Annotated in this window: 38 protein-coding genes; 16 read left to right on the top strand and 22 right to left on the bottom strand. The window is 33.9% G+C overall.

Annotated elements, in window-relative coordinates; translation table 11 throughout:
- Both IW20_RS20110 and rclC read left to right on the top strand, forming a co-directional pair.
- Positions 1-816 (top strand): helix-turn-helix domain-containing protein (locus tag IW20_RS20110; protein ID WP_394363657.1); only part of this gene is annotated, 816 nt, incomplete at its 5' end.
- 78 nt (positions 817-894) lie between these two features.
- Entirely contained in the window at positions 895-1452 is a 558-nt protein-coding gene (gene rclC / locus IW20_RS20105) for a reactive chlorine resistance membrane protein RclC (protein ID WP_035626674.1), read from the top strand.
- A gap of 238 nt (positions 1453-1690) precedes the next feature.
- On the opposite strand, the gene IW20_RS20100 is transcribed toward rclC, so the two are convergent.
- Entirely contained in the window at positions 1691-2722 is a 1032-nt protein-coding gene (locus IW20_RS20100; protein WP_035626672.1) for an AraC family transcriptional regulator, read from the bottom strand.
- A 108-nt stretch (positions 2723-2830) separates the two neighbouring features.
- Between IW20_RS20100 and IW20_RS20095 the strand changes: the two genes are divergently transcribed.
- Positions 2831-5233, top strand: coding sequence for a TonB-dependent receptor (locus tag IW20_RS20095; protein ID WP_035626671.1), 2403 nt, complete (start codon positions 2831-2833; stop codon positions 5231-5233).
- A gap of 26 nt (positions 5234-5259) precedes the next feature.
- Positions 5260-6489 (top strand): DUF4374 domain-containing protein, encoded by a 1230-nt coding sequence (locus IW20_RS20090; protein ID WP_035626669.1) that lies wholly within the window; start codon positions 5260-5262, stop codon positions 6487-6489.
- Positions 6490-6686: 197 nt separating this feature from the next.
- Here IW20_RS20090 and IW20_RS20085 read toward each other — a convergent pair whose 3' ends face one another.
- The 5 genes from IW20_RS20085 to mgtA form a co-directional block, all read right to left on the bottom strand.
- Entirely contained in the window at positions 6687-7907 is a 1221-nt protein-coding gene (locus IW20_RS20085; RefSeq protein ID WP_035626689.1) for an ABC transporter permease, read from the bottom strand.
- Positions 7894-8655 (bottom strand): ABC transporter ATP-binding protein, encoded by a 762-nt coding sequence (locus IW20_RS20080; protein WP_035626667.1) that lies wholly within the window; start codon positions 8653-8655, stop codon positions 7894-7896. Before IW20_RS20080 ends, IW20_RS20085 begins: the two co-directional genes overlap by 14 nt.
- 29 nt (positions 8656-8684) lie before the next feature.
- Entirely contained in the window at positions 8685-9956 is a 1272-nt protein-coding gene (locus tag IW20_RS20075) for an efflux RND transporter periplasmic adaptor subunit (protein WP_035626688.1), read from the bottom strand.
- Positions 9957-9966: 10 nt separating this feature from the next.
- A complete protein-coding gene (locus IW20_RS20070) occupies positions 9967-11307 on the bottom strand; it encodes a TolC family protein (protein ID WP_240478518.1) in 1341 nt (446 codons plus the stop codon).
- Positions 11308-11785: 478 nt separating this feature from the next.
- Entirely contained in the window at positions 11786-14338 is a 2553-nt protein-coding gene (mgtA, locus tag IW20_RS20065; RefSeq protein ID WP_035626663.1) for a magnesium-translocating P-type ATPase, read from the bottom strand.
- Positions 14339-14525: 187 nt separating this feature from the next.
- Between mgtA and IW20_RS20060 the strand changes: the two genes are divergently transcribed.
- Positions 14526-15413 (top strand): SAM hydrolase/SAM-dependent halogenase family protein, encoded by an 888-nt coding sequence (locus tag IW20_RS20060; protein WP_051886023.1) that lies wholly within the window; start codon positions 14526-14528, stop codon positions 15411-15413.
- 69 nt (positions 15414-15482) lie between these two features.
- On the opposite strand, the gene IW20_RS20055 is transcribed toward IW20_RS20060, so the two are convergent.
- From IW20_RS20055 to IW20_RS20035, 5 genes are all read right to left on the bottom strand, one after another.
- On the bottom strand, positions 15483-16538 hold the full coding sequence (locus IW20_RS20055) for an NAD(P)-dependent alcohol dehydrogenase (protein WP_035626660.1): 1056 nt from the start codon (positions 16536-16538) through the stop codon (positions 15483-15485).
- Between the two features lie 265 nt (positions 16539-16803).
- Positions 16804-17208 carry a cupin domain-containing protein gene (locus IW20_RS20050; protein ID WP_035626657.1) on the bottom strand — a complete coding sequence of 135 codons (405 nt, stop codon included), beginning with the start codon at positions 17206-17208 and terminating at the stop codon, positions 16804-16806.
- Positions 17209-17397: 189 nt separating this feature from the next.
- Positions 17398-17805: a (R)-mandelonitrile lyase gene (locus IW20_RS20045; protein ID WP_035626654.1), complete on the bottom strand. Its 408-nt coding sequence runs from the start codon at positions 17803-17805 to the stop codon at positions 17398-17400.
- 188 nt (positions 17806-17993) lie between these two features.
- Positions 17994-18866 carry a helix-turn-helix domain-containing protein gene (locus tag IW20_RS20040; RefSeq protein WP_035626650.1) on the bottom strand — a complete coding sequence of 291 codons (873 nt, stop codon included), beginning with the start codon at positions 18864-18866 and terminating at the stop codon, positions 17994-17996.
- Positions 18867-19180: 314 nt separating this feature from the next.
- Complete coding sequence (locus IW20_RS20035) at positions 19181-19864, bottom strand: Crp/Fnr family transcriptional regulator (RefSeq protein WP_035626647.1); 684 nt, start codon at positions 19862-19864, stop codon at positions 19181-19183.
- 177 nt (positions 19865-20041) lie between these two features.
- On the opposite strand from IW20_RS20035, the gene IW20_RS20030 reads away from it, so the two are divergent.
- Together IW20_RS20030 and IW20_RS20025 are read left to right on the top strand one after the other, a co-directional pair.
- Positions 20042-20413, top strand: coding sequence for a glycine cleavage system protein H (locus IW20_RS20030; protein ID WP_035626644.1), 372 nt, complete (start codon positions 20042-20044; stop codon positions 20411-20413).
- Positions 20410-21006, top strand: a complete 597-nt coding sequence (locus tag IW20_RS20025) for a methyltransferase domain-containing protein (protein WP_035626641.1) — start codon at positions 20410-20412, stop codon at positions 21004-21006. The genes IW20_RS20030 and IW20_RS20025 overlap by 4 nt, the downstream gene beginning before the upstream one ends.
- Positions 21007-21090: 84 nt before the next feature.
- Here the strand turns inward: IW20_RS20025 and IW20_RS20020 are convergent, their stop codons facing one another.
- Positions 21091-21624 (bottom strand): 5' nucleotidase, NT5C type, encoded by a 534-nt coding sequence (locus IW20_RS20020; protein WP_035626639.1) that lies wholly within the window; start codon positions 21622-21624, stop codon positions 21091-21093.
- A gap of 84 nt (positions 21625-21708) precedes the next feature.
- On the opposite strand from IW20_RS20020, the gene IW20_RS20015 reads away from it, so the two are divergent.
- Positions 21709-22458, top strand: a complete 750-nt coding sequence (locus tag IW20_RS20015) for a DeoR/GlpR family DNA-binding transcription regulator (RefSeq protein ID WP_035626682.1) — start codon at positions 21709-21711, stop codon at positions 22456-22458.
- A 311-nt stretch (positions 22459-22769) separates the two neighbouring features.
- Here IW20_RS20015 and IW20_RS20010 read toward each other — a convergent pair whose 3' ends face one another.
- The 5 genes from IW20_RS20010 to IW20_RS19990 all read right to left on the bottom strand — a co-directional run bounded on the left by IW20_RS20010 (position 22770) and on the right by IW20_RS19990 (position 30458).
- Positions 22770-23810, bottom strand: coding sequence for a S66 family peptidase (locus tag IW20_RS20010; protein WP_035626636.1), 1041 nt, complete (start codon positions 23808-23810; stop codon positions 22770-22772).
- Positions 23811-24101: 291 nt separating this feature from the next.
- Entirely contained in the window at positions 24102-25535 is a 1434-nt protein-coding gene (locus IW20_RS20005; RefSeq protein WP_035626634.1) for a TolC family protein, read from the bottom strand.
- Positions 25528-28695 carry an efflux RND transporter permease subunit gene (locus IW20_RS20000; RefSeq protein WP_035626631.1) on the bottom strand — a complete coding sequence of 1056 codons (3168 nt, stop codon included), beginning with the start codon at positions 28693-28695 and terminating at the stop codon, positions 25528-25530. The genes IW20_RS20005 and IW20_RS20000 overlap by 8 nt, the downstream gene beginning before the upstream one ends.
- A gap of 117 nt (positions 28696-28812) precedes the next feature.
- Complete coding sequence (locus tag IW20_RS19995) at positions 28813-29895, bottom strand: efflux RND transporter periplasmic adaptor subunit (RefSeq protein WP_035626628.1); 1083 nt, start codon at positions 29893-29895, stop codon at positions 28813-28815.
- Between the two features lie 179 nt (positions 29896-30074).
- Positions 30075-30458 (bottom strand): hypothetical protein, encoded by a 384-nt coding sequence (locus IW20_RS19990; protein WP_035626624.1) that lies wholly within the window; start codon positions 30456-30458, stop codon positions 30075-30077.
- 401 nt (positions 30459-30859) lie between these two features.
- Here IW20_RS19990 and IW20_RS19985 point away from each other — a divergent pair, with 401 nt between their 5' ends.
- The 7 genes from IW20_RS19985 (at position 30860) to IW20_RS19955 (ending at position 38820) form a co-directional block, all read left to right on the top strand.
- The gene (locus tag IW20_RS19985) at positions 30860-31516 is read left to right on the top strand and encodes a class I SAM-dependent methyltransferase (RefSeq protein ID WP_051886020.1); all 657 of its coding nucleotides are present in this window, start codon (positions 30860-30862) and stop codon (positions 31514-31516) included.
- A 149-nt stretch (positions 31517-31665) separates the two neighbouring features.
- The gene (locus tag IW20_RS19980) at positions 31666-32004 is read left to right on the top strand and encodes a hypothetical protein (RefSeq protein ID WP_051886030.1); all 339 of its coding nucleotides are present in this window, start codon (positions 31666-31668) and stop codon (positions 32002-32004) included.
- 79 nt (positions 32005-32083) lie between these two features.
- Positions 32084-32935 carry a hypothetical protein gene (locus IW20_RS19975; RefSeq protein ID WP_035626619.1) on the top strand — a complete coding sequence of 284 codons (852 nt, stop codon included), beginning with the start codon at positions 32084-32086 and terminating at the stop codon, positions 32933-32935.
- Positions 32936-32998: 63 nt separating this feature from the next.
- Positions 32999-34993: a TonB-copper family protein gene (locus tag IW20_RS19970; RefSeq protein WP_035626617.1), complete on the top strand. Its 1995-nt coding sequence runs from the start codon at positions 32999-33001 to the stop codon at positions 34991-34993.
- Between the two features lie 205 nt (positions 34994-35198).
- The gene (locus IW20_RS19965; RefSeq protein WP_035626615.1) at positions 35199-35753 is read left to right on the top strand and encodes an REP-associated tyrosine transposase; all 555 of its coding nucleotides are present in this window, start codon (positions 35199-35201) and stop codon (positions 35751-35753) included.
- A gap of 555 nt (positions 35754-36308) precedes the next feature.
- The gene (locus IW20_RS19960; RefSeq protein WP_035626611.1) at positions 36309-37379 is read left to right on the top strand and encodes an NAD(P)H-dependent flavin oxidoreductase; all 1071 of its coding nucleotides are present in this window, start codon (positions 36309-36311) and stop codon (positions 37377-37379) included.
- Positions 37380-37410: 31 nt separating this feature from the next.
- Positions 37411-38820 carry an MFS transporter gene (locus IW20_RS19955; protein ID WP_035626607.1) on the top strand — a complete coding sequence of 470 codons (1410 nt, stop codon included), beginning with the start codon at positions 37411-37413 and terminating at the stop codon, positions 38818-38820.
- Positions 38821-38881: 61 nt separating this feature from the next.
- Here the strand turns inward: IW20_RS19955 and IW20_RS19950 are convergent, their stop codons facing one another.
- The 4 genes from IW20_RS19950 to IW20_RS19935 form a co-directional block, all read right to left on the bottom strand.
- Complete coding sequence (locus tag IW20_RS19950; protein WP_035626604.1) at positions 38882-40267, bottom strand: efflux transporter outer membrane subunit; 1386 nt, start codon at positions 40265-40267, stop codon at positions 38882-38884.
- A 681-nt stretch (positions 40268-40948) separates the two neighbouring features.
- Complete coding sequence (locus IW20_RS19945; RefSeq protein ID WP_035626601.1) at positions 40949-44098, bottom strand: efflux RND transporter permease subunit; 3150 nt, start codon at positions 44096-44098, stop codon at positions 40949-40951.
- Between the two features lie 6 nt (positions 44099-44104).
- Positions 44105-45229, bottom strand: a complete 1125-nt coding sequence (locus tag IW20_RS19940; RefSeq protein WP_035626597.1) for an efflux RND transporter periplasmic adaptor subunit — start codon at positions 45227-45229, stop codon at positions 44105-44107.
- Between the two features lie 8 nt (positions 45230-45237).
- Positions 45238-45735, bottom strand: a complete 498-nt coding sequence (locus IW20_RS19935) for a DUF2480 family protein (RefSeq protein ID WP_035626595.1) — start codon at positions 45733-45735, stop codon at positions 45238-45240.
- Between the two features lie 469 nt (positions 45736-46204).
- Here IW20_RS19935 and IW20_RS19930 point away from each other — a divergent pair, with 469 nt between their 5' ends.
- Complete coding sequence (locus IW20_RS19930; RefSeq protein WP_205625920.1) at positions 46205-46780, top strand: helix-turn-helix transcriptional regulator; 576 nt, start codon at positions 46205-46207, stop codon at positions 46778-46780.
- 325 nt (positions 46781-47105) lie between these two features.
- Here IW20_RS19930 and IW20_RS19925 read toward each other — a convergent pair.
- Positions 47106-47726 (bottom strand): OmpA family protein (locus IW20_RS19925; protein ID WP_035626591.1); only part of this gene is annotated, 621 nt, incomplete at its 5' end.

Genomic DNA, 47726 nt, shown 5'->3' with positions numbered 1-47726 from the left:
GTCCAGGAATGCGATACAGATTATATAAATCAGTATGGTAGTTCGCCCATGTATAGCATTTTTCTTTTAGAAGGCGAAGGAAAAGTAAGCGTAGACTTGGTAGAATATACTTTTGAGGGCAAAATTATATTGTTTGCAACGCCATATCAAATCATTCATTTTGATACCAAAAAGCCTATTAAAACACGAAGATTACAATTTCATGGCGATTTTTATTGTATCGAATATCATAAAAAAGAAGTAGCTTGTAACGGACTTTTATTCAATAATATATATCAGCAACCTTACGTAAATCTTGAGCCAGAAGATTATATCGAGTTAGATTATATTTTAGGGAAACTAATTGCAGCGCTTGAAAACACTAGTAGTTACGGCATGGCAGTAGTTCGTTCATATTTGCAATTGATATTAGCATTATGCAGTAAAATTAAGTCGGAAGATAATCTTGTTCATGAGGAAAAGAACATACATCATCCATTAATTCAGTTTAAAGATTTATTAGAAAACAACTTTCGTAAAGAAAGACAACCCTCTTTTTATGCTACGCAAATGGGAATTTCCCCAAATAATTTTTCGAAATTATGCAAGCAGTATTTTCTAAAAACACCATCTACATTAATTCAAGAAAGAGTAATTCTAGAGGCAAAAAAGTTAATTCATCTTAGTTATAAAAGCATGAAACAAATTGCAGCAGAATTAAATTTTGATGATGAAAATTATTTCAGTCGTTATTTTAAAAAACATACAGGCATTACACCTACAGCATTTCGGGAAAATGTCGGCATATCTATTGTAGCAGATTCGTCTAGGGAATAGCCATATTTGTCCATTGTGAGCGGGTTATGGAGTTGTTAATTTTGGCTTTAAAATGTAAACATCTTAAAAAATAAAAGTATGAACATATTATCGACCTTATCAAATTTACAAAATCAGTTTTTTAACTTAATGCGAATAGCCATTTTTATAGTAATGGTTTGGATTGGAGGACTAAAAGCTTTTCAATATGAAGCAGACGGGATTGTACCTTTTGTTGCAAATAGCCCATTAATGAGTTTCTTTTATAACAATCCGAGTGAGTATAAAGACCACAAAAACAAAGAAGGAGAAGTAGTAGAGGAAAATATAAAATGGCATATCGAGAATGGTACTTATATCTTTTCTTACGCATTAGGTACTGTAATTATAATTATAGGATTACTAACTTTATTCGGAATTTTTAATGCTCGTATAGGACTCGCAGGAGGAATTCTTACTGCTGGAATGGCATTGGTTACACTAACCTTTTTAATTACTACGCCCGAAACTTGGGTTCCCGATTTAGGTAGCGCAACACACGGATTCCCTTATTTATCAGGAGCTGGACGATTGGTTATTAAAGATATTATTATGATGGCAGGAGGCTTATTATGTGCTTCCGATTGTGCCAGAAGAATAATTACCCAAAGTAAATAATTCTATAATCTACATCATAAAAGATTCCAACTTTTCTTCTTACAGTTTGTGATAGGAACGCGGATGACACGGATTTACAAAAGTAAAGACGCAGATTAAAACTGATTTTTCAACTAATCCCAATCCGAAGTATCGAGAAGGAAAAAATCCGTTTTAATCCGTGTTTTCGCTTAAGCGAATCTGTATCATCCGCGTTCCTTTATAGACAATTTATGGCAAATAAATGCAATAATTACAGTTAACCAAGCAATAAAAAACCAGATAACCAAGAAGTAATTTTATTCCAATTAAGTTTAAATTTTTGGGGAGAAAACCCATAATAAGTTTTAAAAGCAGCTGAGAAATGCGACACATCTTTGTAACCACATTTATAAGCCACTTCGCTAACACTTATCGATTTAGATTTAAATAATTCCTTGGCATGTTTCATCCTTAGCTCAATAATATAGCTCTTTACAGTAGTGCCAAAACAGACCTTAAATCCTTTTTTTAGCTTAAATTCATTAAGCGAAATCATCCTGGAGAGTTCAGGAAGAGTAGGAGCATGAACATAATCTCTGTCCAATATTATTTTGGCTTCTTGCAGCTTAATATAATCTTCTTCATCTATTAGATCGTCGGGAATTGTTTTTTCGACAAGAGATTCCAATTGAAAAATTAATAGCTCCTTAATTTTGGTTTCGATATACATTCTTTTTAAAACGCCTTGACGATTGCAATTTTTAATTTCATGAATTACCCATTGTATCGATGATGTAAAGGGACTATATTTTGAAGTTAAATAACTAGATTTCTTTAATAGAATATTCTTTGAGAATTTTTGATGAAGTTCCCAGTCTTCATTGATAATATTATAATAAAAATCCTTTGACAGAATTATCGAAAAGTAATTTATTTGCTCAAATGCAGGAATTTTAAAAGTTGCTTTATAATTTGATGTATAGAAAATATTATGAGTATTTTCTCTCGAATATTTTTCAGTTTCTAGCTGATCAATGTGAGTTTCGACATTATTACAGCATATAAAATTCATTACAATCGACTCACAAGTAATCTCAAATAATGCTGTTTGTGGTTCCGAAAAATACATCTGAGTATCGAGAATAACAAGACCATCGGTTATTAAATGGTGGCTTTTTATTTCTTCTAAAGATTCATTTTTTATAAATATATTTTCGGCCGATAGCTGACTTTTTGGGTCATAGCCATCGTGAACAGCAATAGAAATTATTGGATGTTTATGACTGAGAAGTTTCGATTTAATTTTCAAAATAATAATCCGTTTTTACAAAATAATAATCCGTTTTTCCCTATATAAAAAGGAGACGTCCGTGGTACTTTTGCGACAAAGTTATTTATAATTAGTCTAAGTAAAAATATGCCAACTCATAAATTTTCAATTTTCAGTATAATTTTTTTAGTTTCCTTCTTTTCATTTGCCCAACAAAATAAGGGTATAGCAGTCTCAGGACAGATTTCGGAGAGTTCAGGACAAAGTATTCCGTTTGCAACAGTAAGTCTGGAAAAAACAGATTTTATCATAATGTCTGATGAAAACGGAAAATATAATTTTAAGAATGTTGCAGTAGGAAATTATATTTTAAAAGTTTCTGCAATAGGGTTTTCAACTTCCAAAAAACATATCGAAGTTAAAGGAACAAACGAAATAATTTTCTCAGTTCGTTTAGAAAGTGAATTAAACGAATTAGAAAATATAACTGTAATGGGACGTACCCAAACAGAAAAAATAAATAAACAATCTTATAGCGTAACAGCAATCGATGCAAAAAAACTACACAATTCTACATTAGATTTATCTCATGCTTTAGACAGAGTTTCGGGTGTTCGTGTTCGTGAATCGGGAGGAGTTGGTTCTAAATCTGAGTTAGCTATTAATGGTTTTTCAGGAAATCAGATTAAAATGTTTATTGATGGCGTACCTATGGATAATTTTGGATCATCATTTCAGATGAATAATATTCCAATAAATCTTGCCGATAGAATAGAAGTTTACAAAGGAGTTGTGCCTATTTGGTTAGGAGGAGATGCATTAGGAGGAGCAATTAATATTGTTACCAATTCTAAACCGCGTACTTATCTGGATGCTTCTTATTCTTTTGGATCATTTAATACACACCGTACGGCTATAAATGCAGGTTATACAGCAAAGAGTGGTTTTACTACCGAAATTAATGCATTTCAGAATTATTCAGACAATAATTATTGGGTAAATGTAGATGCTGCCGATTTAAATACAGGAGCATATTATCCTAATCAGCGAGTAAGAAGATTTCATGACAAATACCGTAACGAGACCGTAATATTTAATATTGGTGTAACAGGCAAAAAATATGCTGATAAATTATTATTTGGATTTACGGCTGGTGAGAATAAAGCAGATATACAAACAGGAGCACGTATGGTAAGCGTCTTCGGACAAGTGTATCGCAAAGGAAATATCTTAATGCCAAGTGTAAAATATCAGCTAAAAGATTTCCTTACAAAAGGATTAGACGTTAGTGTTACAGGTAATTTTAATTTTGGCGAAGAGCAAAATGTTGATACAGTTTATAGACGATATAACTGGTTTGGTGATTATATAGTACCTCCCGGAGGTGGTTTAGGAGGGGAGCGTAGCCGTACATTACGTAAATTCAAAAATAATAGCGGAATCGCTACTGCAAACTTCACTTACCGTCTAAACGATAGACATTCGTTTATGCTGAACAATACTTTTAACACATTTGATCGTAAAGAAAGTGATGAGTTAGTTCCTGAATCACTACTATATCAGCAGCCGAAGAAATCTCAAAAAAATATTCTGGGTGCAGGTTATAAATTCGATTATAACGAAAAATGGAGTACATCCGTATTTGTTAAAAATTACGCTTTAAAAAACACTTATTCTGAAAGTTATAATCCTTCAGGAAATACAGGAGATATTGCTTATCGTAAGCATGAAGATAATAATGTGTATTGGGGATATGGTGCTGCAAGTAGTTATTATTTAAAGCACAATTTACAAGTAAAAGGTTCTTTCGAAAAAAGTTACAGATTGCCATCTCCAGAAGAAATGTTCGGAAATGTGAATGACAATTTAGCTGGTAATATTGCTTTAAAACCTGAAACCAGCAATAATTTTAATGTTGGATTAAGTTATCAAACTAGCTTCAGAAAAGTAAATGCGATGACATTTGATGTGAATTTTATGTATCGTGAGGCAACAGATTTTATTCGCCCTGAGCTGAATTTAAATCAAACGATGACTACCAATGTAAATCAAAAAGGAATTTCAAATTACGGTATAGATGGAGAAATAAGATATTCATACAAAAACAGGTTTACTGCAGGTGTGAATATGACATATCAAAATCTTCGCAACAATACCAAATATGAGCCAGGTAAAGAAATTGTGTCTTTAAATTATAAAGATAGAGTGCCTAATATCCCTTTCTTATTCGGTAATGCTGATGCTACTGTATACTTTAATGACTTCATAAAGAAAGGGAATAACTTATCTGTTGGATATAATTTATTATACGTACACGACTATTATTTGTATTGGCCAAGTAGCGGTGGTAAGGTTGGAAAATTTGATATCCCAATGCAAATGAACCACGATATAAATGCAGTTTACACTTTTGCAGACGGAAAATATAACATTGCCTTAGAGTGCAGAAATGCTTTGGATAATAAACTTTACGACAACTTCTCGTTGCAAAAACCAAGTCGATCATTCAATATAAAATTCAGGTATTTCTTTACCAAATCAAATAAATAATTCAAATAAATCAAACAATAACCATTATGAAAAAAACTAGCACATTAGCGATATTCGCAGCTTTAATAGCTTTTACGTCATTTTCTTGTAGCAGTGACTCTAGCTCACCAGATGGAGCACCAAGTCAAGGAACAGATAAAACAAAATACATCGTTACAGTTACTACCGGAGCAGCAGGAGTTGCAGATTATTTATTAACTGCAGATGATGTAACTAAAGGATCTATTACAACTCAGGGTAACGGATTAGAGCAAGACGGTTCATACCGTTATTATATTACAAACCAAAACAAATTTTTTAGTTTACTTTATGGACAAGGAAATCCTGGAGCAGTAACTTCTTACGCATTATCTGCTGAGGGTAAATTGGTTAAAACATCAAACTTTCAGGCTGAAACAGTACAGGTTTTTACAGCTGTAAACAAAGATATTCTAACGATAAAAGTACCAAGAAGTGGAGCTACATCTCTTGCATCTATGTTCAAAATTGATGCTACAACATCACTTATCACAGGTCAGGTACAACAGGATACTAAAATCTTAGCTAAAAACGGTGAGAGAGCATTTTATACTTGGGCAACACAAGTAGGAGATAAAGTATATATGCCATATATGAGTATTAAAGGAGATGGTGTAGATAATTTTGGAACTAAATATCCAGATAGTACATGGGTTGCGGTATACAACTACCCAGAATTAAAATTAGAAAAAGTAATTAAAGATAACCGTACAAGTTACTTAGGAGCTTATTTTACAAATGGATTGATTCAAGATGAAAACGGAGATGCTTATGGATTCTCTAGCGCAGCAGCAACAAATAATGCAGTTGTAACATCGACTAAACCATCTGCGGTTGTAAAAATTAAAAAAGGAACTACAGAATTTGATAAGACATATTTCTTTAATGTACAAGAAAAGTCTGGTGGATATAAAATCTCATCAAGCAGTTATATTGGTAAAGGAAAAGTATTATTACAAATGTTTGGTGATGCAGGTACAAACAAAGGAATTCCTAAATTGGCTGTAGCCGATGTGTATGCACAAACTTTTACTTGGGTTACTAATGGACCTACAGCAATTAACTCAACTACTACAAGATATAATATTGCAACAGAAGATAATAACTCACTTATATTAGGTATTAATACACCTGACGGAAACTGGATTTATACAATTAATGGCGCAACAGGAGTTGCTACAAAAGGTATGAAAGTAGAAGGTGGAGAAATTACTGCTATTGCTAAATTAAAATATTAATGTGATTAAAAGTGCCGTTTCAAATCGAAACGGCATTTTATAAAAAGTTTTGTTTAGCAATATCATAGATTGTTTACAAAACATTATTAAGACTCCTGTTAATTTTAAATTTAGAGGAGTTAACCCGAAGAAAACCTCTGAATATCGGCGTATAAAGATGATTCAGGAAATAATTTATTGTTATCTTAATATAGAAATTATTCATAATGTAAGGCTTCTATCGGATCTAGTTTTGATGCTTTTAATGCAGGATAATATCCAAAAAAGATTCCTGTTATAGCACAAACCAAAAACGAAAGTATAACCGAAGATTCTGAAATTAATGTAGGCCAATGCAAAAAATATTGAATCAGTTCTGATGCAATTATTCCTAAAACAATCCCTATCAATCCTCCTGTTAAACTAATCAGAATTGCCTCGACCAGAAATTGCAATAATATATCTCTTCCGTTTGCCCCAATAGACATTCGTAATCCTATTTCTTTAGTTCGCTCCGTAACCGAAACGTACATGATATTCATGATTCCGATTCCGCCTATTAAAAGAGAAATTCCCGAAATAGCCGTTAGTAATACCGTTAATAACTGACTTGTAGAACTAAATGTATTAATTAATTCTGCTTGTGTTCGTACCGAAAAATCATCCTCATCTTTGGCTTTTAATCGATGTGCTGTACGCATAATTTGCTCTATTTCGTCTGTGGCTAATTGTGTCTGACTTTCATCGGCTGTAGATGCGTAGATGTTTTGCAAGTAAATAGAGTTTGTTATTCTTTTTTGCACTGTCGTAAAAGGGGAAATGATAATATCATCCTGATCTTGTCCGAATGCATTTTCTCCTTTAGACTCTAATATACCAATAATACGGAATGGTATTTTGTTAAACCGAATTATCTGCCCTATAGGGTTTGCTCCGTAAGGAAAAATATTATCTACAACAGTTTGCCCAATCAAGCAAACTTTATTGGCTGTATGAATATCCGATTCTCTAAAAGCAATTCCTTCTTTTAGCGGCCAATCTCTAATTTTTAAATAATCTATACTTACGCCTTGCATTGTAGTTGGCCAGTTAAGAGAGCCATTTATTGCTTGCCCTTTACTAGATACGGCAGGAGAAATAGCGTTTAAATGTTTAGATTCTTTCTTTAGAGCATCAACATCACTAAGGGTTAAAGTCTGAACGCTAGATATATCTAAACGTGCTCCCGCCGTAACATTACTATTAGGTCTAATTGTAATCATATTAGATCCCATACTCGATAATTGATCCTGAATACTTTTTTTAGACCCTTGCCCTATCGCAACCATTGCAATTACAGAAGCCACCCCAATAATAATTCCTAGCATTGTTAATAATGCTCGAAGTTTATTACGGCGTAAAGCTTTTAGGGCTATTAGAAAAAGATTAGCTATTTTCATATTTATAATCTTCATCTACACGAAAATCTGCAAGCATTTGTTTAGCAGATTTTATGTTTTGGTTATTAAAATCTTTAATTATTCTCCCGTCTCTAAGTGTAACCGTTCTGTTGCTAAAAGCAGCAATATCTGGCTCGTGTGTTACAAAAATTATTGTTTTCCCTTGTGAATTTAGTTCCTGGATTAAAGCCATGATTTCATAAGAAGTTCTGGTATCTAGATTTCCCGTGGCTTCGTCGGCAAGAATCATTACAGGATCATTTACTAATGCTCTGGCAATTGCAACACGCTGCTGTTGTCCTCCAGAAAGTTGATTAGGAAAATGATCTAAACGATCAGCTAATTTTACAGCTTCTAATGCATGAATGGCTTTTTCTCTTCTTTCTTTGGTAGAAACTTTAGAATTGTATAATAATGGGAGTTCTACATTCTCTATAGCCGAAGTTCGTGCCAAGAGATTATAGGATTGAAAAATAAAACCAATCTTTGTGTTTCTCAGTGCTGCCAGTTCATTTTTAGATAATGATTTTACATTTACCTCATCTAATAAATAATTCCCGCCTGTAGGTTTATCTAAACATCCCAAAATATTAAGTAACGTAGTTTTCCCAGAACCACTACTTCCCATAATGGTTAGAAACTCCCCTTCCATAACATCAAAAGAAATACCTTTTAAGGCTCTAACTGTTTCAGATCCCATCGTGAATTCTCTTATTAAGTCTTGTATTTCCAGAATCTTTTTTCCCATCACTTTCTATTTTATCTTCTCAAATACTATTATTTTTTTCCTGAGCCGCCGCCACGCTTTGGTATAAACGGACTCGAATCGGCTCCTTTAGAGTTCTTAGATTGTTTTAAGGAATTAACTCCGGTAATAATTTCATCTTGTGCTGTTATACCTTTAATTACTTGTACATTAACATCATCATCTAATCCAATTTTTATATGTTTCGGTATAATCGAATCTCCAACTTTTTTCCATACAATAGCTTTCTTATGATCTACAGTATCATTTTGAGGTTTATTACCTAATGAAGCCGTATTTGTTTTATTCTTATAACTACCTCCGCTACCTTTATTCTTGCTATTATTTCCTAGAAATATTTTCCTGATTTTAAATTGCTTTCCTAAAGTCGAATCGGGCTGAAAAGCAATTGCTTTCGCAGAAATAAGCAATGCATTTTTTACTTCTTTGGTATAAATTATGATATTGGCCGTCATTCCGGGTTTTAGCTTTAAATCATCATTTGGAGCATTAATAATGGTTGTATACGTAACCACATTCGAAGAAATTGTTGGTTGCAACCGTACTTCGATTACTGTTCCTTTAAAAACATCATCAGGAAAAGCATCAACGGTAAAACTCGCACTCTCGCCTACTTTTACATTCCCAACATCAGCCTCATCAACCGATGCCTGAACTTGCATTTTGGTAAGATCTTTGGCAATACTAAATAACGTTGGCGTATTTAAACTTGCAGCTACCGTTTGCCCTTCACTAACTTTTCTAGATAAAACTGTTCCATCAATTGGCGAAAATATATTGGTAAACGAAAGACTTTTTTGAACTGATTTTAATTGCGCTGCAACACTATTTACATTATCTCGGGCAACTTCGTACTGGTTTCGGGCAGTTTCGTAATCGGCTTTACTAATTCCTCCCGCTTTGTACAATTCTGACTGTCTGTTAAAATTAGATAATTGGTAACTTAAATTACTCCTTGATAATTGCAAATTGGCAGTTGTTTGCTCTACTTGTGCAAGCAATAAGGATTGATCTATTTGAGCCAATAATTGTCCTTTTTTTACAACCGAATTAAAGTCGACAAATACCTTCTGGATGGTACCCGATACTTGTGTTCCTACTGCAACGGTATCTACAGGCTGAATTTTTCCCGTTGCCGTTACACTCGTTGCTACATCTCCATAATGGGATTTCTCTGTAATCAGTTCAACCGTATTATTATCTTTATGAAAGATAAAGTACCCGATGCAACCTATAAGTAATAATCCGATGATGATAATGATTATTAATTTACTTTTTTTCATTTTTATAATTTTATAGTTTGATTGGATCTCCTTTATAGAAATCATATATTTTTAAACTCACGACAGCATTAAATTTTGATTGTATAAAATTTTGATACGCCTGAACATATAAATTCTTCTCCAAAAGATAATCTACCGTACTAATTCCGCCTAGTCTTAATTGTTCGTTTGCAATGCGATAATTTTCTGTATTAGCGTCTAATTGTTCTTGTGCTGCGGCAAACTGAGATTGTGCATTGAGTACATTTATATAAGCTTGTTCTACTTTTTGCGAAAGCAACGTTTCTGTATTAGTAAGATTGAGTTTAGATTGATCTACTGCTATTTTTGATTTTTCGACACTTGTTTTGGCTATCCGATTATTAAATACTGGAATAGATAAAGTAAGTCCTGCACGCTGATAAAAATTATTATCTAGCTGTGATGTAAATGGAGTTGTTTGATTATCTGAATATCCCGAAGCCAATGTCCCGCTTGCGCTAAGTGTAGGTATAAAACCTGCTTTAGATTTTGATAATTCCAAATCGGCTGCGTCCCTATCTAATTGGCTGCTTTTTATTTCTGGTCGCTGTTCTAATGCTAATTTCTGAGCATCTTCTAGATTTATTACCGGTAAGGTTGTAACCAAAGTTTCTGGTTTCTGAATATTTAAATTATATCCTGACGGAAGTTGTAATAACTGTTTTAAAGTCAATACATTTTGGCGTTCGTTATTCTGCGAAGCGATTAAATTATAATTATCTGTAGCGAGTTGTGCTTTTAATAAAACAAAGTCTTTCTTGGCAATGCTTCCTGCATTATATTTGAGTTCACCTAGTTTGAGTTGCGCTTTCGAAGTTTCGACAATTTCACCTAAATACACGCTATTTTCTTTTGCCAAAAGAATCGTTAAATAAGCTTGTGTAATAAGTACAGTAACATCATTTTCGGCAGCTTCGGCATTAAATTGTGCCGATTTTATAAATAATTCTTTCTGCTTAACATCATTATTTAAATAACCTCCGTTGTATAAAACCATCGAAGATCCTAAAGAATAATTACCCGCAAAACTCGATTGGGTTTGGAAACCTCCTACTACTAAATCGGCATTTTTTGCATTAGTAAATGTTTGCGAAGCGTTGCCTAAAAGATTAGGATACTTTGCTGCCTTAGATAACAACAAATCTTGTTCTGTAGATTTTGTTGTTAAACGTAACGTGTTAATCTGAATGTTTTGCTGCTTAGAATATGCAATACATTGTTCTAAATTCCATACTACAGGCAATTGATTAGGTTCGATAGTTTGTGCACTAATACACACGGAATTAATAATCAAAATCGCCATTAAAGTATTTATCATAAATGACCTCATACTTGTAATTAATTTAAATTAAGAAATATAAATTGTAACCTGAGTCTTAGATAAGAAAAATTTGCTTTGAGCGTAATATGGATTTGACTAAAAAAGGGGGATTTGGTACATTATTCATAGTAACATTGTCCAAAACGAATAATCATATCAAATATAACGATTATTTTAACACTTTTCCTTAAATAAAACTATTGCAATCATAAATAAACGATAAATTAATTCAACAGAAATTCCATAAAACTATTTTGAACCATATAATTTATTTAAGAAAATAAGCTTTTAAACACTCTCTTTAAATGAACTTACATAACTTATATGGTTATCATTTTCAAGCTAACAAAAAAACAAACTAAAGATTTAATTCATCTTAGACGACTAAAGATCCTAGGACAATTATTCTGCTGAAAACCAACGATTAATAAGTTTCATTTTAAAAACATCTCGTGTTCTATTTTATAATTTGAAACCAAATAATAAATTAATGGTTCTTTCTATGCTTTTTTATCATGACTTTATAGAACTTATGCTTGACAATTTCGGCTGATATTATGTAGGTTGTTATTAATAAAAACATCCATATATAGATTACAAAGGGTAGTTTAACAAAATCAAACCATGTAGATAATGGTGTAAATGGTAACACGAGCACAAACAATACAATTATAGCAGTCGCAATACACAAATACTTACCTGGTAAGCTCTTAAAAAATGGTAAACGGGTTCGTACCACAAGTACAATTAATGTTGCAGAAATTACAGATTCTATAAACCATGCAGTTTGAAATTCTTTCTCCTTAGCATGAAAAATAAACAACAGAATACCAAACATCAAGAAATCGAATACGGAGCTTAATAACCCGAAAACAATCATAAATTTCCTGATGAAAGAAATATCCCAACGCTGTGGTGCTTGTATATTAAGATCATCAACACGGTCGGTTGCAATTGCCATTTCTGGAAAATCCGTTAAGAGATTTGTCAATAAAATTTGTTTGGGTAATAAGGGTAAAAACGGAAGAAATAACGAAGCTCCAGCCATACTAAACATATTTCCGAAATTGGCACTGGTAGCCATAAAAATATATTTCATGGTATTGGTAAACGTTTTTCGTCCTTCGATAATACCATTTGTCAAAACTCCCAAATCCTGACTTAATAATACGATATCTGCAGCTTCCTTAGCAACATCTACAGCTGTATCTACTGATATACCAACATCGGCAGTATGCAATGCGGGAGCATCATTAATACCATCGCCCATAAATCCTACTACATTACCGCTACTTTTTAATATAGAAATAATACGTTCTTTTTGATTGGGTTCTACTTCGGCAAAAATATCGGTATCTATTGCCTGACGCATTAACGCTGCTTTGGTCATTTTTTGTAATTCGGCACCAGTAAGTATTTTTGGCTTTTTAATTCCTACTTGCAAGGCTAGACTTTTTGCTACAAGCGCATTATCTCCTGTAATAATTTTAAGCTTTACACCCAGCGTATTTAATTTATTGATTATTTCCTCAACGTTTGGTTTAGGAGGATCAAACAAGGTGATAAATCCTAGGAAAACCATTTCTTTTTCGTCATCACGTGTAAAATCATTTGCATCAGTAACAGGTTTATAGGCTACACCCAAAGTTCTAAAACCTGCTTCGCTTAATTCTTGATATTGTTTTAATATAGATGCTTTAGATTCTGATATATCCGATAATTTCCCGTCAGAAACTTCAGCATGCGTACAAATCGATAATATAGAGTTTAGCGCTCCTTTGGTAATAGCCAAGTTCTCTTTATCTCCCTTTACTACAATCGTTAAACGTTTTCGGATAAAATCATACGGAATCTCCGATTGGGCTATATATGTAGTGGTGGTTTCTTTATACGATATACATATTGCTTCGTCTATGGGATTGCGAAATCCTTGTTGCATCGATGCATTTATCCAAGCGTATTGCAATACTTTATCATTGTGGTTTCCTTCGATATCCAAGGTATCTTTTAAGTTTACTTTTCCTTGGGTAATCGTACCTGTTTTATCAGAACAAAGAATATTCATGCTTCCGATATTTTCTATAGACGAAAGACGCTTTACAATAACCTGTAATTTTGCCATTCTTTTTGCTCCTGTCGAAAGATTTACACTTATAATTGCAGGAAGCAATTGCGGTGTTAACCCTACTGCCAGTGCAAGAGAAAACAAAAATGAATCGAGAATAGGTTTGTGTAAAAATACGTTTACACCAAAAATAATGATTACAAGAATTAAGGTAACCTCCATTAATAAGTACCCAAATTTGCGTATTCCGAGTTCAAAATCGGTTTCGGGTGCTCTTAACTGAAGATTAGTAGATATTTTTCCGAATTCGGTTTGTTTTGCAGTTGCCATAACAAGTGCAGTTGCTTTTCCGCTTATAACACTTGCTCCCATAAACAAGGTATTACTTCTTTTAGAGAGTACTGTATTTACAGGCAGCGGTTCGCCACTACTCTTTTCTACAGGGAAAGTTTCTCCGGTAAAAGCAGCTTCATCAACAAATAATTCTTTAGAATCCAAAATCAGACAATCCCCAGGAATAATATCTCCCGCAGATAAAGTTACCACGTCTCCCGGAACGACTTCTTCTACAGCAACTTCTTTTGAATCACCGTTTCTTATAACTCTGCACTTTAGCCGAACCATTTTTAGTAGTTCTTTTACCGCATTTGCAGCTCCTTTTTCCTGCCAAAAGCCAAGAAGACTACTTAATAATATGATACAGAGAATAATCAAAGTATCTGATATATCTCCTAAACCAGCAGATAATATGGCTGCAACGATAAGTAATAAGGTAATTGAACTTTTAAACTGCGAAAGAAACAGTATAAACATCGAAGTATTGGCATTGTTCTTTAATGTATTAGGTCCGTATTGCTTGAGCCTTCGTGCAACCTCTGAATCGTTCAGCCCTTTAGGACTTGCATCTAACTTACGATAAGCATCATCTATGCTTAAATTCCAAAAACTATTTTCAACATCAGACTTGCTTTCCATAAATCACAAATTAATGGTTTACATAAAGATAATCAATAACTTATAAAATTTTAGAATATTTTTTGTAGAACAATTTCTAAAGAATGATTAATTCAGTAATCAACATATTCAGACTAAAACTTTGCAATCTTTGCGTAAATCTTTGCGACCTTTGCGGTTAAATCTCTATCACTAAATAACATAAAAAATGAAACTACGATTATTACTTTTTTTGTGTGCAGTTACTTTTAACAGCTTTTCGCAGAATAACGTTTTGGTTTTTCAGTCCGATTTTGGATTAAAAGACGGTGCAGTATCAGCTATGAAAGGAGTTGCAATGGGTGTTTCTACCGATCTGAAGATATTCGATTTAACACACGAAATCCCAGCATATAATATATGGGAAGCCGCTTATCGCCTATCACAAACAGCCCAATATTATCCCGCAGGAACGGTGTTTGTTTCAGTTTGTGATCCAGGTGTTGGAACTGCAAGACATTCGGTTGTATTGCTAACTAAATCTGGTCATTATTTTGTAACTCCAGACAACGGAACTTTAACTTTGATAGCAGAACAATTGGGCATTCAAGAGATTCGCGAGATTGACGAAGTCAAAAACCGTCGTCAGGATTCGAGTGAATCATATACCTTTCATGGTCGTGATGTATATGCTTATACAGGCGCACGTTTGGCATCAAAAACAATTACTTTTGACCAAGTTGGACCAAAACTACCTAATGAAGTAGTGAAAATAGACTATCAAAAACCTGTTTATGAGAAAGGAATTATCAAAGGTGGAATCCCTATTTTAGATATTCAATATGGGAATGTCTGGACGAATATCGATAAAAAGACATTTGCCAATTTAGATTTGAAAGCAGGAGATTTTGTAAAAATTCAAATCTTCGATGGAGCTAAAAAAGTATATGACGGAAAACTAAAACTGGTACATACTTTTGGCGAGGTTAAACTCGGAATTGATGTTTGCTACTTTAATAGCCTTTTAAACTTTTCATTGGCAGTAAACCAAGGTAATTTTTCTGAAAAATATAAAATTTATAGCGGAGCTAATTGGAGTATTACAATTAGCAAATAGCCTGAATTATTAAATAAAAAAAGGTGTTCATTATTACAATGAACACCTTTTTCTGGTTTTTAGAATTCTCTAGTTTTTAAGAGAAGCCATATCTATTACAAAGCGGTATTTTATATCACCTTTTAATAATCTTTCGTAAGCGTTATTTACGTCATTTACACCAATTAATTCAATATCGGCAGTGATATTATGCTTCGCGCAAAAATCAAGCATTTCCTGAGTTTCGGCGATTCCACCAATAAGAGAACCTGAGAAACTTCTTCTGCCTAATATAAGGCTAAATGATGTTACAGGAAGTGGATCCATCGGAGCACCAACTAAAGTAAGTGTTCCATCTACTCTAAGTAAATTTAGATAAGCGTCGATATCATGTTGAGCCGATACACAATCTAAAATAAAGTGAAGGCTTTTAGCATGTTTAGCCATTTGCTCAGCGTCGCTAGATAATACAACTTCATCTGCTCCTAAACGTTTAGCGTCTTCGGTTTTAGATAATGAAGTGGTAAAAACTACAACATGAGCTCCCATTGCTTTTGCAATTTTAATCCCCATGTGTCCTAAACCACCAATACCTACGATACCTACTTTTTGTCCAGGACCAACTTTCCAGTGTTTTAAAGGAGAATAAGTTGTAATACCAGCACAAAGTAAAGGCGCGACTCCAGCAAGATCTAATTTATCTGATACACGAAGTACGAAGCTTTCGTCTACAACTACACTTTCAGAATATCCGCCAAAAGTTTGTCCGCCAAGATGCGTATCAGGAGAGTTGAATGTAAGTGTGCTTCCAGCATCACAAAACTGCTCTAAATCATCCTTGCAATGCTCACATTCTCTACAAGAATCGACCATACATCCTACTCCAGCTAAATCTCCAACTTTAAAGTTTTTTACATGTTCTCCAACTTTAGTTACTCTACCCACAATTTCGTGTCCCGGAACTATTGGGTAAATTGTACCGTGCCATTCATTTCTAGCCGAATGAAGATCAGAATGACAAATTCCGCAATATAAAATATCAATTTCGACATCATGAGTAGTTACCGCTCTACGTTTAATGTTTAATGTTTTTAATGGAGCTTCAGCAGCTTCAGTACCAAATGCTTTTATGTTTTTTGTTTCCATAGTTTAATAGTTATATTTAATTCTTATTTATAATCAAATTCAGTTTTTTAATATAAACACACTTATTGAGTAATTATTTTTTAACACATAGAATCATAGTTTACAAAATCTAAAAAAAGACGTTTCACTCAACAATAAATCGCATAGCACTATGCGAAAAATCATGATTTTCTAGAAACACTTTTAATATTATTTTAAATCTATGTTTCTATGTGTTGAATAATCATTTTTATAATTTTAACCCAACGGGAATGCGTTGCGAAAATTATTTAGAAAAACTGTTGTATTCTTCATCGGTTACTTGTTCCATCCAAGTTCCGATACCTTTATCAATCTCGGTAATAATTGCTATATGCGAGAATCGGCTATTTGGTGTTGCACCGTACCAATGCTCAACTCCAGGCAAAACAGTAAGAACTTCGCCTTTGCGTATTAATCGTATTGGTGTACCTCTTTCCTGAAAATACCCAACGCCTTCCGTCGCAACAAGTAATTGCAATGCCGAGTTGGTATGCCAGTTATTTCTAGAGCCAGGCTCAAAAGCAACCTCTTTTATAGTAGTATTACGTGGCTGAATATCGCTAGTGCGTTTTTTATAAGAAACCTCGCCGGTAGTATATTTAGTTGGGACTATTCCTTCTTCGATAACTGTTGTATAATGTGTTGACATAAATTAGTTATTTGTTGTAGTTTAATTTATTATTTAATGCTAACCCAATAAAAACCGTAACCATTTTAAAAACAGAAAATTACAAAATATTATCTCATAATAAGACAGAGACCGATAATTTAAGAATTACTTTTTTAAAGCTTGTTTTTAAGGTAATATTGGATAAAACAACACACCTATACTTTAAAATTATTTAAAGCTATTGTATTGTTCGTCGGTTACTCTTTCTAGCCAATCTACAATACCATTTTGAGTATTGGTACTTATTGCTATATGAGTAAATTCACTCTCTGGAGATGCACCATGCCAATGTTTTACATCTGGTAAAATAGAAACAACATCACCTACATTAAGTAACTGAATGGCTTTTCCTTCTTCCTGATAGTACCCAATTCCATGAGTAACTATAAGAACTTGACCTCCAGGATGAGTATGCCAGTTGTTTCTTGCTCCGGGTTCAAAAACTACATTTCCCATAACAACGTTTAGCGCACGATTATCAGGAACAAGCGTTTTTACCCATGCATTACCAGTAAAATAATCTGCTGGTGCGGGATCTCCTTTTGGGAAAATTGTATTATTGATTTGTTCTTTCATAATTATTCTGTTTTAGACATCAGATAGAAACTAAATTTTGAAGTAGTGGTCAATGATACCTTCGACCATATTATTTAGCTAAACAATCTAACATTGGTTAATACTAATTATTTCAATGCAAATTTACTTTCGCAAAGACATACAGATATAACGATTATCAAACAAAAAATTAAGAATATCAAACAATATTACACTCTTAAAGTTTTAGGTATTGTTCCTGTGAGTCTTTTAAAGTAATTATTAAAGTAGCTAGGATATTCAAATCCTAACGAATATCCGATGTCTGCAATACTCCAATCAGTATGTTGCAAGAGTGCTTTTGCTTCACCAATTATTCTTTCGGTAATATGTGCTGTGGTCGATTTTCCTGTAATTTCTCTTACCGAACGATTCAGATGGTTTACGTGTACAGCAAGATTCTGAGCGTAATCCTGTGGCGTTTTTAACTTAAGCGGTTGGTTCTTAGTTTCGATAGGGAATTGTCTCTCTAAGAGTTCAAGAAAAAGAGTTGTTATTCTCGAAGATGCATTTTTATGTTTAAAGAAATTTTCCGAAGGTTGCATTTTAAGCGTCTCATGTATAATAAGATTGATATAATTACGAATTAAATCATCCTTAAATATATAGTCTGTATCTTGTTCCGAGAGCATTTTCTTAAACATTGTAGCAATAAAAACTTCTTGTTCAGCAGTTAAAGAAAATATAGGCGTTCCTCCTATCTTAAACAACGGAGATTCGTTAAGACTCTGGGAGCGATCTTGTTTCTTTATAAAATCTTCGGTAAAAACACAGGCATAACCATTATAAGCGGGCGATTTAATTTCCCACGAATAAGGAATATGAGGATTACCAAAAAACAATATCGTACCATCAGTTTCAATGCCTCTGTCGGCATAATGAATAAAACTCTTGCTCGTATTAATACATATTTTATAAAAATCCCTACGATTATAAGTAGGAACAGCATTAACACCACTATTTACTTCATACACCTTAAAGCCTTTTAACTTTAAGTCATTGGTAGTAAAATCCGAAGCCTGAGTAACAATTTGATTATCCATGATGCAAAGTTAAGAAATTCAAACACAAATCAATCTGAAATTATTACTACGGTGCGGTTATTTATTTGTCACTGATTTAAAGAAAGTATTTTAGGACTTTGACAAAAAGTTGCTAACTTAGGATTGTCTATAAAGGGACGCGGATAATACGGATTTACAAAAGTAAAGCCGCGGATCAAAACTGATTTAAAAACAATCAAAAATAAAATCCGTTTTAATCCGCGTTTTCGCCCTAGCGAATCAGTTTAATCCGCGTTCCATTCGCAAACAAGTTAGATAGAATTAAAACTTTGCGGTTAATTACGCACAACAGCCTAATAAAAATTGGCTATCAGTGTAAGCTGTTTAAGATCCAGTAATTGTATTTTTCGACCTTCCATCCAGATAAGGCTATCCTCTTTAAACTCATGAAGTACTCTTGCCAATGTCTCATTTGCAGTACCAGCCATATTAGCCAAGTCAGCTCTGGAAAGCATTATAAAAACACCTTTTTCGGTATCATCTATTTTATACTTATCATGTAGTATCAGCAAACTAAGAGCAACACGCTCCCTTACCGTTCGCTGCGATAATACAGCCATTAAGTTTGCCATAACACTAAATTCATGGCTTAAACTCTTTAATAATAATCTGGAAAACACAACCGAAGTGTTGAGTATATTAATAAAATCATCTTTAGATATAAATGAGATTATAGCATTCTCGATCGCAACCGTAGTATCACCATAGGACTCTTCGCTTAAAATAGCCGAATAACCAAAGAATTCTCCGGGATTATAAATGTAAATAATCTGTTCCCTGCCATCATTATCTACTTTGTATTTCTTAACCTTACCAGACTTTACATAAAAAATACCTGTAGGCAAAGTTCCTTCAGTAAATATAGCTTCATGTTTACGATACATTTTATTATGCATAACCTCTTCGAGCAAGTCCTTATCATGTTCAGGAAGCTCATTTAGAAGATATTGGTTATTAAAAATAAATTTTGATATCATAATAAATCAAAGTTACGCTATTTTCCTTGCTAGTTTGTAAATATTGATTTAAATCAAATTTAAGCTTCATTTTAGTCGTTATATTCTATTTTAAAGCTACTTATCTTTGCTTTATTCAAAAAATAAGTCACATTATACATTTTACAATAAAATGATATAATATAAAACACACACATTATGTTTATTCCTAAAAGTCTTTATTACACTAAAGACCATTTGTGGTTACGAAAAATTGGATTATGCGATTTCTATATAGGCCTTACAGATTATGCACAAAAAGAAATTGGAAAAATAGATTCAATTGAACTAAACCTAAAAAGCAACACTATTAAAAAAGACGAAACCTGGGGGATTATTTACGGTACAAATAAAACTTTTACCCTTATCTCCCCTCTAGATTGTGAAATCAAAGCAACAAATTGTATCTTAGAAAAAAATGCATCACATATTAATACCGATTCTTATTATAATTGGTTATTAAGAGTAGTTATTACAACAGATAATAGCACTTTTTTAACCAATCAAGAATACATACAACTCATAAAATGATTTTCAAACACCTAAGACAAAATATTGATATCGAAGACAGTACATTCAATGAATTGTACCCAACTCGCATTCAAAGACTTTCTGAACGACATTGGACTCCTGTAGAAATAGCCAAAGTCGCTGCCGATTACCTAGTCGACAAGCCTTACAAAAAGGTATTAGATATTGGTGCCGGAGCTGGAAAATTTTGTCTGGTAGGAGCTGCCTCTACAAGAGGCTTCTTTTATGGTGTAGAACAAAGAGAATCACTTATAAAAGTGGCAGAGAAAATAGCAGAGAAACACAATGTAAGAAATGTCGAATTTATTCATTCAAACATTAATCAAATCTCATTTTCAGATTATGATGCCTTCTATTTCTATAATTCATTTTACGAGAATATCGATATTACATGTCCTATCGATAAAATCATACTTCCTGAGAAAGAATTGTTTCACACCTATTCTAATTATGTACGAGAGCAATTGGGCAAAACACCCAAAGGCACAAGGCTTGTAACTTATTGGAGTACTTGGGAGGAAATACCAGAAAGCTTTGATCTCGAAGAATCTGCCTGCGACGGAATATTAAACTTCTGGAAGAAAAAATCCTGATTCTTTACCACAATTTAAATCAAAAAAACTGCCCGAAAATGATTTTTAGGGCAGTTTTTCTATCTTAATGATAAAGCCAATTAGTTAAACTGCTTCGTTTAAAACGGTAACAACCTCTTTCCAATTGTTTACTCTTAAATGATGCGTTTGATTTACATTATGAAACGCCGTAAACATAATAGGTTTTCCCATGCAATAATCCAGATTCTTAGCATGATCATCAATCATATAATCTGTATTAATGATTCTTTTGCTACCGCATAAAATAATATTTTCCCATTTTATAAAAGGAAAATGCTCCTCAAGCCAAAATACTTTTTCAGAAAGAGACATCGGAAATTCCATTGCTGCAGAAACTATAAAGAGCTCATAATTTTCCTGTAATTTCATTAAACTCTCTACAGCATTAGGCATTACAGGCAATGTTCTAAAAAAATTCTCCGTATTTAAAATCCTGCGCAAAGTAACTCTTTCTTTAAAAGCTTCTTCTTCTGTTAACCCCTGAATACTCTCTTTTGTAATCGCAGTTCCAAATTCGTTATTATAATACGTAATTAAATGCGCTTCAATATCCGCAAGCACGCCATCCATATCAATGGCAATTGTTTTCTTATTCATGATAAATTATTTTGCGACAAATTTATGCAAAAATTGCAATATATTGCAATTTTAACTTATTTTTGCAATATAAATTTGCAACAAATGAAAAAGGAAGAACGTCAGAGCGTAATTTTAGAATACCTCTCAAAAGAGCACAGAGTAACGTTAATAGAACTTAGCGAATACTTAAACGTATCCGAAGACACCGTAAGACGAGATGTAAAAGAACTTTCCGATCAAGGATTACTCAAAGCAGTGCGAGGCGGTGCAGTTGCTCCATCGCCAATACCATTACATTACAGGAATAGAGAAAAACACGATCTAGAAAGCAAAAAAATCATTGCCGAAAAAGCAATATCACTCCTAAAAGATGGTCAGGTCGTATTTATCGATGGCGGAACAACCTCTGTAGCATTAGTGGCAAGTTTTCCGTATGATTTAAAAATAACAGTCATTACAAACAGCTTTCCGGTTGCTGCATTAATAGAAGATTTACCTAATATTGATCTCATTTTTGCAGGCGGAAAAATGTGCAAAACATCCTTTGCAACATCTAGTATCGAAACAATCGATTTCTTCAGAAACTTTAGAGCCGATGTATGCATTTTGGGAGTTTGCAGCATACATCACGAACGCGGAATTACAGGTGTTATATACGATGATTCGCAAATTAAAAAGAACATGATACAAAACTCAAATTTTGTTATCGCATTAAGTTCTATCGAAAAAGTAGGAACAGCCGAAGCCTATTTTGTTTGCCCAATCAAAGACATTAATATCCTGGTAACAAACATTTCACCCGAAGATGAACCATTAAAACCATACAAAGACGCAGGTATAACAATAGTCTAGAATCTAAACTTAACACATAGAAACATAGATTTTTCTATTCTCAAAAAAAGGCGTTTCACTTATCAAAAAAAACACTGAGCAAACTATGAGAAAGAAAAAAATTTCTCTTCGCTTTCTTTTTTACTTTTAAAATCTATGTTTCTATGTGTTAAATATTTTTTTTAAACGGCTGGACATATTATTAATAAGGAGCTAATCCAGCCATACACTATATCTTTGCTTGCCTAAAGAAGGCAAACAAAGGATGCCGTTACTGTCTGGGCTAGGACTCCCGTTTTCATAAAAAGGTAATCCAACTATAAACAAATAAGTTATTCAGTTACCCCACTTTCCAGAATACTAAATTTTTGATTTACACAATCAATTTCTGCCAAAACACCAAAAGGAAGTGTAAACGTTGGACAAGTATGCCCAAAATCCATCTCCGTAATAATAGGAAGATTAGTCAAGTTCTCTTCCTTTATTATTTTCAGAATCTCATTATTATATTCCAAAGCATATTTAGCATCATAAGGGCGACCTAAAATAATTCCCTTTACACGATGCAAAATACCTTGAGCAACATAGCCTCTTAACCAATATCTTAATGTTTCTGGTGTAACCATTTCCTCAGAAGTTTCAAAAAACAAGATACAATCATCCCATTCCTCTTTATACAACCAAAAATCAGTCCCCTTTAAAAACTCCAAAACATCCAAACAACCACCAACTAGTTTTCCCTGAACTTTTCCTTTTCCTTGCAAAAAGTTCCATCCTTTAGATGCAGTAGTTTTTCTGGTAATATTAGATAATGACGAATCAAACCAATCTAAATGCTCTGATGTCCAACCATTTTTATTAGGAACAATTTCGCCTACAGCAGCACCCGAAAACAATGTTCGCTTAATATCCTCAATCTGATATTCATGCATACCACCATTCTCAGCAAAACCTACTAAAACCGAAGTACCATAAAAAGAAGTCAGCCCAGCTTTTAAACATGCAAAATGAGTAATGGTAGAATCTGAGAAACCTAAAAATATTTTTGGATTCTGCCTGATAATATTCAAGTCTAAATAAGGCAAAATTCTCACGCTATCTTCACCGCCGATATTACTGATTATAGCCTTTATCGATGGATCAGAAAAAGCATCCATCAAGTCCTCAGCTCTCGCCTTAGGATTATTATATATCCAATCAGCAGGTTTCAATGCGTTTTTAGTCTCTACAACTTCAACACCAAATATATCCTGAAGCTGTTTTTTGCCATATTCATATCTTTCTGGTAATTCTCCTGCACCACCCCAAGAAAGTGAAATAGTTGCAACTTTATCGCCTTGCTTTAATGCTCTAGGCTTAATTAAATCTTTCATAAAAACTTTTGGTAAACAATTTTAGACCTTTGTCAAAGTTAAAAAAAAACTATTTCCAACCAACCACCTAAATATTGACCTTTGTCAAAGTTTAAAACTTTGACAAAGGTTGTATTCGATTGCCAAGACAGATAACATCCTACAAACATTGCCAACGGTTTCAACCGTTGGAACGCAATACATTCTCTCAATCTGTACCGCACGGTTGAAACCGTGGGCTATTCATTTGCATAAAAAAACCTCTTGAAATTTTACTTTCAAGAGGTTCTGTAATCTAAAATAGATAGATTTTTATTTCCAACCACCACCTAAGTCTTTATAAATATAGACTGCGGCATTAAGTTGTTCTTTTTTAGTATCTACTAATTCAAGTTTAGCTTCTAGAGCGTCACGTTGCGTCATTAAAACTTCAAAATAATCGATTCTTGCAGATTTAAATAAATCATTAGAAACATCAATAGATTTGTTTAACGCGTCTACTTGTTGCGATTTTAAATCATATCCTTTTTGCAAATTATCAATTTTAGAAAGCTGATTAGAAACTTCTAAATACGCATTTAAAACCGTACGATCGTAATTATACAACGCCTGAAGTTGTCTTGCATTTGCACTTGCAAACTCCGCTTTAATCGCATTACGATTAATTAATGGCGCAGCTAAATCTCCAGCTAAAGAGTAAAGTAACGACTCTGGCATAGTAAACAAATAAGAAGGCTTAAATGCCTGTACACCTATTGCAGCTGAAATATCTAATGACGGATAAAACTCAGCACGAGCTACTTTTACATCTAGTTTTGCAGCCACTAATTCTAACTCAGCTTGTTTAACATCTGGACGATTTGCTAACAATTGAGACGGAATTCCTGAACTAACCGATGAAGGTAACAAAGTCAAGAAGTTACTATTACCTCTTTTAACTTCCTGAGGATAACGCGCCAACAAAAAGTTGATTTTATTCTCAGCTTCTTTTATTTTCTGAAGGATTTCAAACTCCATACTTTTTGAAGTCAAAACTTCAGCCTGAAATTTCTGAACACCCAATTCTGTTGCTCTTGCAGCTTGCTTCTGAACTTTTACAATTTCTAAAGCATTTGTTTGCAATTTTATAGTCTGTTTTACGATTTCTAGTTGACTATCCAGAGCCAATAATTCGTAATAAGAATCGGCAACCTCTGCAATTAAATTAGTGATTACAAAGTTTTTACCTTCTACAGTAGCTAAATATCTGCTCACAGCTGCTTTTTTAGAATTGCGCAACTTTTTCCAGATATCAACTTCCCAATTCGCGTAAGCAGAAATGGTAAAATCACCTAGTGGATCTGGCGTTTCTCTACCAGGAGTTATTTCGGTAGAAGCATCACCAGCACCTTGGCTAGTATATCTTCCTACCTTCTCTACTCCTGCACCTGCACGCACACCAACAGTTGGTAACAATAATCCTTTTTTAACACGGATATCATTTTTAGCAATTTCAATTTCTTGCAAAGTGATATTTAACTCCTGATTGTTTTTTAGAGCAACATCTATTAAGTCTACAAGATTCTTATCCTTAAAGTAATTATTCCACTTAATAGCCGACATATTTGTCGTGTCTTTAGTGCTACCAAAAGATTCCGGAACTGGAGTCGATGGCGTTTCTGCTACTGTTTGTGGCGTCTTGCAACTTGTTACAGCAAGACAAATCCCCAAAGCAATAGTATATTGGTATAATTTTAATTTATACATGATTGTTATCAATTTCTTCTGTTAATGGGTTTTCTTCTTCATGTTTTACTAGTTTGTATTTTTCGGCAATTCTGGCAAAAATGAAATATAAGCCCGGAATTACAAATACTCCACAAATAGTTCCTATAAGCATACCTCCGGCGGCAGCGGTACCAATGGTTCTGTTACCAATTTTACCTGGACCAGTAGCAAATGCAAGTGGCAATAAACCTGCGATAAAGGCAAATGAAGTCATCAAGATAGGACGGAACCTCGCTTTCGCTCCCTCCATTGCGGCTTCAAGTACTGATTTACCAGCGGCATGCCTTTGTATAGCAAACTCTACGATCAATACGGCATTTTTACCCAATAAACCAATAAGCATTACCATGGCAACCTGAGCATAAATGTTGTTTTCTAATCCCGTTAATTTTAATAAAAGGAAAGCTCCAAAAATACCTGCTGGTAACGAAAGAATTACTGATAACGGAAGAATGAAGCTTTCGTATTGAGCAGCCAAAACTAAGTAAACGAATCCTAAACAAATCATGAATACCCAAACTGCCTGATTACCTTGTGCAACTTCATCGGCAGAGATACCTGCCCAGTCAATGTCATAACCTCTAGGCAATTTTTTTGCCGCAACTTCCTGAATTACTTTAATGGCTGTACCAGAGCTATAACCCGCAGCAGCAGAACCACTAATTTGAGTAGAAGTATACATATTATGTCTCGTAATTTCCGAAAGTCCGTATACTTTTTCTAATCTCATAAAAGCAGAGAAAGGCACCATTTCATCACGATTGTTTTTTACATATAGTTTTAAAATATCATCCGGCTGAGCACGATATTCTGGAGAAGCCTGAACAATTACTTTATAATTGATTCCGAATTTAATAAAACTAATTTCGTAATTACTTCCTACAAGAGTTGACAAAGTATTCATAGCATTCTCAATAGAAACCCCTTTTTGTTGTGCCAAGTCATTGTCGACTTTCATCATATATTGAGGGAAACTTGAACTATAAAAACTGAATACATTAGATAATTCCGGATGCGTATTTAATTCCTTAACAAAGTCGTTATTTACCTGCTCCATTTTTTTGTAATCATTAGAACCTGTCTTGTCTAACAAACGAAGCTCAAATCCTCCTGCAGCTCCATATCCTGGTACCGCTGGCGGTTGGAAAAATTCGATATTAGCGCCTGCAATATCTTTAGATTTTTCTTCTAATTCTGCCATAATCTCAAGAACGGAATGCTTTCTATCACTCCAGTCTTTAAGGTTAACCAAACAAGTTCCTGAGTTTGAACCTGTACCTTCAGATAAAATTTCATAACCTGCTAATGAAGAAACTGATTTTACTCCATCTATTTTTTCAGCAATTTTTTGCAGTTGCTCTGCAATATTATTTGTTCTTTCTAATGATGACCCCGGAGGTGTCTGAATAACAGCATAAAACATTCCCTGATCTTCATTAGGAATAAATCCTGACGGAACCGAACTGCTTATTAACCATGTTCCTGCGCAAAAACCAAGAAGTGCAACAATTGTTACTACTCTTCTATCAATAATTTTAGCTAATAGATTTTGATATTTGCCTTGAGCAAGATTAAACTTGTTATTAAAACCATCTATAAAAATATTTACAGGTGTTTTCTTTTTAGGTTGACCATGATTATTTTTTAACATCATAGCACAAAGTGCAGGAGTTAAAGTCAAGGCCACAATACCAGAAAGTATAATAGCGGTTGCCATAGTAACAGAAAACTGTCTGTAAAATACTCCTACAGGACCAGACATAAATGCAACCGGAATAAATACCGCAGCCATTAAGAATGTAATTGCAATAATTGCTCCTGCAATTTCGTGCATCGCTTTTTTAGTCGCTTTATATGCCGAAAGATGCTCCTCTTCCATCTTGGCATGGACGGCTTCGATAACCACAATCGCATCATCGACGACGACTCCAATTGCCAAAACCAAAGCAAATAATGTGATTAAGTTCAATGAAATATCAAAGAATGTCATGAAAATAAAAGTTCCGATTAAGGAAACTGGTACCGCAATTGCCGGAATAACCGTAGAACGCCAATCTCCTAAGAAAAGGAATACTACTAAACCTACCAGAATAAAAGCTTCAACCAGTGTATGAATTACTTTTTCGATAGAAGCGTCTAAGAATTTAGAAACGTCGTATGAAATTTCATAATCCATTCCTTTTGGAAATCTTTGTTTGATTTTTTCCAACTTAGCCTTTACTTCTTCAATAACCTGATTAGCATTACTTCCAAAAGATTGTTTTAATACAATAGCCGCAGATGGCCTACCATTTAGGTTTGAATAGATATCATACATCGAACTACCAAATTCTATTTTGGCAACATCTTTTAAACGTAAAAGTTCTCCGTTTGCATTAGATTTTACTACAATATTCTCATATTGCTCTTTTGTTGTAAAACGTCCTGAATATTTTAATACATACTCAAATGCCTGAGAACGTTTACCAGAACTTTCACCCGTTTTACCAGGAGAAGCCTCCAAACTCTGACTTGATAATGCTTCCATTATCTCATCTGCAGAAATTTTATAAGCTAACATACGATCTGGTTTCAACCAAATACGCATAGCATATTCACGTGTTCCTAAGATATCTCCAGAACCAATACCGTTTACCCTTTTTAACTCAGAAAGTACGTTGATATCTGCATAGTTGTACAAAAACTTCATGTCGGTATTTTTATCCGTACTATAAAGATTCACGTACATTAACATACTAGGAACTTCACGAGTAATTTTAATCCCTTCTCTAATTACCAAAGGAGGTAATTTATTAGTAACCGAAGCAACACGATTCTGAACGTTAATCGCTGCCTGATTAGGATCTGTCCCTAAGTTAAAAACTACTTTTATTGTTGCTTCACCATCATTTCCTGCATCAGAAGCCATATATTTCATTCCGGGAACTCCATTTAAGGCTCTTTCTAGAGGAATAACAACCGCTTTGATCATCAATTCTCCGTTAGATCCAGGATAATCTGCAGTAACATTCACCATTGGTGGTGAAATTGTAGGGAATTGGGTAATCGGTAAGTTCAATACAGACAATATCCCTAAAAAGACAATTATAAGCGATATTACTATCGACAGTACAGGTCTTTGTATAAATTTATTAAACATTTATTTATTTTTTTAATGATTAAACCAAATTGGAATTTCACAATGTGAAATGCAAGCTGTAAACTGTAACTGCGATATTGCAAACTGTTACTGAATACTGCCACTGAATACTAAGTCCTATTCTGCTTTTAATCGTAAATTATTAATCACCTGTTGAGGAGCGATATAGCTATATTTAATCTTATCTTTATCTTTTACCTTCTGAACACCTTCAAGCAAGATTTTATCATTTTCAGTAAGTCCTGTTTTTATCACGTACAAATCAGGAATTTCCCCTGTAATTGTGATTTCTTTAGAGCTAACTGCATTGTTTTTATCTACAATAAAAACATATTTTTTATCCTGAATTTCGTAAGTCGCTTTTTGTGGAATCACAATAGCATTTTTAAGTGGAACAAGCATTTGAACCTGTCCTGTTTCTCCGTTTCTAAGTAATTTACCTGAGTTAGGGAATCTTGCTCTAAAAGCGATATTTCCTGTTTCATTATTAAATTCACTTTCGATAACTTCTACATTTCCTTTGTCTTTAAAAAGTTCGCCATTTGCCAAAACCAAATTCACTTTAGTTTCTGCACGATCTTTTACATTAGTTTGATATTGAAGATATTCTGGCTCAGATACATTAAAGTAAGCAAACATCTGGCTGTTGTCTGAAAGGCTTGTTAATAAAGCACCTTCATCGATTAGACTTCCTAATTTTAACGGAATACGATCGATAGTTCCGTCAAACGGAGCTCTGATTTCGGTAAATGATAAATGAAGTTTTGCCAGTGCAACTTCTGCTTTTGCAGCCTGAAGTTTAGATAAAGCTACAGCTTGTTCGTTTTTAGAAACGATATTTTTGTCTGCCAACATTTTAGTATTCTGCAATTCGATTTCAGCCGATTTTTGTTCAGACTGTGCTTTAAGTAACTCAGCTTCATACATTTTTGGCTGAATTCTAAACAACAATTGTCCAGCTTTTACAAACTGTCCTTCATCGACATAAATGTTTTGTAAAAACCCTTTTTCCTGGGCACGGAGTTCGATGTTACGCACAGATTTAATCTGCGAAACATACTCTTTAGTAAATGAAGTATCAATTTTTACAGGATTTGTTACTGTAAATTTCTCAGCTTCTTCTTTTTCTTCTTTTTTAGCTGTACAACTAGTTAGGCACACAAGGGCAATTAAGCCTGTGAACAAGATAATTCTTTTCATGGTATAAAATGGAAATTAAGCGATTGAATGCTTGGAATACAAGGATTCCTTTTGGATGTTAAAAAAACATCAGTAGCCATAGTTATGCATGAACAGTCATACAAGAAGAAGTATCTTTACTATACAACAACAAGATATGCATCAAAATCACACTTTAGGTAACCGATGTATCTTGTTTATCAGATTCTTAATACTCGTTGAGTAATATAAATAGGATTTGATTGGCCACAAAATGGCGTGAAGATTTTAAAACTATTTTGATGATGGTCTAAAATAGATTGACAAGAGAGTGTCAAATACCAATTATCTAATAAGCTATAATTTCCAGCAAAAAGTCTATCAGAAATTCCATCTTTAATATCGCCTCCAAGGTGTTCCTCGTCGATATCAAAGTCGGCATCTTCAATTAATGAACTGCCAGAATCTTGATTAGTAAATTTTACTCGGTGTTTTTTCTCTAAAGTATGAGAAGAAGAATTTTGATGTGTACCCGCATTAAGATATTGCCCTCCGCCTAGCAGGAGCAAACTTAAATACACGAATAACACAATTATTTTTTTCATTCGGGGTCAAAAGTAAACAAAGTATTGAAACAAAAAAAGAATTTTCACTAGGCTTTAACAAGTAAAAGCCAACGAAATCGTTTTCTACTGGTTATTAAATTGTTATAAGTGAAGAGTCTTATAACAATTTCTTAAATTAACGACATTAATCTCCTTTTTTTAGAAATATCTTATTCAATCAGAAATTATATAATTTCACACAACCTCAGAAAAGAAATCAGCCTTAAATTCATTTTGTAATAGAATTCAGTAAAAATAATTTTCACAATAATTTTAATTCAAGTTATTATTTAGAATCAAAATAATTAATACATTAGCAAGCAATAAAAAATGCCAATCAACTGAATGTAAGCCTATCCAAAGAACCAAAAACTGTTTTAGCCAATATTAACCTGTTATCGATGACACTAAAAACAAACAATACAAAATCGAATATTAGTCAATTTTTTATCAAAGTAGAAAAATTCAGAAAAAAATGTAGCTGGAACTACAAATACGCTTTAGGCAAGTGGGATTTTATGAAAGAGGAGAAAACCAGATATGAAAAAATTATCGAATTCATCAAAGCCTCTCCTATTGATAAACCAAAAATACTAGACTTAGGCTGCGGATATGGAGCCTTAAATTTTTATTTAAAAGAATCTGAATACTCTACTATAACAGGTGTTGATTTATCCTCTACTGCAATTTGTAAGGCTAAAAAACAAAATTTCATCAATTCTTCTTTTATAACCGCCGATCTTAATAAATTTAATACCAACGAACACTATGATATTGTCATTTTTAATGAGGTTCTTTATTATCTAGAAAATCAAGAAAGTATCGTCTCAAGATTTGTTACAAATACTGATACCGATTATTTGATAATTTCGCTTTTTAAAGATTCAGATACTGTTATAGATGTAGTGCCTAGCCAATATACATTATTACAAAAAGAACTCGTAAAACAATCCAGCGAAATCTTCTGGCATATTTATCTTTATAAAATTAAGCCTAGAATCCAGAGTCTTATCGTATTCTTTTATGCAGATGTAACTGACTTAGCTTTATTCTTTTAGACTAATTCCTTTTTTCGTTTTAAAAATTAAATTTATTTCTAGCTATTTTGCTTAATATGACAAGAATCATATTTTGTAAAATAGCTAGACTATAACTTTGTGTTTTCAAAAAATAAATGAAAACCCATGCTTATATATTTTTAATAACAATGATTTTAAGACCTGTCTTTCCTGTCTTAGATTACATTATTAATTATGATTATATAGCGACTGAACTTTGTGAGAACAAAAATCAACCACAATTAGATTGTAAAGGAAAATGTCATTTAAAGAAAGAATTAGGAAAAGCAACCGAAAATGATTCTTCATCTTCATCAGAGAAAAAAAACTTCCCAACTGGGTTTGATGTATTATTCATAGAAAACATCAAATCATTCAATTTTAAACTTGCCATCAAATCAATTTTGAAGAATGATGTTTTGCCTAATAATCTTTATTCTCATTACAATATAGATTTAATATTTCACCCGCCTACTTTACAGTATTAATTTTCAGATTTTTTATTAATTGTCTTCTCGGTAATACAACCGAGTAGCACTTTATTATCCATTTTTAAATTTAATACTCATGAAAAATTTTAAATATTTATCTATACTTTTTGTTGCCATTACTCTTTTCTCTTGTTCGTCTGATAGTGATACTACACCAGAAACTCCAACAGATGAAACGGCTGGTCTTGTAAAAATTCAAGATTTATCTAATGATAATCATATCATCGAACTTTACTCTGAAACAGGAAAATTAACGCAAGGTTACAATCAAATCTCATTAAGAGTAAAAGATAAAAACACCAATACATACATTACAAACGCGTCTCTTAATTGGACACCAATTATGAATATGACGACCATGCAACATTCTTGTCCTAAATCATCTATAGAAAAAATTTCTGAGAAACAAACTCTATATACTGGTAATATTATTTTTCAGATGGCTCAGAATGATGCTGACTTTTGGGAGTTAAAAATCAACTATTCCATTAATGCTATTAGTTATTCTGTAACAGCACCGATAAGTGTTTTTGCATCTGATAAACGTACCGTGAATTCTTTTACAGGAACCGATAGTGTAAGATATGTTTTGGCTTATATCGCTCCGAAAGCTCCAAAAATTGGGTTGAATAATATGTCCGTTGGATTATATAAAATGCAAGACATGATGACATTTGCTGTAGTCGATAACTTTAAAGTAAAAATTGACCCAAGAATGCCAAGCATGGGCAATCATAGTTCTCCAAACAATACCGATTTAATACAATCGACTTCACAAGGATTCTATAACGGAAATTTATCCCTGACTATGACTGGTTATTGGAAAATTAACTTACAACTCTTAAATGCTGCTGGTGAGGTACTAAAAGGTGAAGATTTTACTCCAGAAAACGTATCAAGTAGTCTCTTCTTTGAGATTGAATTTTAGTCATTTTATTAATAACAAGAAAGAACCAAGTGATATCACTTGGTTCACGCTATTTATGATATTATGAAAACTATAGCAACAATTCTGTTAGCAATATTTACGACTATTTGCTTTGCACAGAAACAAGAAAAAGACAGCATTTCGTCAGTTAATCTTAATGAGATTATTGTTATTGGAAAAAAAACACCTGTATCTAAAAAACAACCCAAATCGCTTGCAACTGTTGAAGAATATCTACAACAATCATCTAAAGTAAATATGATTCGAAGAGGCGGATATGCCCTTGAACCTATTATTAATAGCATGGCTACGGAACGAACGGTTATTACGATTGATGGTATGCGAATTTTTGGGGCTTGTACGGATAAAATGGATCCTGTGACTTCTTACGTAGAAATATCAAACTTGTCTGAAGCTAATATTGCTTCTGGCCAGCAAGGAAGCTGTCATGGGCCTACTATTGGTGGTGGAATTGATTTAAAACGAACCAATCTTACCCAAAGAGAATTGGGATGGAACGGGAATTTAAAGACAGGATATGAAACCAATAATCAGCACAAAATTATAGGAACATCGATAGGTTACAATGATAGTTCTTTTTATATCAATACTGATTTTATGTACCGTGATGCCGAAAATTATAAAGCTGGAAATCATGAAGAAATTAACTTTTCGCAGTTTACAAAATACAATCTATCGGCAACTGCTGGTTATTATTTAAACAAAAAAAGCTTGATTGAAGGTTCTATAATTTATGATAAAGCAACAGATGTAGGTTATCCTGCGCTACCGATGGATGTTTCTTTGGCGAAAGCCACAATAACTTCCTTGCGATATAACTACACTCCTGTTTCTGGCATTTTTACCAATTGGGAAACTAAAGTGTATTATAATACTATTACTCACAGAATGGACGATACTAAAAGACCAAGTGTACCTATTCATATGGATATGCCTGGTTGGTCGGATACTTACGGATATTACTCTAAACTAAAGGGAAAGTTTAAAAACCATCACTTTATGGCAAACCTGAATAGTTTTTATAACAAATCGATTGCCGAGATGACAATGTATCCCAACAATCCCAAAGAAAATGCTATGTTTATGTATACTTGGCCCGATGTTAGAACATTTTATAACGGGTTGTATTTAGAAGATGGAATAGCAATTTCTTCAGATTCAGACATCAGGCTTTCTGCAAATATCGGAGTGCAATCTAATAAAGTAGCAGATGAATTTGGTTTACAAAGTCTACAGATTTTTTATCCTGATATGGACGCATCCAAAAATAGAGTTTTAAAAAGTCTTGCCGGAAATTACATCTTGCGTCATAATAAATTTCAATATGGTTTTGGTTTAGCCTACGGCGAAAGAGCACCATCAGTTTCTGAAGGTTATGGATACTATTTGTACAACAGTAATGATTTTTATGATTACATAGGAAATCCGAATCTGGAAACCGAAAAGTCATTTGAAGCTAATCTCTCCTTTGGATTTAAAACCGAAAGATTTACCTCTAGTCTAACTTCGTCTTTTTTTCATATTCAGGATTATATCGTCGGTAAGATTGATACTAACATTCAACCTATGACTATTGGAGCCTCTGGAGTAAAAGTGTATAATGCTTTAAATTATGCTACAATTTTTAATACGGATTTGAATTTGGAATATAAAATTGCCGAAAACTGGGTTTTTAAAACAATGTTCGTTTATAGCTACGGAAAAGATAATGACAACAATAATATCCCATTTATAAGTCCGTTACGTTATTCTGGGAACATTCAATACAAAAAAGAAAACTTTAATGCAGAGTTTGGCGCATCTGGAAATCTAGCACAAACAAAATTTGCTTCTGTTTATGGAGAATCCAAAACACCAGATTATGTGATCTTTAATTTCAGTTCTGGATATACACTTCCATGGAATCATAACAAGCTAAATATTCAGGCTGGAGTCGAAAATATTCTTGATAAATATTACACCACATTCTCCGATTGGAATAAGATTCCGCGACAAGGACGAAACTTTTTTATTAATGTGTCTTATGTTTTGTTTTGAGTATGATATAAGGAAGACGGGAAAATAGATTCTAAATAGCTTTGTTTGTGAGCACGGATTAAAAATCCGCGCTATCGTTGCGGATTTTTTTTTAAGTTATAAAAATAAAGATGACGAAGATTTTTGTCAACGATAGCGCGGAAATGCTTTCCGTGCCCACTACAATAGGACACAAGGAAAACGAAATATAAATTTTAAAGAAAAAATGTCAACTAAATATAAAGCGACCACAACCGATGAAGCTTATTTTATAACTATAACTACTGTAGGTTGGGTAGATATTTTTACTCGACTAAATCAAAATTATGTCATTACAGACGCATTAAAATACTGCCAAAATAATAAGGGACTAGAAATCTACGCATATTGTATTATGTCTAGTCATATCCACTTGTTATGTAAAGCAACAGAAGGGTTTATTTTGTCTGATGTAATGCGCGATTTTAAAAGATTTACTTCTAAAAAAATAATTCAAACCATTCTTAATGAACCCGAAAGTCGCAGAGAATGGTTGCTAGAATATTTTAAAAAATCATGTGAACATCTTAAAAGAAATCAAGAGTATAAAGTTTGGCAAAATGGTTATCATGCTGAAATTGTAGAAACAAATTGGTTTATTAAACAAAAGATAAACTACATCCATAATAATCCTGTGGCGGCCAAAATAGTAACACTTCCTGAAAATTATTATTTTAGTTCGGCTAGAAATTATGCAGGTCTGGAAAATGAACTGGATGTAATTGTTCTTAATTTGTTTTGATATATGGTATGGGCACGGATTGAAAATCCGCGCTATCATTGCCGCTATCGTTTTCTAAATAATAAGTTCTGCTTTTATTCGTGATGATAGCGCGGAAATTTTTCCGTGCCCGTTACAATTAAAACATAAACAAAACGAAAGCATATACTAGATAACCTAGTTTATGGGCACGGATTGAAAATCCGCGCTATCGTTGTGTTAATTTTTTATTCATAATGATAGCGCGGAAATCCTTTCCGTGCACGTTACAATTAGACATAAGCTAAACAAAAATATACTTTGTGGGCACGGATTTAAAATCCGCGCTATCATTGCTGCTATCGTTTTCTAAATAATAAGTTCTGCTTTTATTCGTGATGATAGCGTGGAAATTTTTTCCGTGCCCGTTACAATAAGACAACAACAAAATAAAAATATAAGTGAGCACAGAATAAAAATCCTCTCTATTGTTGTTCTTTTCCCAGTCTAGAAATGATTAAATTTGATATCTGCAGTAAATAAAATTTATTTTACTAATGATTAGCTTAATCATTCATACAATAAATACCTAAAACTATGTGGCATAAAACCAGGCTAACTAAAATTCTGAAAATTAAATATCCTATTCTTCAAGGTCCTCTAGGAGCTGGATTTTCAACAGTAGATTTGCTTACTTCTGTTTCTGATGCAGGAGGTTTAGGAAGTTTTGGAGCTTATACATTAACTCCACAAGAAATTTTGGAAGCTGGTAATCAAATAAAAGCGGCAACAAACAAACCTTATAATATTAATTTGTGGGTATCGGACGTAGATAAACGATTAAAAAATTATTCGCCCGAGAGTTTGTCAAAAATAACAACCTTATTTAAACCTTATTTTGATGAGCTAAGCATTCCGATTCCTGAATTAAATATCGATATCCCATCAAAATTTGAACAACAAGTTGAAGCTCTTTTTCAGATAAAACCTGCTGTTTTCAGCTTTGTATTTGGAATTCCATCTGAATATATATTAAAAGAATGTCGCCGTTTAGGAATTAAAACCGTTGGCGGAGCGACTACTCTTGATGAAGCTTTGTTTCTGGAAAGTCATGGTGTTGACGCTATTGTTGCAGCGGGATTTGAAGCAGGTGGACATCGCCCTTCTTTTCTTAAACCTGCTGAGGATTCTCTTGTAGGTACATTTACTTTGGTACAGCAATTAAAATCAAAAATAGAAACACCAATTATAGCTGCTGGAGGTATTGTAGATGCCAAAGGTGTAGCTGCAGCACTTACTTTAGGCGCTGATGCGGTACAATTAGGCACTGCATTTTTAGCGTGTGATGAATCTGGTGCTACACCAGAACATAAAAAAGCATTGTTCTGTGAGGCGTCGCAATACACCGTTCTTTCTAAATCTCTTACCGGAAGAATGGGACGAATGATGAGTAACCGCATTGCCGAAGAAATAAAGTTTGAAACCGAAGTATTACCATTTCCGCTTCAGACAAGATTAATGGCTGCTCTTAAAACTGCTGCCCTAGCTCAAGGAAAAACCGAACTGGTTAATTTCTGGTCTGGACAAAATGCAATTAATCTAAAACATACTAATGCAAAAGAATTAATGCTTTCTTTGATAAATGAGACTAATAAAATATTGAAATAAGCCCATATTCAAATTCTAAATAAACAAAAAGATGAATGCAAATAGTGCAGGACAAAACAAGGAAACAATCAAAAAAGTATTACCACTTATTTTGGCGACTTCCATTTTTATGCAAATGCTCGATTCTACTATCCTTAATACCTCGATAACTGCTATTGCCAAAGATTTAAACGAGTCACCGCTCGATATGCAAAATGCCATTATCAGCTATGTTTTAACTCTGGCTCTTTTTATGCCGGTTAGCGGCTTTTTGTCTGATAAATTTGGCACTAAAAAAGTATTCATTTTTGCGTTATTATTATTCAGTATTGGGTCTTTATTCTGTTCGCTTTCCCAAAACTTAACACATTTGGTCTTCTCTCGTGTAATTCAAGGTATAGGCGGAAGTTTAATGACACCAGTAGGAAAGCTTGCGCTTATTAAAACATTTCCCAAAAAAGAGCTATTAAAGGCAATGAATTTTGCCATTATTCCTGCCTTAATTGGTCCGGTATTAGGCCCGCTAGTTGGTGGATATATGGTTGATTATTTATCATGGCATTGGATTTTCCTGATTAACATTCCGTTTGGAATTATTGGTATTTTATTAAGTTTAAAATACATGCCCGATTACAAATCTCCTATAATCGATTTTGATTTAAAAGGCTTCCTAATCTTTGCTGCTGCTTCGCTCCTATTGTCTATTTCTTTAGAATTATTTGGCAACACTGTTCAGCTAACACCTGTTTTACTCATATTAATGTCAGGTTTTTTAATGTTGTATTGGTACTATCACCATGCTGTGACTGACAAAAATCCTCTTTTTCCTTTAAATTTATTTCAAGTAAGGACCTTTCGTGTGGGTATAATTGGTAATCTCGCTACTCGTTTGGGATTTAGTTCAATTCCTTTATTATTACCTATGATGATTCAGATTGCTTACGGACAATCGGCAGTAACATCAGGATGGATTGTCGCTCCTATGGCTCTCACTGCGATGTTTGGAAAATCGGCAGTAATAAAAATTTTAAATACTTACGGATATAGAAAAACTTTAATGGTAAACACTTTTATTATTGGTGTCTTAATTTGCGCTCTAGCTATTCCATCCATTCATACTTCTATCTATTGGTATGTTCCTATTATTTCGGTATTGGGTTTCTTTAACTCTATACAATTTACCTCGATGAATTCTATTTCTATTGCCGATTTAAGAAATTATCATACCAGTAGTGGTAACTCATTAGTTTCTGTAAATCAGCAGTTGGCAATTGGTTTTGGTATTGCTTTCGGACTATTGGTTCTTAAAATTTTTCAGGGTGATGTAAAACTCATTCACAACGAAATTCACAATGCTTTTAGATATACCTTTTTAGTTGTAGGTTTCCTAACTATTCTATCTGGATTAGTTTTCAGAAGACTGCATGATAAAGATGGTGACAATTTAAAAACAGCTAATTAATAAAACATAAAACCCAATCGTAATAGATTGGGTTTTATTATTTCCTGAAGTTCTGAACTATTTAATTCCATCCGCCACCAAGAGCGCGATACAAGTTTACAACGGCATGCAATTTTTGACTTTGGTCATCAATTCCTCTTAATTGTGCGTTTAGTAAGTTTTGCTCTGCTGTTAATACATCGGTATAATTAGTCGTAGAATTGTTTAATAATTCTTTATTAAAATCTACTGCTTTAAATAAAGCTTCTAACTGTTTTTTCCTTTTTTCTTCTTTTAAAGCGGCGTTATCATATTTAGACAATGCATTCGAAACTTCTTCGCTCGCCTTTAACATCGAAAGTTCAAAATTGTACAACGCTTCTTTTTGCAAAGACAATGCAGTAGCTAATCTTGCTTTATTGATTCCTTTATTAAAAATGGGTTGTGTAAGACCTCCAGCTATATTACCAAAAAGTCCTCCATTTGTAAACCAATCTTTTAATCCGAAGCTCGAAAAACCAGCCGCGCCACTAATTGTTAAAGCAGGATAAAAATAGGCTCTTGCTACATTACTTTCTTCAAATGCGGCTCTAAAATTATATTCAGCTTGTTGCACATCTGGTCTATTTGCCAAAAGTTGCATCGGAACACCGATTTTTAAATCGTAGGTAAGCTTTTGTTGTTCCAAAGAACCACGTGCAATTTTAGTTGGAGATTTTGCCAGAAGTACACACAAAGCATGCTCGGTTTCGGTTATTTTTTGTTCGATATCCGGAATCGCTAATTCAGCTTCATAAAAGTTGGCTTCACTCTGCACGACTGCTACTCCATTAATAATAGAATTTTCAAAAAGAACCTTAATTGTTTCCGCATCGGTTTCTCTGTTTTTGGCTGTCTTCTTAAGTACTTTTAGTTGTTCATCGAGTATAAGTAACTCATAATATGAGTTGGCAATATTGGCAATCAGTTGGGTCTGAATAGCACGTTTAGCGGCATCTGTAGCCAATAAATTTGCAATGGCTCCTTTTTTGGCACTTTTTAATTTTCCCCAAACATCAGCTTCCCATCCGGCAGTAATCCCCAAATCATATTGTGTTGATTGGTCAAAAAGTCCAAACCCTTGCGGGAAAGCCAGTCTCGATTCTTTTACCGAAACATTACCATCTATCGAAGGCAAGAAAGCAGCTTTTTTCAGTTTAAGATTAGCAGTCGATTGGTTGATACGTTCTACAGCAATCTTTAAATCTAGATTTGCCGCTAATCCGTCGGAAATAAGTTGTTGCAAAGCTGCATCTGTAAATATCTCCGACCATTTCATCGTTGCCATATTTGTAGTGTCCTTGTTTTCAGCATCACGATACGTTACTGTAGTTGCAGGTTTTGTATAAGGTTTCGTGATTTTGCACGAGCTCCATATACTGGCAACAATCAGTACAATGACTATTATTTTATAATTGTATTTGTTCATTATTATATGTTTTTTGTTTTAATCTATAATTTTAACCGCAAGGGACGCAAAGGTTTACGCAAAGGCATAAGGCTATTTAAGCGGCATTATGTTGGTTTTTGTATTTCAAACATAGCCCAAGGTTTCAACCTTGGGAAACTTGTGATGATTTACATTGAGACAATATATTGCGTTCCAATGGTTTTAACCATTGGCTATGTTTTTTCGAAGCTTTTATCCTAATAACTATCAGGAGTACCAAAATTTAGCCGCAGAGTTTACAAAGGATTTCACAGAGTTCACAAAGAACTGTTTAAGCAATATCATGCTGACTGTTGTATTTCAAACATAGCCCAAGGTTTCAACCTTGGGAAACGTATTGTGATGATCCAATTGCGCTCCAATGGTTGAAACCATTGGCTATGTTTTTTCGAAGCTTTGCGAACTTTGCGTTTTATAAAACCATCCGCGTAAAAAACTTAGCGCCCTTTGCGGTAAAAATCTGCTTAATATTTAAATGAGATTTAACCACAGAGTTTACAAAGGTTTTCACAGAGTCCACAAAGTTGGTTCAACACAAAGCTTTGCGAACTTTGCGTTTTTATAAAACCATTCATTTAAAAAACTTTGCACCCTTTGCGGTAAAATAATCACAAAGCTATTCCCTCTGAACCTTTGTCCCTTTGCTACTCTGAACCTTCTTTAATCAATTACTCTCGGCTCATGAACTGGTTCTTTTACTCCACCTACTTTTTCTTGCATCGACTGAAAAATGATAAACAGCACCGGAATCACGAAAACGCCGAATAATGTCCCAATCAACATTCCGCCAACGGCTGCTGTACCAATTGATCTGTTACTTAACGCACCAGCTCCTGTGGCAATCATCAACGGAATTAATCCGAAGATAAAAGCAAAAGAGGTCATTAATATTGGTCTTAATCTGGCTCTTGCACCAAATATTGCCGACTGCACTAGGCTTCTTCCGCTTAAGCGATGTAATAGTGCAAACTCTACAATAAGAATTGCGTTTTTTGCCAAAAGACCTATTAGCATAATCAAACTTATCTGAAGGAAAATATTATTATCGACCCCAAACAAATTCGCGAATATAAATGCACCTGCAAGCCCTATTGGTAATGATAACAATACCGAAAAAGGCAAAATATAACTCTTGTATTGTGCACTTAACAAGAAGTAAATAAAGATTAGACAAAGCCCGAAGATTAATGTTGTTTGGCTTCCGCTAGAAAGTTCTTCTTTGGTTAAACCAGAAAACTGATATGTATATCCTCTGTCTAATGTTTGTGCAGCCACTTCTTCAATTGCTTTTATCGCATCTCCCGAGCTATATCCTGCGTTTGGCGCTCCTGTAACTGTAGTCGAAGTGAATAGATTAAATCGGTTTATAAATTCTGGACCATACGTTTTTTTCAAGGTTACAAACTCCGAAATTGGTGCCATTGCTCCTTTATCTGTTCTAACAAAAACTTTATTAATATCACTTTCTTTCGCTCTGTAATCAGGATGTGATTGCAACATTACTCTATATTGCTTTCCGAATTTATTAATATCCGAAGCATAGATTCCGCCAAAATAACCTTGAAGCGTATTAAGAACTGTGTTTACAGATACCCCCGCATCTTTACATTTAGCCACATTTACATTAACTTCCATTTCGGGGAAACCGATATTAAACGGACTTGTGGCATACATAATCTCCGGTCGCTGATTTATTGCTACCATAAACTTCCCGATGTTCTTATCAAAATTCTGATAACTTCCTCCCGTTTTATCTTGCAATTGCACTTCAAAACCGTTGCTGTTTCCAAATCCTTGTAAAGTTGGCGCGGCAAAGAAAATAATACTTGCTCCTTTTATATGTGCTGTTTTGGCAAACAATTGGGCAACGATAGAATTTACATCCTGAGTTTTTCCTTTTCTTTCATTCCAAGGTTTCAATCGTATAAATAATGCACCATAAGAACCTCCTGAACCGTGAATTAAGTCCATTCCCGAAAGGGTCGATGATAGCTCTATTTCGGGAATACTTCTCGCAATACTATCTATTTCTTTTGTAATTTCTTCGGTGCGTTCCAGAGTCGAAGATGGTGGTAAAACTACATTCCCAAAAATAGCTCCTCCATCATCATTGGGTACAAACCCAGTTGGAGTTGTTTTTATTAAAGCATAAAATATCAATCCAAATATTGCAATTGCAACTAATGAAATCCATTTTCTGCGAATCAGAAATCGAACTGCGTTAATGTATTTATTTGTAACCGTTTCAAAAGCTACATTAAAACTCGCATAGAATCTTGGCAAGAAACCTTTAGGATGATTTGATTTTTCTGAATCGTGTGGTTTTAATAAAATAGCACAAAGCGCAGGACTTAAAGTCAATGCATTAATTGCCGAAATTAATATGGCTACAGCCAATGTTAAACCAAACTGTTTGTAAAATACACCCGCCGAACCTGTAATGAACGTTACTGGAATAAATACCGCCGACATAATTAAGGTAATAGATATAATTGCTCCGCTAATCTCGCTCATAGCATGAATGGTCGCTTTCTTAGCCGATTTTGCTCCTTGATCTAATTTTGCATGAACTGCTTCGACAACAACAATCGCATCATCGACAACAATACCAATCGCAAGAACCAAAGCAAAAAGCGTCAGTAAATTAATCGTGAATCCAAATAACTTTAAGAAAAAGAACGTACCAATAATCGATACAGGAACGGCAATTGCCGGAATTAATGTTGATCTAAAATCTTGCAAAAAGATAAACACGACAATAAAAACCAAAATAAAAGCTTCGATAATAGTATAGATTACTTTTTCGATTGAAGCGTCTAGAAAGTCATTGGCATTTAAGAATGTATGATACTCTAATCCCGGAGGAAAATCTTTCGATGCTTTTTTTAATATGTCTTCACAGGCAATAATAAGTTCTCTCGCATTCGATCCTGAAATCTGACTTATTGCTCCTCCCGAAGAAACTTTTCCTTGGGTAATTAATGAAGTCGTATAATCTAAAGCACCAAACTCTATATCGGCAACATCTTTTAGATGTAATAAACTCCCTTGTTTGCCACTTCTTAAAACAATGTTTTCAAACTCTGCTGGATTTTCTAATCTTCCTGTAAATTTTAAGGAGTATTGAACCGATTCTTTACTGTTTTCTCCAATTTTACCTGGAGCAGCTTCGATATTTTGTTCTTTTAATGCTGTAATAATATCATCGGGAACTAAGCCTTGACTCGCCATTGCATCGGGTTTTAACCAAATACGCATCGAATATTCCTGACTACTATAAATTTCTGTTCCTCCTACTCCTTCAACACGTTTCATCTCGGGCATGATATTTATTCTCAAATAATTATCAAGGAATTTTTCGTCATATTTTCCGTCTTTACTATATAACAAGAAACTAAACGCTGTACTACTTAGCTGTTTGCTGGTTGTAATACCCGATTTAATAACCTCATTTGGTAACAAACTCGTAGCCTTTGTAACTCTGTTCTGAACGTTTACGGCTGCCATATCCGGATTTGTTCCCTGCTTAAAAAATATGGTTATCGATGCTGTACCATTACTACTTGCGGTAGATGTCATGTAGGTCATATTCTCGACTCCGTTTATTTGTTCTTCAAGAGGAACAATCACGCTTTTCATAACTACATCGGCGCTTGCTCCTTGGTAAGATGCAGTTACAACTACTGTGGGTGGAGCAATTTCGGGGTATTGTGATATGGGTAACGAGGCTAATCCTAGCAATCCTAAAATCACTATGATTATCGATATTACGGTGGATAATACCGGATTTTCTATAAATTTTCTAAACATGTCTTTTTATTTTTTTGATGAAGAAACTGTCGGTGCGATTTTTACTCCATCTCTTAAATTTCCTATTCCGTCGATGATTATTATATCTCCAGATTTTACGCCTTCGGTTACTACATATTCTTTTTCAGTTGCAGTATTTCTTATTTTTATTTCGGTATTATGCACTACATTTTGTGCATCTACAGTAAAGACAAAAAAGCGTCCTTGCAATTCGAATACTGCTTTTTTAGGAACCAGAATCGCATCATTAAACTGTGTCGGAATAACAATTGTAGCACTTGCTCCACTCCATAATTTACCATCGGGATTTGGGAAAACGGCTTTAAAATTTGCCGAACCTGTACTTGCATTTAATACACCGCTTAGAGTCTGAATTTTTCCTTTTACTGGATAGGTTTCACCATCGGCAGTCACTAATGAAACGGCTGGCATATTCTTGAATTTATCCTTTAATTGATTTCCTGTATATTGGCTTAAAAAAGAATTTAATTGTTGCTGACTCAAGGAGAAATAGGCAAAGACATTTTTGGTATTGGCAACTGTAGTTATTGGGTCTGGTGCCGAACTGCTCACCAAACTTCCTATTTTATATGGCAAGCTTCCTACTACTCCATTTATCGGGCTTACAATATTGGTAAAAGCAAGCTTAGATTTTGCGGCTGATAAATCTGCATTTGCCTGACTTAATTCAGCTCTTTTTACTCTTTCAATATTCTTGGCAGATGTTAATTCGTAGTTGTTTATAATCTTTTTTTCTGCCAATGCTGCCGTTCTTTTGGTTTGTATAACTGCTGTTTCCAGACTAGCTTCGGCAGCTAGAACTGCCGCTTTCTTATTGTTTACTTCTTGCAAATAACTATTAGCGTCTATTTTAAATAAAGGTTGTCCTTTGGCTACAGCCGAACCTTCTTCTACATAAACCTGCTCTATATATCCGTCTATTTTAGAGCGTATTTCGACAGTTTGTTCTCCTTCTAAAGTAGTTGGATATTCTACCGAAACATCTGCATTTTGTGCCTTTAGCGTAAGCGTAGGATATGCTGTCGGACTTTCTGTTTGTGCTGCATCTTTGGTGTTACATGACACTATCGAAAGTGTTCCTATAAACAGGATTGCTATTATTTTTTTCATTTGGTCTTTTATTTTCTTTTGTAAATCATTAAAGGAGAACCTGCTTCTCCCCACATTAAGGTTTGTACATATTTTATTAATTGACTTGTAGCCAATACTAGAATTTCTTCAGGGATAGATGAGTTAGCTTTAAGCACTACTTTTTGATTGATAAAAGCCGAAAATTCTATTTTTCTTATTCTTTCCATCCATAAAACTGCTTCATGATTTCCAGTTGTTGAATACACTACTATAGATGTATGTGGGGCTAGTAATGAACTGATTAATACGTAAGCCCAAAGCGGAACTATGGCATCATTGGAACAGGTGATTACTACATCTTTTCCTTTATATTGGTTCCAATCGATATTGGCCATTTCTAGTCGGAATGTTTTTTCTTGCAACAGAAAATCTTCTATAAGAAATGGTACTATATCAAATACTATAAAATCATTTTCGATGGGTCTATACGACCGTAAATCGAGGGTTTGTATGCCTGAAGCTTCTATTTTGTTTATTATTTCCATATCATGATTATTAAAAAAATTGTGTTATTTGTTGTGTTTAAATTTTTGAGTTTTGCTAATTTTTAGACATAGGTATCCCCTGCCCAACTTTAGATACTATTCTAGCTTGTTGAGTACGTTGTAAAAACCGCTTTAATTAGAATTAAAAGTTTTTGAGATTTCTAAAATCTATTGTGGAGAGTATGTACTATTTGTAGATTTTCATTAACACATTCCAGTACGGAACGATATATACAGGTAAATTAATCCTATTATATGAACTAATGGGTGGTGATTGTAATTCTAGTACCATAATATATAGTTTGCATTAATAATTTCTGTAACTCTCAATATTCATTGCTCTTAGGTTAATAATATCTAGCAATGCGCTTTGATAAGTTATGCAAAATTAATATTTTTGCATAATAAAACAACTAAATACTTGTTTTATTAATTTATGACTACAAATAAGATTTTAATGTTGCTCAAAATGCGAGGTTCTCTTACGGCTCTCGAGATTGCACATGAGCTTAAAATAACAAAAGAAGGAGTTAGGCAACAGCTACTTAAACTTGTCGAAGAAGATTTAATTCATCCTCAAGAAGAGTCTAAAGGTGTGGGTAGACCGCAAAAAACTTATAGCCTTACGGCGAATGGAAATTCTAAGTTTCCTGATACGCATGCCGAATTAACCCTAAAGCTAATTAACATTATTAACGCCATGGGCGGAGATACTATGCAAGCGGTTATTGATGTATATGAAGAATCAGGGAAAAAGAAGTATCATGAAGAAATTGATACTATTAATGATTTGGAACAAAAAATAGAAAAGCTTGTCGAAATAAGAACAAGAGAAGGTTATATGGCGGAATACGCTAAGAATGACGAGGGATATCTTTTTGTCGAAAATCACTGTCCTATTTGTGCTGCTGCAACAATTTGTCAAGGTTTTTGTTCTTCCGAATTAAATACATTCAGGTCTGTATTAGGTAAAGAAGTTAGCATTAATCGTGTGAGTCATATTATTGCTGGCGAAAGAAGATGTGCGTATCAGATTAGTATTTAAGAACAGTTATCAGTTTCAGTCTCAGTCTCAGTTTTCAGTGACAGTTTCAAGAATATAGTATTTACACTCAATAAAAATCAGTTTAATCATTTTAATCTGTGGTGGGAAAAGTTTTCAGTCTCAATACTTAGTGGCAGAAAATTAACCGCAGAGTGCGCAAGGTTTTTCGCAAAGTTCGCTAAGCTTTGCCGCGACTGAAACTGAAAACTGAGACTGCTACTGAAAACTCTCAGAACCTTAGTACCTTAGAACCTTTAAAACTCAACTAAAAAAGCCCTTTCTAAAATTTAGAAAGGGCTTTTGATTGATTGACAATTAATTTAATTTACTCCATCGAGACAACAATAAACTCACTTCTTCTGTTTAATTGATGTTCAGTTTCAGAGCAAGGAACTCCGTCTGAACAGTGATTTACAAGTTGACTCTCGCCATAACCTTTGGCAGTTAATCTATTGGCTTTGATTCCGTTTTTTATCAACCATTGTTGGGTTGATTTAGCTCTTCTGTCGGATAAGGCCAAGTTGTATTTGGCTGTTTGACGACTATCGGTATGAGAACGGATATCAATTTTCATCTTTGGGTATTGTTGCATTACCGCTAGAATTTTCTCTAGTTCGAAAGCGGCATCTTTGCGGATGATCGATTTATCTAAATCAAAATAGATGATTGGGATGTTTAGCGTTTTGGCTAAATCGGTTCCTACTGTAATTGGTTTGATGCGTTTTTCTAATGCAATTGGTTGTTTGGTTTCTCCTGGTTGTTCTTTTATGATTACAGGAACTTCTATCGTTTCATAGTCTTGTTTGGCTACTCGTATATGGTAGGTTTTGTTGCAATCTACCTTAAAGCTGTATGCTCCGTCTGCCGCGGTTGTTACTTCGTTTATTGTTTTAAACTGGTCGTCGAGCAGGGTTACTTTTACGTTTTCTAATGCTGCGTTGGTTTC

The sequence above is a fragment of the Flavobacterium hydatis genome, from assembly GCF_000737695.1.
Taxonomy (GTDB): Bacteria; Bacteroidota; Bacteroidia; order Flavobacteriales; family Flavobacteriaceae; genus Flavobacterium; species Flavobacterium hydatis.
Note: the sequence above shows the minus strand (reverse complement) of the source record. Positions and strands in the feature narration are given on the sequence as shown.

Bases quoted from the DNA above. Each gene is read 5' to 3' on its own strand.
- IW20_RS20070 (WP_240478518.1), bottom strand. From the start codon at position 11,307: ATGAGGTCATTTATGATAAATACTTTAATGGCGATTTTGATTATTAAT.
- IW20_RS19940 (WP_035626597.1), bottom strand. From the start codon at position 45,229: ATGAAAAAAATAATAGCAATCCTGTTTATAGGAACACTTTCGATAGTG.
- IW20_RS19950 (WP_035626604.1), bottom strand. From the start codon at position 40,267: ATGAACAAATACAATTATAAAATAATAGTCATTGTACTGATTGTTGCC.
- IW20_RS20090 (WP_035626669.1), top strand. From the start codon at position 5,260: ATGAAAAAAACTAGCACATTAGCGATATTCGCAGCTTTAATAGCTTTT.
- IW20_RS19960 (WP_035626611.1), top strand. From the start codon at position 36,309: ATGTGGCATAAAACCAGGCTAACTAAAATTCTGAAAATTAAATATCCT.
- IW20_RS20045 (WP_035626654.1), bottom strand. From the start codon at position 17,805: ATGAAAGAACAAATCAATAATACAATTTTCCCAAAAGGAGATCCCGCA.
- IW20_RS19930 (WP_205625920.1), top strand. From the start codon at position 46,205: ATGCGAGGTTCTCTTACGGCTCTCGAGATTGCACATGAGCTTAAAATA.
- IW20_RS20025 (WP_035626641.1), top strand. From the start codon at position 20,410: ATGATTTTCAAACACCTAAGACAAAATATTGATATCGAAGACAGTACA.
- IW20_RS20000 (WP_035626631.1), bottom strand. From the start codon at position 28,695: ATGTTTAATAAATTTATACAAAGACCTGTACTGTCGATAGTAATATCG.
- IW20_RS19965 (WP_035626615.1), top strand. From the start codon at position 35,199: ATGTCAACTAAATATAAAGCGACCACAACCGATGAAGCTTATTTTATA.
- mgtA (WP_035626663.1), bottom strand. From the start codon at position 14,338: ATGGAAAGCAAGTCTGATGTTGAAAATAGTTTTTGGAATTTAAGCATA.
- IW20_RS20075 (WP_035626688.1), bottom strand. From the start codon at position 9,956: ATGAAAAAAAGTAAATTAATAATCATTATCATCATCGGATTATTACTT.
- IW20_RS20040 (WP_035626650.1), bottom strand. From the start codon at position 18,866: ATGGATAATCAAATTGTTACTCAGGCTTCGGATTTTACTACCAATGAC.
- IW20_RS20030 (WP_035626644.1), top strand. From the start codon at position 20,042: ATGTTTATTCCTAAAAGTCTTTATTACACTAAAGACCATTTGTGGTTA.
- rclC (WP_035626674.1), top strand. From the start codon at position 895: ATGAACATATTATCGACCTTATCAAATTTACAAAATCAGTTTTTTAAC.
- IW20_RS20080 (WP_035626667.1), bottom strand. From the start codon at position 8,655: ATGGGAAAAAAGATTCTGGAAATACAAGACTTAATAAGAGAATTCACG.
- IW20_RS19985 (WP_051886020.1), top strand. From the start codon at position 30,860: ATGACACTAAAAACAAACAATACAAAATCGAATATTAGTCAATTTTTT.
- IW20_RS19975 (WP_035626619.1), top strand. From the start codon at position 32,084: ATGAAAAATTTTAAATATTTATCTATACTTTTTGTTGCCATTACTCTT.
- IW20_RS20085 (WP_035626689.1), bottom strand. From the start codon at position 7,907: ATGAAAATAGCTAATCTTTTTCTAATAGCCCTAAAAGCTTTACGCCGT.
- IW20_RS19995 (WP_035626628.1), bottom strand. From the start codon at position 29,895: ATGAAAAGAATTATCTTGTTCACAGGCTTAATTGCCCTTGTGTGCCTA.
- IW20_RS19990 (WP_035626624.1), bottom strand. From the start codon at position 30,458: ATGAAAAAAATAATTGTGTTATTCGTGTATTTAAGTTTGCTCCTGCTA.
- IW20_RS20020 (WP_035626639.1), bottom strand. From the start codon at position 21,624: ATGAATAAGAAAACAATTGCCATTGATATGGATGGCGTGCTTGCGGAT.
- IW20_RS20095 (WP_035626671.1), top strand. From the start codon at position 2,831: ATGCCAACTCATAAATTTTCAATTTTCAGTATAATTTTTTTAGTTTCC.
- IW20_RS20005 (WP_035626634.1), bottom strand. From the start codon at position 25,535: ATGTATAAATTAAAATTATACCAATATACTATTGCTTTGGGGATTTGT.
- IW20_RS20010 (WP_035626636.1), bottom strand. From the start codon at position 23,810: ATGAAAGATTTAATTAAGCCTAGAGCATTAAAGCAAGGCGATAAAGTT.
- IW20_RS20015 (WP_035626682.1), top strand. From the start codon at position 21,709: ATGAAAAAGGAAGAACGTCAGAGCGTAATTTTAGAATACCTCTCAAAA.
- IW20_RS20035 (WP_035626647.1), bottom strand. From the start codon at position 19,864: ATGATATCAAAATTTATTTTTAATAACCAATATCTTCTAAATGAGCTT.
- IW20_RS19935 (WP_035626595.1), bottom strand. From the start codon at position 45,735: ATGGAAATAATAAACAAAATAGAAGCTTCAGGCATACAAACCCTCGAT.
- IW20_RS19955 (WP_035626607.1), top strand. From the start codon at position 37,411: ATGAATGCAAATAGTGCAGGACAAAACAAGGAAACAATCAAAAAAGTA.
- IW20_RS20050 (WP_035626657.1), bottom strand. From the start codon at position 17,208: ATGTCAACACATTATACAACAGTTATCGAAGAAGGAATAGTCCCAACT.
- IW20_RS19945 (WP_035626601.1), bottom strand. From the start codon at position 44,098: ATGTTTAGAAAATTTATAGAAAATCCGGTATTATCCACCGTAATATCG.
- IW20_RS20055 (WP_035626660.1), bottom strand. From the start codon at position 16,538: ATGGAAACAAAAAACATAAAAGCATTTGGTACTGAAGCTGCTGAAGCT.
- IW20_RS19980 (WP_051886030.1), top strand. From the start codon at position 31,666: ATGATTTTAAGACCTGTCTTTCCTGTCTTAGATTACATTATTAATTAT.
- IW20_RS19970 (WP_035626617.1), top strand. From the start codon at position 32,999: ATGAAAACTATAGCAACAATTCTGTTAGCAATATTTACGACTATTTGC.
- IW20_RS20060 (WP_051886023.1), top strand. From the start codon at position 14,526: ATGAAACTACGATTATTACTTTTTTTGTGTGCAGTTACTTTTAACAGC.